55 protein-coding genes (2 of these 55 running past the window's edge) are annotated in these 55,988 nt (G+C 65.3%); 33 read left to right on the top strand and 22 right to left on the bottom strand.

Annotated elements, in window-relative coordinates:
• From FBZ93_RS24135 to FBZ93_RS24150, 5 genes are all read left to right on the top strand, one after another.
• Positions 1-44: the 3' portion of a transglutaminase-like domain-containing protein gene (locus FBZ93_RS24135; protein ID WP_146989084.1), read on the top strand. 637 nt of this gene lie to the left of the window's left edge; 44 of the gene's 681 nt are visible here — the last part of the coding sequence; the start codon falls outside the window, past its left edge; its stop codon occupies positions 42-44.
• A gap of 38 nt (positions 45-82) precedes the next feature.
• Entirely contained in the window at positions 83-1,009 is a 927-nt protein-coding gene (locus FBZ93_RS24140) for a DMT family transporter (RefSeq protein ID WP_146989085.1), read from the top strand.
• An 80-nt stretch (positions 1,010-1,089) separates the two neighbouring features.
• Complete coding sequence (locus tag FBZ93_RS24145; RefSeq protein ID WP_146989086.1) at positions 1,090-1,275, top strand: hypothetical protein; 186 nt, start codon at positions 1,090-1,092, stop codon at positions 1,273-1,275.
• Between the two features lie 134 nt (positions 1,276-1,409).
• Positions 1,410-1,583: a hypothetical protein gene (locus tag FBZ93_RS40750; RefSeq protein ID WP_167350152.1), complete on the top strand. Its 174-nt coding sequence runs from the start codon at positions 1,410-1,412 to the stop codon at positions 1,581-1,583.
• Positions 1,584-1,931: 348 nt separating this feature from the next.
• Positions 1,932-2,324, top strand: coding sequence for a hypothetical protein (locus FBZ93_RS24150; RefSeq protein WP_146989087.1), 393 nt, complete (start codon positions 1,932-1,934; stop codon positions 2,322-2,324).
• Between the two features lie 167 nt (positions 2,325-2,491).
• On the opposite strand, the gene FBZ93_RS24155 is transcribed toward FBZ93_RS24150, so the two are convergent.
• From FBZ93_RS24155 to FBZ93_RS24165, 3 genes are all read right to left on the bottom strand, one after another.
• On the bottom strand, positions 2,492-2,932 hold the full coding sequence (locus FBZ93_RS24155) for a hypothetical protein (RefSeq protein WP_146989088.1): 441 nt from the start codon (positions 2,930-2,932) through the stop codon (positions 2,492-2,494).
• Between the two features lie 141 nt (positions 2,933-3,073).
• Positions 3,074-3,445, bottom strand: a complete 372-nt coding sequence (locus FBZ93_RS24160; RefSeq protein ID WP_146989089.1) for a DUF883 family protein — start codon at positions 3,443-3,445, stop codon at positions 3,074-3,076.
• 76 nt (positions 3,446-3,521) lie between these two features.
• Positions 3,522-4,634, bottom strand: coding sequence for an AI-2E family transporter (locus tag FBZ93_RS24165; RefSeq protein ID WP_146989091.1), 1,113 nt, complete (start codon positions 4,632-4,634; stop codon positions 3,522-3,524).
• Between the two features lie 223 nt (positions 4,635-4,857).
• Between FBZ93_RS24165 and FBZ93_RS24170 the strand changes: the two genes are divergently transcribed.
• The 3 genes from FBZ93_RS24170 (at position 4,858) to FBZ93_RS24185 (ending at position 6,704) form a co-directional block, all read left to right on the top strand.
• Complete coding sequence (locus tag FBZ93_RS24170; RefSeq protein WP_146989093.1) at positions 4,858-5,676, top strand: L,D-transpeptidase; 819 nt, start codon at positions 4,858-4,860, stop codon at positions 5,674-5,676.
• Between the two features lie 127 nt (positions 5,677-5,803).
• Positions 5,804-6,433, top strand: a complete 630-nt coding sequence (locus tag FBZ93_RS24180) for a DUF2865 domain-containing protein (RefSeq protein WP_146989097.1) — start codon at positions 5,804-5,806, stop codon at positions 6,431-6,433.
• 115 nt (positions 6,434-6,548) lie between these two features.
• Positions 6,549-6,704 (top strand): Thivi_2564 family membrane protein, encoded by a 156-nt coding sequence (locus FBZ93_RS24185; protein ID WP_146989099.1) that lies wholly within the window; start codon positions 6,549-6,551, stop codon positions 6,702-6,704.
• A 169-nt stretch (positions 6,705-6,873) separates the two neighbouring features.
• Here FBZ93_RS24185 and FBZ93_RS24190 read toward each other — a convergent pair whose 3' ends face one another.
• Both FBZ93_RS24190 and FBZ93_RS24195 read right to left on the bottom strand, forming a co-directional pair.
• The gene (locus FBZ93_RS24190; protein ID WP_146989101.1) at positions 6,874-9,036 is read right to left on the bottom strand and encodes a malate synthase G; all 2,163 of its coding nucleotides are present in this window, start codon (positions 9,034-9,036) and stop codon (positions 6,874-6,876) included.
• 348 nt (positions 9,037-9,384) lie between these two features.
• A complete protein-coding gene (locus tag FBZ93_RS24195) occupies positions 9,385-10,623 on the bottom strand; it encodes an MFS transporter (RefSeq protein ID WP_246667623.1) in 1,239 nt (412 codons plus the stop codon).
• An 80-nt stretch (positions 10,624-10,703) separates the two neighbouring features.
• On the opposite strand from FBZ93_RS24195, the gene FBZ93_RS24200 reads away from it, so the two are divergent.
• Positions 10,704-11,705, top strand: a complete 1,002-nt coding sequence (locus FBZ93_RS24200) for an AraC family transcriptional regulator (protein ID WP_146989103.1) — start codon at positions 10,704-10,706, stop codon at positions 11,703-11,705.
• Between the two features lie 165 nt (positions 11,706-11,870).
• On the opposite strand, the gene cysC is transcribed toward FBZ93_RS24200, so the two are convergent.
• Both cysC and cysD read right to left on the bottom strand, forming a co-directional pair.
• Positions 11,871-13,790 carry an adenylyl-sulfate kinase gene (cysC, locus tag FBZ93_RS24205; RefSeq protein ID WP_146989105.1) on the bottom strand — a complete coding sequence of 640 codons (1,920 nt, stop codon included), beginning with the start codon at positions 13,788-13,790 and terminating at the stop codon, positions 11,871-11,873.
• A 48-nt stretch (positions 13,791-13,838) separates the two neighbouring features.
• Positions 13,839-14,633, bottom strand: coding sequence for a sulfate adenylyltransferase subunit CysD (cysD, locus tag FBZ93_RS24210; RefSeq protein WP_050425832.1), 795 nt, complete (start codon positions 14,631-14,633; stop codon positions 13,839-13,841).
• Between the two features lie 244 nt (positions 14,634-14,877).
• On the opposite strand from cysD, the gene cysG reads away from it, so the two are divergent.
• The 12 genes from cysG to FBZ93_RS24270 all read left to right on the top strand — a co-directional run bounded on the left by cysG (position 14,878) and on the right by FBZ93_RS24270 (position 26,527).
• Entirely contained in the window at positions 14,878-16,329 is a 1,452-nt protein-coding gene (gene cysG / locus FBZ93_RS24215; protein ID WP_146989107.1) for a siroheme synthase CysG, read from the top strand.
• Positions 16,326-16,643 carry a DUF2849 domain-containing protein gene (locus FBZ93_RS24220; protein WP_074131355.1) on the top strand — a complete coding sequence of 106 codons (318 nt, stop codon included), beginning with the start codon at positions 16,326-16,328 and terminating at the stop codon, positions 16,641-16,643. The genes cysG and FBZ93_RS24220 overlap by 4 nt, the downstream gene beginning before the upstream one ends.
• A 27-nt stretch (positions 16,644-16,670) precedes the next feature.
• A complete protein-coding gene (locus FBZ93_RS24225; protein WP_146989109.1) occupies positions 16,671-18,326 on the top strand; it encodes a nitrite/sulfite reductase in 1,656 nt (551 codons plus the stop codon).
• The gene (locus FBZ93_RS24230; protein ID WP_146989111.1) at positions 18,313-18,828 is read left to right on the top strand and encodes a DUF934 domain-containing protein; all 516 of its coding nucleotides are present in this window, start codon (positions 18,313-18,315) and stop codon (positions 18,826-18,828) included. Before FBZ93_RS24225 ends, FBZ93_RS24230 begins: the two co-directional genes overlap by 14 nt.
• Positions 18,825-19,553, top strand: coding sequence for a phosphoadenylyl-sulfate reductase (locus tag FBZ93_RS24235; protein ID WP_146989113.1), 729 nt, complete (start codon positions 18,825-18,827; stop codon positions 19,551-19,553). The genes FBZ93_RS24230 and FBZ93_RS24235 overlap by 4 nt, the downstream gene beginning before the upstream one ends.
• A gap of 245 nt (positions 19,554-19,798) precedes the next feature.
• On the top strand, positions 19,799-20,788 hold the full coding sequence (locus FBZ93_RS24240) for a sulfate ABC transporter substrate-binding protein (RefSeq protein ID WP_167529191.1): 990 nt from the start codon (positions 19,799-19,801) through the stop codon (positions 20,786-20,788).
• Between the two features lie 15 nt (positions 20,789-20,803).
• Positions 20,804-21,640: a sulfate ABC transporter permease subunit CysT gene (cysT, locus tag FBZ93_RS24245; protein ID WP_167529192.1), complete on the top strand. Its 837-nt coding sequence runs from the start codon at positions 20,804-20,806 to the stop codon at positions 21,638-21,640.
• An 8-nt stretch (positions 21,641-21,648) separates the two neighbouring features.
• Complete coding sequence (gene cysW, locus FBZ93_RS24250; RefSeq protein WP_433995437.1) at positions 21,649-22,611, top strand: sulfate ABC transporter permease subunit CysW; 963 nt, start codon at positions 21,649-21,651, stop codon at positions 22,609-22,611.
• A complete protein-coding gene (locus FBZ93_RS24255; RefSeq protein ID WP_146989118.1) occupies positions 22,601-23,650 on the top strand; it encodes a sulfate/molybdate ABC transporter ATP-binding protein in 1,050 nt (349 codons plus the stop codon). The genes cysW and FBZ93_RS24255 overlap by 11 nt, the downstream gene beginning before the upstream one ends.
• 197 nt (positions 23,651-23,847) lie before the next feature.
• The gene (locus tag FBZ93_RS24260; RefSeq protein WP_076860877.1) at positions 23,848-24,345 is read left to right on the top strand and encodes a CAP domain-containing protein; all 498 of its coding nucleotides are present in this window, start codon (positions 23,848-23,850) and stop codon (positions 24,343-24,345) included.
• A 196-nt stretch (positions 24,346-24,541) separates the two neighbouring features.
• The gene (locus FBZ93_RS24265) at positions 24,542-25,726 is read left to right on the top strand and encodes a DUF3734 domain-containing protein (RefSeq protein WP_146989120.1); all 1,185 of its coding nucleotides are present in this window, start codon (positions 24,542-24,544) and stop codon (positions 25,724-25,726) included.
• A 12-nt stretch (positions 25,727-25,738) separates the two neighbouring features.
• The gene (locus FBZ93_RS24270; protein ID WP_021076374.1) at positions 25,739-26,527 is read left to right on the top strand and encodes a 3-hydroxybutyrate dehydrogenase; all 789 of its coding nucleotides are present in this window, start codon (positions 25,739-25,741) and stop codon (positions 26,525-26,527) included.
• Positions 26,528-26,609: 82 nt separating this feature from the next.
• On the opposite strand, the gene FBZ93_RS24275 is transcribed toward FBZ93_RS24270, so the two are convergent.
• Entirely contained in the window at positions 26,610-26,879 is a 270-nt protein-coding gene (locus tag FBZ93_RS24275; RefSeq protein WP_146989121.1) for a hypothetical protein, read from the bottom strand.
• A complete protein-coding gene (locus FBZ93_RS24280) occupies positions 26,872-27,156 on the bottom strand; it encodes a hypothetical protein (RefSeq protein ID WP_146989123.1) in 285 nt (94 codons plus the stop codon). The genes FBZ93_RS24275 and FBZ93_RS24280 overlap by 8 nt, the downstream gene beginning before the upstream one ends.
• A 299-nt stretch (positions 27,157-27,455) precedes the next feature.
• On the opposite strand from FBZ93_RS24280, the gene FBZ93_RS24285 reads away from it, so the two are divergent.
• Entirely contained in the window at positions 27,456-29,315 is a 1,860-nt protein-coding gene (locus FBZ93_RS24285; RefSeq protein WP_146989125.1) for a hypothetical protein, read from the top strand.
• A gap of 23 nt (positions 29,316-29,338) precedes the next feature.
• Here FBZ93_RS24285 and FBZ93_RS24290 read toward each other — a convergent pair whose 3' ends face one another.
• A complete protein-coding gene (locus tag FBZ93_RS24290) occupies positions 29,339-30,742 on the bottom strand; it encodes a flippase (protein WP_146989417.1) in 1,404 nt (467 codons plus the stop codon).
• Between the two features lie 249 nt (positions 30,743-30,991).
• Positions 30,992-31,828 carry a protein-disulfide reductase DsbD domain-containing protein gene (locus FBZ93_RS24295; protein WP_146989127.1) on the bottom strand — a complete coding sequence of 279 codons (837 nt, stop codon included), beginning with the start codon at positions 31,826-31,828 and terminating at the stop codon, positions 30,992-30,994.
• 136 nt (positions 31,829-31,964) lie between these two features.
• Between FBZ93_RS24295 and FBZ93_RS24300 the strand changes: the two genes are divergently transcribed.
• Positions 31,965-32,624, top strand: coding sequence for a YqgE/AlgH family protein (locus FBZ93_RS24300; protein WP_146989129.1), 660 nt, complete (start codon positions 31,965-31,967; stop codon positions 32,622-32,624).
• A 163-nt stretch (positions 32,625-32,787) separates the two neighbouring features.
• Here the strand turns inward: FBZ93_RS24300 and FBZ93_RS24305 are convergent, their stop codons facing one another.
• Positions 32,788-33,675: a TauD/TfdA dioxygenase family protein gene (locus FBZ93_RS24305; protein WP_146989130.1), complete on the bottom strand. Its 888-nt coding sequence runs from the start codon at positions 33,673-33,675 to the stop codon at positions 32,788-32,790.
• Between the two features lie 111 nt (positions 33,676-33,786).
• A complete protein-coding gene (locus tag FBZ93_RS24310) occupies positions 33,787-34,566 on the bottom strand; it encodes an SDR family NAD(P)-dependent oxidoreductase (RefSeq protein ID WP_167529194.1) in 780 nt (259 codons plus the stop codon).
• 192 nt (positions 34,567-34,758) lie between these two features.
• Here FBZ93_RS24310 and FBZ93_RS24315 point away from each other — a divergent pair, with 192 nt between their 5' ends.
• Entirely contained in the window at positions 34,759-35,493 is a 735-nt protein-coding gene (locus tag FBZ93_RS24315; protein ID WP_146989132.1) for an SDR family NAD(P)-dependent oxidoreductase, read from the top strand.
• Positions 35,494-35,554: 61 nt separating this feature from the next.
• The gene (locus FBZ93_RS24320; protein ID WP_146989134.1) at positions 35,555-35,944 is read left to right on the top strand and encodes a CsbD family protein; all 390 of its coding nucleotides are present in this window, start codon (positions 35,555-35,557) and stop codon (positions 35,942-35,944) included.
• Positions 35,945-36,078: 134 nt separating this feature from the next.
• Here the strand turns inward: FBZ93_RS24320 and FBZ93_RS24325 are convergent, their stop codons facing one another.
• Together FBZ93_RS24325 and FBZ93_RS24330 are read right to left on the bottom strand one after the other, a co-directional pair.
• Complete coding sequence (locus tag FBZ93_RS24325) at positions 36,079-37,806, bottom strand: SGNH/GDSL hydrolase family protein (RefSeq protein ID WP_146989136.1); 1,728 nt, start codon at positions 37,804-37,806, stop codon at positions 36,079-36,081.
• A 268-nt stretch (positions 37,807-38,074) separates the two neighbouring features.
• Positions 38,075-39,454 (bottom strand): lytic murein transglycosylase, encoded by a 1,380-nt coding sequence (locus FBZ93_RS24330; protein ID WP_146989138.1) that lies wholly within the window; start codon positions 39,452-39,454, stop codon positions 38,075-38,077.
• 224 nt (positions 39,455-39,678) lie between these two features.
• Here FBZ93_RS24330 and galU point away from each other — a divergent pair, with 224 nt between their 5' ends.
• On the top strand, positions 39,679-40,554 hold the full coding sequence (gene galU, locus FBZ93_RS24335) for a UTP--glucose-1-phosphate uridylyltransferase GalU (protein ID WP_146989140.1): 876 nt from the start codon (positions 39,679-39,681) through the stop codon (positions 40,552-40,554).
• A 261-nt stretch (positions 40,555-40,815) separates the two neighbouring features.
• Here galU and FBZ93_RS24340 read toward each other — a convergent pair whose 3' ends face one another.
• Positions 40,816-41,769 (bottom strand): hydrogen peroxide-inducible genes activator, encoded by a 954-nt coding sequence (locus tag FBZ93_RS24340; protein ID WP_146989142.1) that lies wholly within the window; start codon positions 41,767-41,769, stop codon positions 40,816-40,818.
• A gap of 118 nt (positions 41,770-41,887) precedes the next feature.
• On the opposite strand from FBZ93_RS24340, the gene katG reads away from it, so the two are divergent.
• Positions 41,888-44,053, top strand: coding sequence for a catalase/peroxidase HPI (katG, locus tag FBZ93_RS24345; RefSeq protein WP_146989144.1), 2,166 nt, complete (start codon positions 41,888-41,890; stop codon positions 44,051-44,053).
• Between the two features lie 100 nt (positions 44,054-44,153).
• On the opposite strand, the gene FBZ93_RS24350 is transcribed toward katG, so the two are convergent.
• The 3 genes from FBZ93_RS24350 to FBZ93_RS24360 form a co-directional block, all read right to left on the bottom strand.
• Positions 44,154-44,354 (bottom strand): hypothetical protein, encoded by a 201-nt coding sequence (locus FBZ93_RS24350; protein ID WP_146989146.1) that lies wholly within the window; start codon positions 44,352-44,354, stop codon positions 44,154-44,156.
• Positions 44,355-44,611: 257 nt separating this feature from the next.
• Positions 44,612-45,622, bottom strand: a complete 1,011-nt coding sequence (locus tag FBZ93_RS24355) for an aldo/keto reductase (RefSeq protein ID WP_146989148.1) — start codon at positions 45,620-45,622, stop codon at positions 44,612-44,614.
• 97 nt (positions 45,623-45,719) lie between these two features.
• Positions 45,720-46,145 carry a PaaI family thioesterase gene (locus FBZ93_RS24360; protein ID WP_146989150.1) on the bottom strand — a complete coding sequence of 142 codons (426 nt, stop codon included), beginning with the start codon at positions 46,143-46,145 and terminating at the stop codon, positions 45,720-45,722.
• Between the two features lie 93 nt (positions 46,146-46,238).
• On the opposite strand from FBZ93_RS24360, the gene FBZ93_RS24365 reads away from it, so the two are divergent.
• Together FBZ93_RS24365 and FBZ93_RS24370 are read left to right on the top strand one after the other, a co-directional pair.
• On the top strand, positions 46,239-46,868 hold the full coding sequence (locus FBZ93_RS24365; RefSeq protein WP_146989151.1) for an NUDIX hydrolase: 630 nt from the start codon (positions 46,239-46,241) through the stop codon (positions 46,866-46,868).
• Positions 46,869-47,012: 144 nt separating this feature from the next.
• A complete protein-coding gene (locus FBZ93_RS24370) occupies positions 47,013-48,209 on the top strand; it encodes a hypothetical protein (RefSeq protein WP_146989153.1) in 1,197 nt (398 codons plus the stop codon).
• Positions 48,210-48,225: 16 nt separating this feature from the next.
• On the opposite strand, the gene FBZ93_RS24375 is transcribed toward FBZ93_RS24370, so the two are convergent.
• Entirely contained in the window at positions 48,226-48,525 is a 300-nt protein-coding gene (locus FBZ93_RS24375) for a hypothetical protein (protein WP_146989155.1), read from the bottom strand.
• A 207-nt stretch (positions 48,526-48,732) separates the two neighbouring features.
• Here FBZ93_RS24375 and FBZ93_RS24380 point away from each other — a divergent pair, with 207 nt between their 5' ends.
• Together FBZ93_RS24380 and FBZ93_RS24385 are read left to right on the top strand one after the other, a co-directional pair.
• Positions 48,733-49,212, top strand: coding sequence for a hypothetical protein (locus FBZ93_RS24380; protein WP_146989157.1), 480 nt, complete (start codon positions 48,733-48,735; stop codon positions 49,210-49,212).
• Positions 49,213-49,230: 18 nt separating this feature from the next.
• Positions 49,231-50,133: an HpcH/HpaI aldolase/citrate lyase family protein gene (locus FBZ93_RS24385; protein ID WP_246667624.1), complete on the top strand. Its 903-nt coding sequence runs from the start codon at positions 49,231-49,233 to the stop codon at positions 50,131-50,133.
• Between the two features lie 14 nt (positions 50,134-50,147).
• Here FBZ93_RS24385 and FBZ93_RS24390 read toward each other — a convergent pair whose 3' ends face one another.
• Both FBZ93_RS24390 and FBZ93_RS24395 read right to left on the bottom strand, forming a co-directional pair.
• Complete coding sequence (locus tag FBZ93_RS24390) at positions 50,148-51,362, bottom strand: EAL domain-containing response regulator (RefSeq protein WP_146989161.1); 1,215 nt, start codon at positions 51,360-51,362, stop codon at positions 50,148-50,150.
• A 362-nt stretch (positions 51,363-51,724) separates the two neighbouring features.
• On the bottom strand, positions 51,725-53,014 hold the full coding sequence (locus tag FBZ93_RS24395; RefSeq protein ID WP_146989163.1) for an MFS transporter: 1,290 nt from the start codon (positions 53,012-53,014) through the stop codon (positions 51,725-51,727).
• Between the two features lie 149 nt (positions 53,015-53,163).
• On the opposite strand from FBZ93_RS24395, the gene FBZ93_RS24400 reads away from it, so the two are divergent.
• A complete protein-coding gene (locus tag FBZ93_RS24400) occupies positions 53,164-54,111 on the top strand; it encodes a TAXI family TRAP transporter solute-binding subunit (RefSeq protein WP_146989165.1) in 948 nt (315 codons plus the stop codon).
• Between the two features lie 217 nt (positions 54,112-54,328).
• Positions 54,329-55,988: the 5' portion of a TRAP transporter permease gene (locus FBZ93_RS24405; protein WP_146989167.1), read on the top strand. The gene runs 449 nt beyond the window's last position; the window shows 1,660 of its 2,109 coding nt (coding positions 1-1,660); it begins with the start codon at positions 54,329-54,331; its stop codon lies beyond the right edge, outside the window.

Genomic DNA, 55,988 nt, shown 5'->3' on the forward strand with positions numbered 1-55,988 from the left:
ACATGTCCGGCCGCGACATGGAGCGGGAGGCGGCGGAGCAGTAGCGGGCGCGGGCCTGCGCACCGGCTGAGGGGGCGGTGTCATGGATGCGGAGTTGCCGAAAGGCCAGGTCGGCCGCCCGGCCACGGGCTGGGAGGACGCGGTCGCGCTGACCGGCTTCATCCTGGTCGCGGTCGGGCAGGCCTCCAACCAGGTCTTGGCGCGCGGCCTTGCCGGCTCGGTGCCGCCGTTCTCGCTGGCCTTCTTCCGCTGGAGCATCATCGCCATCGGGCTGGCGCCGTTCGCGATCGCGGCGATCCGCGACAGCAAGATCCCGCTGGCGCAGAACCTCTGGCCGATCCTCGCCGCGGGCTTCCTCGGCATGTTCCTGTGCGGCGGCCCGGTCTATATCGCCGGCATCACCACCACCGCGATCCATATCGCGCTGATCTTCGCCCTGTCGCCGATCATGGTGCTGCTGATCTCGGCCGCGCTCGGCATCGAGCATATCGGCCCGCTGCAATGGCTCGGCACGGCGCTGGCGCTCGCCGGCGCGCTGCTGATCGTCTCCGGCGGCCACCTGGAAACGCTGACGCAATCGAGCGCGGCCTGGGGCGATCTCCTGGTGGTGGGCGCGATGCTCGGCTGGTCCGGCTACACGCTGGTGCAATCCCGTGTCGCGCCGCGCGCCTCGCTGCTGGCGCGCGTCAGCCTGTTCTCGGCGGCGGGCGCGCTGTGCTCGCTGCCGCCGGCCCTGCAGGAGATGTGGGCGACGCCGGCCGCGGTGTTCAATACGAGGGCGTTCGAGGCCTATGTCTTCGCCGGCCTGGTGCCCGGCCTGATGGCCTATGCCGGCTTCGCCTGGCTCGGCGCACGGTTCGGCTCGGTGCGGACATCGCTCGTGCTCTACGTCGCGCCGATCGCGAGCGCGCTCTTGTCCTGGATCATCCTCGGCGAGCCGCCGAAGCTGATCCATCTGGTTGGCGGCCTGCTGATCCTCGGCGGCGTCTGGGCGAGCCTGCGCAAATAGGCCAGTTCCCCTCCATTGCAACTTTTCCCGGCCTCGTGCGTTGAATCCGGCGTTGATTCAAGAACTTAGTTGGAGGCCGCATGAATCTGACTCCCCAGCAACGGAAAGAGCGCGATGCGCAGCGTCAGCAAGAAGCGTCGCAGGCGATGAAGGAGCACCGCGCCAACGAGAAGGCCTTCTACGACAATTTCCAGCGCCTCAAGGCCGAGCGGCAGGCGCGCGAAGCCGCGGAGTCACGCTCGCAGGCGCAGTCCGCTTCGAAATAACAGCCGGGAGCCAACGGCATCCGGATTACCCGGATCTGACAGACCGAGAAGGAGCAGGGACGAGGGGCGAGCACGGCGCAAGCGGGCTCGCCCTCATGACGAGATGAACTCTCCAGGCTTATGGAGGACGTCAGATGTATTTTGCCGATAAGAAGACGGTGACCTGCAAATGCGGCGAGCCCCTGAGCGAATTGATGCTCGTCGACGACCAGACGACCGGAATCAAGTTTCATGTCGGTCGTTGCCCGTCATGCCGTGAGGTGACAGTTGTTCGATCCCAGGACACGCCATCGAGCGACGATGCCTGACGCCGGATGGTCCCTCGCGACCTGACCTCAATGCGACGCCGCGTGACAGGCCGGCCGACACATCGTTCGCCGGCAGGGGCGTGAAACACGAACCTCCAAAAAGGCGAATCTCCAAAAAGAGCAGGGCGCGACCGGCATCACCACGGTCGCGCCCTACGTCGCCGGTCAATGGGGCAGGGGGAATAACCGGCTCTTGCAATGACTCGCAGACCCCCGGACTCGTTCCGCGCGAATCAAAATTTTTTCGTACACGGTTAAGTGATGGCCGGACGCGAGAACCCCACAGGTTTCGTTCGCGTTGTGTCCGTGATCGCCAACGGGAATTTCCATGGGGCGAGGGACATCACCATGTCAAAGATTCAAAAGGGAATTTTCGCTGCGTTGGCGCTTGGGTTGACGCTTGGCGCGGTCCAATTGGCATCCGGCCACGATCTCATTGGCGGGCAGCAGGTCACCACCCAATTGGCGCCGGAGAGCGCCGTCAATCGCGCCGCCAAGACCGACCGCGCCGCGGTTCCGGTGACCGGCCTGCCGAGCCGGACCGTCGCGCTGAAGCTCGACCGGCTGCCCGATACGTCGGTCCTGGTCCGCGTTCCCGTGGCGCGGGAAGAGGCCCGCAATCATCCCGCAGCACCCGCCCGCGCGCGGCCCGGCGACACCCGCAAGGTCGCCTGTGAGCCGGTGGTCAGCGTCCTGACCGAAGTGGCCAAGCTGCTGCAGCCCGGCCGCTGCGTGACCTGAGCAGGGCGAACGTTCAACAAGCAACGCTGTCATCGCCCGGCTCGACCGGGCGATCCAGTACGCCGCGGCCTAACCGCTAATAACAGCTGTCTCTGGAATACTGGATCGCCCGGTCGAGCCGGGCGATGACGACGGTTGGTTTCGCGCCATTCTCGTGAGCGAGAAAGCTATTTTTCCTCTTCTGCCTCAGCACTACTCGCAGCACCCCGGCTGGCCATCAGGCCGAGTGCGAGGCCGCCGACCGCCAGGATCGGGATCAGCCGCTTCACGCCGATGGCCCGCACGATCTGCAGGCCGGTGGCGACGACGACAGGGTCGGTAAACACATTGGCGGCCGCCGCCTTCGCCGCTTTCTCGGCGCGCCTCCGCATTTCGCGCTTGCGCGCCGTGTAGACGCCGACGGCGAACAGCGTGACGACTAGGAATACCGCGGCGCCGGAGAGGCACGCCTCCACCGGCCCGTAGTGCTGCAGCACTGAGATGAAGGCGGCCGCGCACAGGAAGGCGAGGGTGATGAACAGGGCGACCGCGGCGGCGGCGGCCAGCGACGTCAGCCGCAGCGCGCTGCCGGTGGATTCCTTGACGTCATCGATCAGCCGCTGAAGCATTGACCAGCCTTGTCTTCGACCTTGCCTTGAAAAGCGCATCGACAAACGAGGCGGCGGCGCGCCAGTGCTGCCATCTCGTCCAGAACGGTGGTTTGCGCATGACCGCCATCGCAGGCCTCATCCGCCGGAGTTGAGCCGCCTCTAGCGGCGCCAGGTGACGCCGATCAAAAAGCCGAGGCCAAGCGCCAGGCCGACGGTCGCCAGCGGCCGCTGGGTGATCACCTCTTCCAGCGACTCCTCGATCGAGGATGCAGCCTCCTGCGCCGCGCCCATCATCGCGCTGCCGCGCTCCGACATGTCGTCGAAGGTCGATTCCGCGTTGGCGCGCGCATCCTTGTAGTGGCGGCGGGCCTGCTTGCCGGCGTTGCTGGCAAACGAGTTGAGCGCGTCGGTGATCTGCTCGGTGAGGGCTGCGATATCGTTCTTCACGGCGATGACATCCTTCTCGAGGCGTTCGTAGGTCGCTTTGTCCGTCATGTTCTTGATCCCAAATGCGCTGTCCGTGCTCGACATCGGAGGCTCCCGCATCATTCGCGTGTTGCGGGAAAAACGCCTCGCATCTCGCAAAGTTCCAGATGCGAAACTGTGGTTACCCTTCCGGCAGCTGCGGCGAATTGACCGGCATCAAATGCTCTTTCACGATCAATCCAACGATCAGCAGCGGCGACGACAGAAAGGCGCCCATCGGGCCCCACAGCCAGGTCCAGAAGGCGAGTGCGAGAAACACCGCGAGCGCATTCAGCGACAGCCTTCGGCCGACGATCGTCGGCGTCACGAAATGCCCTTCCATGAACGTCACGACGGCAAAGCAGGCCGGCGCGATCAGTGCGGCGCCGATGGTCGGCAAGGAGATGATGCCGACCACGACCAGCGTCACAAACATCGCGACCGGGCCGATGATCGGAACGAAGTTCAGCGTCGCGGCGAGCGCGCCGAGCCCGGCCGGATTGGGCATGTTCGTCGCGGCGCAGATCACGCCGGCGATGATGCCGACGCCAATGTTGATCATCGTCACCGTCAGCAGATAGTTGCCGAGATGGACCTCGATCTCGTTGAGGATGCGCAGCGTGCGCAGCCGCTCTTCGCGTTCGCTGAAAGTCATCACCAGCGCGCGCCGCAGATCCTTCCAGCTCGCGATGAACAGGATCAGGGTCGCGACGAACAGCAGGAATTCGGCGAAGGTCGGCGACAGGAATTCCAGTGTCGGCTGCACCCATTCGAATTTCGGCAGCTGGAAGGTAGCCAGTGGGTCTGATCCGCCGACCATGCTCTGCAACTCCTGCCATAGCGCGAGCGGCCGATCGAACATGTGCAGCTTCTGCTTCAGGATCGCGCTGAGCTCGGGCAGCCGCGAGCTCCATTCCATCACGGGCGAGGCGATCAGTCCGACCATGAACGTCACGGCGGCGCCGACCGCGATCACGATCAGCACCGCGCCGAGCGCGCGCGGAATCTGGTAGCGCTCGAGCAGGCTCGCTGCCGGCGACAGCATGGTGCCGACGATGAAGGCCATGGTGATCGGCAGGAAGAAGGCGCGTGCCAGATACAGCACCCCGACAACGAGGATCACCAGCAGCGCGACCAGCGCGAAGGCGACGACTTCGGCGCGGCTGATCACCGGCGGCAGTTCGGCCTTGCTGTCGGGGAGGGGCGTGCCTTCGGGCGCGTTGCCAAGCATACGTTCACCCGGAAAGGCGCGCACCAGTTTCCTCCTGCACGAGGACAAATGAATTTCGTATCAAATTGTGCGTAACAACTTGCGCGTGACAACGGCCCGCCGCGGCAGAAGTTCCATCGCGCCTTCGTGAGACGTGGTGGGTTGACAATCGCGGCTTCGCGACGATTCGCGCCGGAACTCTCTGGCTGCCACGTGCGTTGGCTTGGCATCGCATCACCACGATGCGCATCCCGTCCAGGGGCAGCACATGACACAGCAGTCTCTTTCCAGCCGCCGGCTTGCGTCGCGCGCCGCGCGCACTCACGCCCGCACCCTTGCCTTCGCCAGCGTCCTGCTCGTGACGCCATTCCTTGCCACCACGTCGGCCAGCGCGCAGGTGCTCGGCTATGCGTCGGCACAGCCCGGCGCATTTCCCTCCGACGAGGTGATGAACAATCCCTCGAGCGGGGCAACCGGGGACGGCGCGCTGCCGGAGCGGCTGCGCCGCACCACCGTCGCGCTCAACACGTCGGAAGCGGCGGGCACCATCATCATCGATACCGGCAACACCGCGCTCTATTACGTGCTCGGCGGCGGCCGCGCGATCCGCTATGGCGTCGGCGTCGGCCGCGAGGGCTTTACCTGGGCCGGCACCCAGACCATCAGCAACAAGGCGGAATGGCCGGACTGGCATCCGCCGGCCGAGATGATCAAGCGCCAGCCCTACCTGCCGCGCTTCATGGCCGGCGGCCCGGGCAACCCGCTCGGTGCGCGCGCGATGTATCTCGGCTCCAGCGAGTACCGTATCCACGGGACCAACGATCCGTCGACGATCGGCAAGTTCGTCTCGTCGGGCTGCATCCGCCTGACCAATGAGGACGTCGCCGACCTGTTCAACCGCGTCAATGTCGGCACCAAGGTCGTGGTGCTGCCGAAGAACGGGCCGCATATCGCCGCCCGCGAGCTCGGTCCGACCACGACGCAGATTTCGGTCCGGCCGGCGCCGGTGCAGCCGCGCCCCGCTGTCATGACGCTGCCGTCCGGCCGTCAGGCGATGAACATCCCGGCGACTTCGTCGTTGTACTGAGCATGATCCGGAAAAGTGCGAAGCGGTTTTCCGAAAAGATCATGCTCCAACAACAAGCCGAAGCGCGATGACGATTCAACCCAATCTCATCGCGTTTTAGGGATCGGCATCGTACTAAGGGTCGGTGATGGCAAAGCGGCACGTGAGGCGGTGGGCGTTCGGGACGGCGGCCTTGCTCGGCCTGTCCCTTGCGCCCGCGGCGCAAGCCCAGGATTTCTTCTCGCAACTGTTCGGCGGCTTCATGCACGGCCGTCCGCCGATGATCCGGGTGCCGTTCGATGACGGCCCGATGCCTGTGCCGCGGGCCGAGCGTCGCGCGCGCTATGACGGCGGCCAGGCCTATTGCGTGCGCACCTGCGATGGCCGCTATTTCCCGCTGGCGGCGACCGGCAACCAGAGCAAGGCGGAGAGCTGCAACAGTTTCTGCCCGGCGAGCGCGACCGAAGTGGTCTATGGCGGCAACATCGACAATGCCGCGACGGAGGACGGCAAGCCATATTCCGAGCTGCCGAACGCATTCCGCTATCGCGACGAGATCGTCTCCGGCTGCACCTGCAACGGCAAGGATCCCGTCGGGCTCGCCGCGGTGAAGATCGAGGACGATCCGACCTTGCGCAAGGGCGATATTGTCGCCGGCAAGGATGGGCTGATGTCGGTGAGCCGTCCGGACCGGCGTGGTGCGCAGCTCAACTTCACGCCGGCGCCGGAGCGCATCCGCGCCAAGTATGGCCAGCCGCCGGTGGTGGCGCGCGAGTAGCGCCGCCTGCTCGAAAGACTGGTCAGTCTCGGTTCCGCCACCGGGAACCGACCTTGCCCTTGCACGTTAGGAAAGTGCGAACAGCACATTCACCGATGCCATCAGGGGGCTCCGCATGCTCGTCGGCGTACTCGTCACCTTCCTCGTCGTTATTCTCGTTCTTTATCTCATCAACATGCTTCCGCTCGACGGCCGGGCCAAGCAGATCGCACGCCTCGTCGTCATCATCATCGGCATCGTCTCGCTGCTGAAGTACCTGACCGTGTTCTAGACTCGTCATTGCGAGCGAAGCGAAGCAATCCATCTCACCGCGCGAGTGGAGCGATGGATTGCCGCGTCGCTACGCTCCTCGCAATGACGTGGATGCAGCAATGCATCTCCAACAAAAAAGCCCCGGCTCATTGCCGGGGCTTTTGCTTGTCGTTGCGATCGCTCGCGGATCAGCCCGCGGCCTTGGCCTCGCGGCGGCGCGCGGTGAGGATGTATTCGGTGTAGCCGTTCGGCTGGGTGCGGCCCTCGAACACGAGGTCGCAGGCCGCCTTGAAGGCGACGCCATCGAACGACGGCGCCATCGGCTTGTAGAGGGCATCGCCGGCGTTCTGCTTGTCGACGACGACGGCCATGCGCTTCAGCGACTCCATCACCTGATCCCTGGTGATGACGCCCTGATGCAGCCAGTTCGCCAGATGCTGGCTCGAGATGCGCAAGGTGGCGCGGTCTTCCATCAGGCCGACATCGTGGATGTCGGGCACCTTGGAGCAGCCGACGCCTTGGTCGATCCAGCGCACGACATAGCCCAGGATGCCCTGGCAGTTGTTGTCGATCTCCTGCTTCACGTCGTCGGGCGCCCAGTTCGACTGCGACACCGGAATGGTCAGGATGTCGGAGAGTTTTGCGCGCGGGCCGCCCTTGGCGAGCTCCTGCTGGCGGGCAATGACGTTGACCTGGTGATAGTGCAGCGCGTGCAGCGTCGCTGCGGTCGGCGACGGCACCCACGCGGTGGTGGCGCCGGCCTGCGGATGGCCGAGCTTTTGGGCGAGCATGTCGGCCATCTTGTCGGGCGCGGCCCACATGCCCTTGCCGATCTGGGCATGGCCGGGCAAGCCGTCGATCAGGCCGTTGTCGACGTTCCAGTCCTCATAGGCCTTGATCCACGGCTGCGCCTTCATGTCGTTCTTGCGGATCATCGGACCCGCTTCCATCGAGGTGTGGATCTCGTCGCCGGTGCGGTCGAGGAAGCCGGTGTTGATGAACATGATGCGCTTGGAGGCGCGCTGGATGCAGGCCTTGAGGTTGACCGTGGTGCGGCGCTCCTCGTCCATGATGCCGACCTTCAGCGTGTTCTCCGGCAGGCCAAGCATTGTCTCGACTTCGGCGAACAGGTCGCAGGTCAGCGTCACCTCGTCGGGACCGTGCATCTTCGGCTTGACGATATAGGCCGAGCCGGTGCGGCTGTTCTTGACCTTGGAATTACCCTTGAGGTCGTGGATCGCGAGCAGGCCGGCAACCGCGGCGTCCAGCAAGCCCTCGGGGATTTCCTCGCCCTTGGCGTCGAGCACCGCGTCGGTGAACATGTGGTGGCCGACATTGCGCATCAGCAGCAGGCTGCGGCCGTGCAGCTTCAGCTCGCTGCCGTCGGGCTTCTTGTAGACGCGGTCGGCATTGAGCGAGCGGGTCAGCGTCTTGCCGCCCTTGTCGAAATCGGCCGACAGCGTGCCGTTCATCAGGCCGAGCGTGTTGCGATAGACCAGCACCTTGTCCTCGGCATCGACGGCGGCAACCGAGTCTTCCATGTCGAGAATGGTCGAGACCGCCGATTCCAGGATCATGTCGGCGACGCCGGCCGGGTCATCCTTGCCGATGACGTTGCTGCGGTCGATCTTGACCTCGACATGCATGCCGTTGTTGACGAGCAGGATCGCGGTGGGCGAGGCAGCGTCGCCGAGATAGCCGGCGAACTGCGCGCCGTTCTTCAGCGCGGTCGAATTGCCGCTCTTCAGCTTGACCGAGAGCTGGCCCGCGATCACGGCGTAGGAGGTCACGTCGGTGTGGCTTCCGGTCGCGAGCGGCACGGCGGCATCGAGGAACGCCTTCGCCTTCGCGATCACCTTGTCGCCGCGGGCCTTGTTGTAACCACGGCCAGCTTCGCTCGGATCATGCGGGATCGCATCGGTGCCGTAGAAGGCGTCGTACAGTGAACCCCAGCGCGCGTTGGCGGCGTTCAGCGCGTAGCGGGCGTTGGTCAGCGGCACCACGAGCTGCGGACCGCAGATCTTGCCGATTTCCTCGTCGACGTTTGATGTCTCGACCTTGTGGGTCGCCGGCTCCGGCAGCAAATAGCCGATGTCCTTGAGGAACGCGGTGTAGGCGTTGATGTCGAACGCCTTGCCCTTGTTGGCGCGATGCCAGTCGTCGATCTTGGCCTGCAAGGTGTCGCGGACCGCGAGCAGCTCGCGGTTCTTCGGGCCGAGCTTTTGGATGATGGCGGCGAGTCCTGCCCAGAACGCGTCCGGCGTGATCCCGGTTTTCGGTGTCGCCTCCTTGGCGATGAAATCGAACAGGACAGGGGCGATCTTCAATCCATGGGCATCGACACGAGTCATGATGGGCTTTCTCAAAGAAATGGGGCGTTTAGGGGCTGCTTTCGCAAGAAATCAGCAAAAAACGCGCCAAAGGGCCGCGTTCACGGCCCTTTTAGCCCTAAAGCCACGGTTCTGAGAAGGCCCCCTGCCGCCACGCCCTCTGGTGTCATGCCCCGCTTCAAGCGGGGCATCCAGTACGCCGCGGCCCATCGGCTCAATAATTGCTGTCTCTGGAATACTGGATCGCCCGGTCCCGTCTACGCCAAGGCTTCGACGAGGCTTGCGGTCTGAGGCGCGCCGAAGCTTTAGCGGAGGCGGCGAGCCGGGCGATGACAGGCGAGCAAGGTCAAATGTTCGCTGCAAGGTCGGTCAGGGCGCCCTGGTCCGCACCTTGGTGGCGATCAGCAGTGCGGCGAGCACCAGAGGAATTGCGCCCGCCACGAACACGGCCGCCGCGCCCATCATGTCGAGCACAAGCCCGCCACCGGCCGCGCCCATGGTGATGCCGAGGAAGATCGAGGCCACCGTTAGTCCGGTGCCGCTTTCGGTCTCATCGGGCACCATGCGGGTGATCCAGGTCGTCGTCGCCACCGGCACGCCGCTGAAGGCGAATCCCCAGAGTGCGACCAGCGCCAGCGCGGGAACGAGGTCCTTGCCATAGACCGAGAGCAACAGACCGAGCACGCTGATCGCCAGCAGCATCGCGATCAGCGTGAGCTTGAGCTTGCGCTCGGCCATCAGCCCGCTGACGAAAGAGCCGATATAGTTGGTGACGCCGAAAGCCAGCAACGTCGCGGCGACGCCGGCCGCGCCAAGCCCGGTCACGCTTTCAAGGAACGGACGGATATAGCCGAAATAGCCGAAGTGTCCGGTGAAGACCAACGTTGCCGCGAAGATGCCGGCGCCGATCCCCGGCCGTGTCAGGATGTCGATCAGGGTGTCGAGCCCGGCTTCTCCCTTCGGGGCCAAACGCGGCAAGGCCAGCGCCTGGATGACGAACACGGCTGCGCCCAATGCCGTGGCCAGCAGGAACACGATGCGCCAGCTCGCCACCTCGCCGAGATAGCTGCCGAGCGGAACGGCGATGATCATCGCGGCGGGAATGCCGCTCATCACGATCGACAGGGCCCGCGCAACCAGCGAGGGCGGCACCAGCCTGATCGTCGTCGCGGCCGCCATCGCCCAAAAGCCGCCGATGGCGAGGCCGAGCACGATCCGCGCGGCGAGCAGGAACGTGATGTTCGGCGCCAGCGCCACCAGCAGGTTGGAGATGACGAGCAGAATCGAAAAGCTCAGCAGCACCGGCTTTCGATTGAAGCTGCGCGTCAGTCTCGGCGTGAACAACGCTCCGACCAGGCCGGCCAGCGAGGTCGCGGTCACCGCCTGACCGGCGAGGCCCGGGCTGACACCGAGGTCCCTCGCCATCGGTGTCAAAACGCCGGACGGCAGGAACTCCGCCGTCAGAAGTGCAGTCACGCCCAGCATCATGGCGACGACGGCGCCCCAAGCCGGCGTGATCCGCTCGTCACCAACCTTGAGGGCGGCGTCGCCCGGCGTCAGCGCAACGGCATCGGCGTGCGCCAGAGCGGGGTCCAGTTCTTGATCCATCGACCGAAACTTCCATCTTATGTTGCACCGCCGCAGACATAGGCTGGAGGTTTTGGACAATCCATGCCATAAACGCTCCAATGTTTGATCGTTCGTCCAGATCGTCCGCCGCCGATACGACCGACGCCGCCGTCGATCTGGTGAGCGAATTGCTGCTCGGCATGCGGCTCGAGGGCGTTCACTACCGTCGGGTCGAGACGCGAGCGCCGTTCGGGTTTCGGTTCGACACGCCGTATGGACGCGCGCAATTCCACTTCGTCGCCCACGGCACGGCGCTGCTGCGCTACGCCGATGCGACGTTGCTTACCCTTGGATGCGGTGACGCAATTTTCCTGCCGCGCGGCGGCGCGCATGATCTCGTCTCGGCGCCGGATGAGCCGAGCTGCGACGTCGAGCGTTTCGAGACCGAGACGCTCTGCGGCAATGTCGATGTGACGTCGGCCTGCCCTGAAGGATGCCCGCAGGACGATCAGGTTCTGGTCTTCAGCGCCTGCATGAATTTCGATCTTGGCGGCATGCGTCCGTTGATCGCCCTGATGCCGGAGGTGATGCGGGTCGACACGCTGCTTGCGCGCCAGCCGGAAATCGAACCCATGTTGAAGGCGATGGAGCGGGAGACCTGCACGCCGCGGGCCGGTTCCGTCGGCGTGATGGCGCGGCTCGCTGATGTTCTTGCCGCGTCGATCGTGCGTGGCTGGGTCGAATGCGGCGGCGACAACGCCATCGGCTGGTTCGAAGCCTTGCGCGATCCGCGGCTCGGCCGCGCGATCGGCGCGCTGCATCGCGCGCCCGGCCGCAACTGGACGGTTGCTGAACTGGCGGCGGAGGCGGGTTGCTCGCGCTCGCTGTTCGCCGAGCGCTTCCAGTCGATGACCGGGCAATCGCCGCTGCGCTACCTTGCCGAGCTGCGCATGCGCCTCGCCACACAATGGATCGAGCATGAGCGCCAGCCGATCGATGTGATCGCCCAGCGGCTTGGCTATGCGTCGCAGGCCGCCTTCAGCCGCGCGTTCAAGCGCGTTACGGGGCAATCGCCGGGGATGGTGCGGCACGCGGCCGGAAGCCGCCGCGCGGCGGAATAGCTACGCGCGGAGCGGTCGCGTGACAGCGCGCCTCTCGCCTCACACACCGCCGTCATGCCCCGCTTCAAGCGGGGCATCCAGTACGCCGCGGCCTTTCGGCTCAAGCACTGATGTCTCTGGAATACTGGATCGCCCGGTCGAGCCGGCCGATGACGGTGAGGGCAGCTAGATATTCGCCGCGAGGTCCGTCAGTTCGTCGAACAGGATGCCGGTCGTGGCCAGCATCCGCTCGATCTCGTCGGTGGCATCGCTAACCGAGCGGTTCGAGGTGTCGATGGTCAGTTCGTTGCCGGCCGGCGGCTGATAATCATTGCCGATGCCGGTGAAGCCCTGCAGCGCGCCGGAGCGCGCTTTGGCGTAATGGCCCTTGGGATCGCGGGTCTCGCAGACCTCGGCAGGCGTCGCGACATAGACTTCGCGGAACGCGCTGTCGGCGATGCGGCGTGCTGCCGCACGGTCGGCGGCCGACGGCGACACCGCGGCGACGATCGCAATATGGCCGTTGCGCGCCAGATGGGTCGCGACCTCGGCGAGGCGGCGGATGTTCTCGGTGCGATCCTGCGGCGAGAAGCCGAGGTCGCTGTTGAGCCCGGCGCGGAAGGTGTCGCCATCGAGCAGGATCGGCGAGCCGCCATTGCTGAACAGGCGCCGCTCCAGCGCCCGCGCCAGCGTCGACTTGCCGGAGCCGGGCAGGCCGGTCAGCCAGATCACCGCGCCATTGTGGTGGTAGCGCGCCGAGCGCTCGTCGGGCCGCAGCGCTGACTCCACCGGCACGATGTCGATCGGCACCGCGGGCCGGCCGGCGTCGACCGACAGCACGAGGCCGCCGCCGGCGATGCGGCCATTGACCTCGATCACGAGGCGGCCGGTGCGCGGATTGTCGGTGTAGGGATCGGTCGCAACCGGCTGCGCCAGCGAGATGTCGATCTCGCCGACATGGTTGCGCGCGATCGCGCTGTTCTCTTCGTTGGACAGCGCGCCGGGATCGATCGCCTTTTCGATCGCGACCACGGTGGCGCGGCTTTCCTTGGTGCCGAGCCGGATCAGGATCTGCTCGCCCTTGGTCAGCGGCTTGTCGTGCAGCCAGAAGATTCGCGCGCGGATGCGGCGGGTGTCGCGCGGGCTCTGCCCGCTATGTCCGATGATGTCGCCGCGCTCGAGGAACAATTCGCGGTCGAGCGTGATGCCGACCGAGCGGCCGGCGCCCTGCGGGCCGCCAACCGGCGTCACCGGCCAGCTCTCGACGGTCTTGATCTTCGCGATCTTGCCGGTCGGCATGATGACGATCTCGTCGCCGGCCTTCAGGCTGCCGGACTCGACCCGGCCCGCCACGATGCGGCGGTCGTCGAACTTGTAGATCGCCTGCACCGGCAGCCGAAGCGGCAGCTCCGCCAGCGGCTTTGCCGGCTCGAGCGCATCGAGCGCCTCGACCACGGTCGGTCCCTTGTACCATTCGATCCGCGGCGTGTGCTCGGCGACGCCGTCACCATCGCGTGCCGAGATCGGGACCACCGCGGTCGGCGTCACGCCGAGGCCGACCAGGTGCGCCGAAATTTCCGCGCTGATCTCGCTGAAGCGCGCCGCGCTGAAATCGACCCGGTCCATCTTGTTGACGACCACCGCGACCTGCTTCACGCCGAGCAGGTGCAAGAGATAGCCGTGTCGCCGCGTCTGCGAGCGGACGCCTTCGAGCGCGTCGATGATCAACACCGCGCCATCGGCCTGCGAGGCGCCGGTGATCATGTTGCGCAAAAATTCTGCGTGGCCGGGCGCGTCGATCAGCACGACGTCGCGCGAGCGGGTGCGGAAGCGGATCTGGGTGGTGTCGATGGTGATGCCCTGGTCGCGCTCGGTCTGCAGCGCGTCGAGCAGGAACGACCATTCGAACGGCATGCCGCGCCGTGCACTGACCGCCTTCAGCATCTCGAGCTTGCCGTCCGGCAGGCTGCCGGTCTCATGCAGCAGCCGGCCCACCAAAGTGGACTTGCCGTGGTCGACATGACCGACGATGACGATGCGTACCTGCGGCCGGGTGGTGCCGTTGGGCGTTGCCGAGATCGAGGCGGTGGGAAGGATCATGTTCATCGGAACGCTCGCACGAAGTGGAAAGCCAACGGATTGCTTCGGGGGTGATCAGAGATAGCCGGCGACGCGAAGCCGCTCGAACGCATCCTCGGTCTCGTGGTCGAGCGCGCGGCCGGCGCGCTCCGGGATCTTGGTGGCGTCGAGCTCGGCGAGGATCTCGTCGATGTTGGAAGCGGTGGAGGCGACCGGGTTGGTGATGTCCTGATCCCCCAGCGAGCGGTAACGCTTGCCGTCCTTGGCGAGATAGAGCGGGATGATCGGAATGCCTTCGCGCTTGGTGTAGGCCCAGATGTCGGCCTCGGTCCAATGCAGGATCGGATGGATGCGCAAATGCGCGCCTTGCGGCGGCGAGGCGTTGAAGTGATCCCAGAACTCCGGCGGCTGGTCGCGGACGTCCCATTCGCCCTCAAGGCCGCGCGGCGAGAACACGCGCTCCTTGGCGCGGGTCGCCTCTTCGTCGCGGCGGATGCCGGCGATCAATCCGTCAAAGCCGTATTTGTTGAGCGCCCATTTGAGCCCTTCCGTCTTGCGCGCAGCGGAACGCGCCGCCGGCGGCAGAGTGGGGTCGACGGCGTCGATCGGCGGGCAGGGCTCGACACGCAGGTCGAGATCCCATTCCTTTCCGAAGCGATCGCGGAACGCATACATCTCCGGAAACTTCTTGCCGGTGTCGACATGCAGCGCCGGGAACGGGACGCGGCCGAAGAACGCCTTGCGCGCCAGCCAGATCATCACGTTGGAATCTTTGCCGAGCGACCACAGCAGCGCGAGTTTCTTCAGACGGGCGAACGCCTCGCGCAGGATGTAGATGCTCTGCGCCTCCAATTCGTCGAGGTGGTCCATCGACGGCGGCTGAGCGACCGGAATTCCCGGCACGGAAGATGCTTGTGCAAGGGCTGCGGACCGCGTTCCGGCAGCGACGGATTCGTTGTCGAGAAGATGCATCTCTTGGCCTTGGCCTGTGGAGTTGAAAATTCTAAAGTTGCGCTGCAATAGAGAAGAAATAATTTTCTCTTTGCCGGGCTTGATCGAGAGATAAATAGAAAATAATTTCAGTCAACCCCCAAATTGGGGAAGCGAGTGTCTGATGCGATATCTGCCAGTGTTTCTGGATCTGCAAAGCGGCAAGGTGCTGCTCGTTGGAGCGGGCGAGTTGGTGCGCGCCAAGTTGCGGCTGCTCGCAGCCGCCGGCGCCGCGGTTCGCTGGTACGCGACCGACGGTGATCATGAGCTCGCCGGTATCGCGGCGGAGGACGCCGCGCGCATCGAGCGCGCCGAGGGCGATCCGCTCACTGCCGATCTGTCCGATGTCATCGCCGTGCTCTGTGCCGGCGCAGGCGACATTGGTGTCGCGATGTCGGTGCGCGCCAAGGCGATTGGCCTGCCGGTCAACGTGATGGACGACCTCGTGCATTCCACCTTCATCATGCCGGCGATCGTCGATCGCGGCGATGTCGTGGTCGCGGTCGGCACCGGCGGCACGTCGCCGGTGGTGGCGCGCCGCATCCGCGAGAAGATCGAAGCGGTGCTGCCGGCACGGATCGGCGATCTCGCCGGCTTCATCGGCCATTTCCGCAAGGCGATGCATGCCCGCATCGAAGAGTTTCCGCTGCGCCGCCGCTTCTGGGAGCGCATCATCGACGGACCGATCGGCGCGCTGGTGCTGGCTGGCCGCAAGGACGAGGCCGAGCAGGCGCTGAACGCGATCACCGATCCCTCCGCATTCGCCGGCGCTGATGCGCAAGGCAAGGCCGTCGGTCATGTGACGCTGGTCGGCGCCGGTCCCGGCGATCCGGATCTGCTCACGGTGAAGGCGTTGCGCGCGCTGCAGGATGCCGATGTCGTGTTCTATGACGAACTGGTGTCACCTGAAATTCTCGACCGTATCCGGCGCGATGCCGCGCGGATTCCGGTCGGCCGCCGCGTCGGCAAGCCGGGCATTGGCCAGGACGCCACCAACCGCCTGATGATCGAGGCGGCGCAGTCGGGCCAGCGAGCGGTTCGGCTGAAGGGCGGCGATCCCTTCATCTTCGGCCGCGGCGGCGAGGAGATCGAAGCGTTGCGCGACGCCGGCGTCGCGTACTCCATTATTCCCGGCGTCTCCGCCGGTCTCGGCGCGGCCGCGCAATTCGAAGTGCCGCTGACCTTCCGGCATGAGGCGCTGCGCATCACCTTCCTCACCGCGCACAAGGCGCGCGATGCCGAAGTCGTCGACTGGTCGGTGCTGACCGACACCAAGATGACGGTCGTGGTCTACATGGGCATGACCGCCGCACCCGCGATCCGTGAAGGCATGCTGGCCGCGGGCCGTTCGCCGGAAACGCCGGTCGGCGTGTTCGCGCGCGTGACGCGGCCCGATGCCAAGGCCGCGGTCGGCACGCTGGCGCGGCTGCCCGAGCTGGTGAAACAGGTCGACGGCGGTCCTGCCGTCCTCGTCATCGGCGACGTGGTCGCGCATTCCGCGCCGTGGAGCCGATCCAACGTCACCCAACTGTTCTCCAACCAGATGTTCTCCGAACTGCTGAAAGCTGCCGAATGACCTCTCCGCTTGAACAGAAGAAAATCAGGATCACGGGCCCCTCGATGGTCACCGCCAACCGGACCTGGGACGGTGCCGTGGTGTACCGAACCGCCAAGCAAGGCTGGTCCACCGAACTCTCCGACTCCGCGATCGTGACCACGTCCGACGAGGCCCGCGCGCTGCTGGCCGAAGCCACCGCCGACGACGTCGGCGCGGTCGGCCCCTATATCGCGCCGGTCGAACTCAAGGACGGCGGCAAGGTGAAGCCGGGCAATCTCCGCGAACATATCCGCGCCAAGGGCGTCACCATCGATCTCCAGGTTCCCGCGTAAGGCGCGCCGCGTTAGGGCTCATCGAACATGTATGCTTATGACGAACTCGACCGCACGCTGATCAACGAGCGTGTTTCGGAATTCCGCGACCAGGTGAAGCGCCGCCTCTCCGGCGAGCTCACCGAGGACGAATTCAAGATCCTGCGCCTGCAGAACGGCGTGTATCTGCAGCTGCACGCCTACATGTTCCGGGTCGCGATCCCCTACGGCACGCTGTCGTCGAAGCAGCTGCGCCGGCTCGCCCATGTCGCGCGCCGCTACGACCGCGGCTATGGCCACTTCACCACCCGGCAGAACATCCAGTTCAACTGGATCAAGCTCGCCGAGCTGCCGGATGCGCTGTCCGATCTCGCCGAGGTCGGCATCCATGCGATGCAGACCTCAGGCAACAATATGCGCAACGTCACTTCGGACCAGTGGGCCGGCGTCGCGCCCGGCGAGATCGAGGATCCGCGGATCTGGTCGGAACTGATCCGCCAGCACACCACGCTGCATCCGGAATTCTCGTTCCTGCCGCGCAAGTTCAAGATCGCGATTACCGCGGCCGAGCACGACCGCGCCGCGATCAAGATCCACGACATTGGGCTTAGGCTGCACAAGAACGCCGACGGCGAGACCGGATTCGAGGTGCTGGTCGGCGGCGGCCTCGGCCGCACCCCGTTCATCGCCAAGACCATCAAGCCGTTCGTCTCCGGCCGCGACATCTTGAGCTACATCGAGGCGATCCTGCGCGTCTACAACCAGTACGGCCGCCGCGACAACATCTACAAGGCGCGCATCAAGATCCTGGTGCACGAGCTCGGCATCGAGAAGTTCGCCAAGGAGGTCGAGGAGGAGTGGAAGGCGATGGGCGATGTCGGGCTGACGCTCGATCACGCCGCCATCGAGGAGGTCCGCTCGCGCTTCTCCTATCCGGCTTACGAAAAGCTGCCGCACATGCCGGACGAGCTCAAGCAGGCTGCGCACGATCCGCTGTTCGAGCGCTGGCGCAAGAACTCGGTGTCGGCGCACAAGGTGCAGGGCTATTCGATCGTCACGCTGTCGCTGAAGCCGGTTGGCGGCCCTCCGGGCGATGCCACCGCCGAGCAGATGGACGCGGTCGCCGACCTCGCCGACAAGTACTCGTTCGGAGAGATCCGCGTCGGCCATGAGCAGAACCTGGCGCTGCCGCACGTCGCCAAGCGCGACCTGCCGCCGCTGTTCAAGGCGCTCGACCGCCTCGGCCTCGCGACGCCGAACGTCAATTTGGTCACCGACATCATCGCCTGCCCGGGGCTGGATTACTGCTCGCTGGCCAATGCGCGCTCGATCCCGATCGCGCAGGAGCTGACGCGGCGCTTTGCCAACCACGACACCGCCGACCTGATCGGCCGGCTGCACATCAACATCTCCGGCTGCATCAATGCCTGCGGCCATCACCATGTCGGCCACATCGGCATTCTCGGCGTCGAGAAGAACGGTGAGGAGTTCTACCAGATCACGATCGGCGGCCGCGCCGATGAGAACGCGCAGTTGGGCACCTTGATCGGCCCGGCCGTTCCCTATGCGGAAGTCGCCGACGTGATCGAAGACATTGTCGAAGCCTATCTCGCGCTGCGCGACCGTCCCGAGGAATTGTTCGTCGATACGGTGAAGCGTCTGGGCGTCGAGCCGATCAGGGAGCGCGTCTATGCCACTCGTTAAGCAGGGAAGAATCACGACCGATCTGTTCGTGCATGTCGCCGACGGCGCCGAGTTGCCGGGCGACGGCGCGGTGCTGGTCACGGCCGAGCGCTTTCTCGCCGATCCGGAAGCGCTGCTGCGCCGCGCCGGCAAGGTCGGCGTGATTTGGCCGAACAACCGCAACCTCGACGATCTGGTGCCGCATCTCGATCGCCTCGCCACGGTCGCGCTGGTGTTTCCGACCTTCCGCGACGGCCGCGCCTACAGCCAGGCGCGCCTGCTGCGCGAGCGCTACGGCTATGACGGCGAGCTGCGCGCCACCGGGCAGATCCTGCGCGACCAGTTCGTGTTCATGACGCGCGCCGGCTTCGATGCCTTCGAGGTGAAGAAGGACGCCGACGCCGATGCGTTCGCCCAGACCATGAAGCGCTATTCGGTGTTCTACCAGCCGACCGGCGACGGCCGCATCACCGCGCTCAACCGCCGCATGCAGCTGCGTCATTCGGAGAGCGCCGGCCAGTGAGCACGTTGATACGAGAGCTGCCGGCGACATCGGTCGCATTGCCCGCGGCCGACGAGCTCGATCGCGCGCTGCGCAGCGCATCGCCCGCCGAGGTGATCGCGGCCGCGTTGCAGACGGTCGGCCGCGAGAAATTGGCGCTGGTGTCGTCATTCGGCACCGAGTCCGCCGCGCTGCTCAAGGTGATGGCGGATGTCGATCCGGCGATCCCGGTGGTGTTCCTCGACACCGGCTGGCTGTTCGAGGAGACGCTGGCCTATCGCGACACGCTGATCAAGACGTTGGGCCTTACCGATGTGCGCTCGATCAAGCCGGACGAAGACGCGTTGTCGCGCCAGGATCCGGATCGCGAATTGTGGTTCACCGATCCCGATGCCTGCTGCCGCATCCGCAAGGTCGAGCCTTTGGCGCGTGCGCTGAAGCCGTTTGCCGGCTGGATCAACGGCCGCAAGCGGTTCCAGGGCGGCGCCCGCACCGAAATCCCCGTCGTCGAGGACGACGGTGCCAGGCTGAAATTCAATCCGTTCGCCCATGTCTCGCGCGAGGAGATCGAGGCGATCTACGCGCTCGGCAAGCTGCCGCCGCATCCTCTTGTCGCATCGGGATATCAGTCGGTCGGGTGTATGCCTTGCAGCAGCCGGGCTGCTGCCGGCGAGGATGCACGCGATGGCCGTTGGCGTGGCCGCGCGAAGACCGAATGCGGCATCCACACGATGAAGATGTCGTAAGCATGATCCGGAAAAGTGCGGAGCGGTTTTCCGAAAAGATCATGCTCAGATAAACGCGCCAGATCGCGATGATGTTTCATTGCGGTTTGGCGACGTGACAAAGCCTTCGCAGCGCGGCGGCTTCGTAGCACAAGCGCGCTGTGCCGCTGAAAACAAAGAAAACCGGTTTCGTTGACTTCAGGCCACTTCACCGTGAGTTATGTCTGGCGTGTTCCCTGACATTCTCAGGTTGAATGGAGACCGAAATGATCCGTCGTGTGCTGCCGCTGGTTGCAGGATTGTTGTGGGCGAGCTCGGCCTTCGCGGCCGACTATTCGCTGCTCAACGTGTCCTACGATCCGACGCGCGAGCTCTATGTCGACTTCAACAAGGCGTTCGCCGCGGCCTATCAGAAGGACACCGGCAAGAGCGTCGAGATCAAGCAGTCGCATGGCGGCTCGGGTTCGCAGGCGCGTTCGGTGATCGACGGATTGCAGGCCGATGTCGTTACGCTGGCGCTTGCCTATGACGTCGACGCGATCGCCGGCAAGGGTCTCATCGCCGCGGACTGGCAGAAGCGCCTTGCGCTCAACGCCTCGCCCTACACATCGACGATCGTGTTCCTGGTGCGCAAGGGCAATCCCAAGGGCATCAAGGATTGGGACGATCTGATCAAGCCCGGCGTTGCCGTGATCACGCCGAATCCGAAGACCTCGGGCGGTGCGCGCTGGAACTATCTTGCCGCCTGGGGCTATGCGCAGAAGAAGTTCGGCTCGGCCGACAAGGCGAAGAAGTTCGTCGCCGACCTCTACCAGAACGTCCCGGTGCTCGATACCGGCGCGCGCGGCTCGACGGTCACCTTCGTCGAGCGCGGCGTCGGCGACGTGCTGCTGGCGTGGGAGAACGAGGCCTTCCTGGCGCTGCGCGAATTCGGCGCGGACAAGTTCGAGATCGTGGCGCCGCCGCAGTCGATCCTCGCCGAGCCGCCGGTCGCCGTCGTCGATGCGGTCGCCGACAAGAAGGGCACCCGCGCGGTCGCCGAAGCCTATCTGAAGTACTGGTACACCAAGGAAGGCCAGGAGATCGCCGCGCGCAACTCCTACCGGCCGCGCGATCCCGAGATCGCCAAGGAGTACGAAAAATCCTTCGCCAAGGTTGAACTTTTCACCATCGACGACGTTTTCGGTGGTTGGACCAAGGCGCAGAAGGAGCACTTCGCCGAGGGCGGCATCTTCGATCAGATCTACAAGAACTGATCGACAGGGGGGATGGTGAGCATAGCGGTCGCACGACGCAGTACGCTGCCGGGGTTCGGTCTCACCATGGGACTGACCCTGACATGGCTCTCCGTCATCATCCTGATTCCGCTGGGCGCGCTGTTCCTCAAGACGTCTGAGCTCAGCCTCGATCAGTTCTGGGGCATCGTCACCAGCCGCCGCACGCTGAACGCCCTGAAGATTTCGTTCGGGCTGTCGTTTGCGGCCGCCTGCGTCAATCTGGTGATGGGCACCATCATCGTCTGGGCGCTGGTGCGCTATCGCTTTCCGGGCCGGCGGTTGTTCGACGCCATCGTCGACATTCCCTTTGCCTTGCCGACGGCGGTCGCCGGCGTCGCGCTGACCCAGCTGTTCGCCCAGAAGGGCTGGCTCGGCGCACCGCTCGCCGAGCTCGGCATCAAGGTCGCCTTCACGCCGATCGGCATCTTCATCGCGATGATCTTCATCGGCATTCCCTTCGTGGTGCGCACGGTGCAGCCGGTGTTGATCGATCTCGATCCCGAGATCGAGGAGGCGGCTGCGAGCTTAGGGGCCAATCGTTGGCACACCGTGTTCCGCGTCATCCTGCCGAGCCTGATCCCGGCGCTGCTCACCGGCTTTGCGCTGGCCTTTGCCCGCGCTATCGGTGAATACGGCTCGGTGATCTTCATCGCCGGCAATCTGCCCAACGTCTCCGAGATCGCGCCGCTCCTGATCGTGATCCGGCTGTCCGAATTCCGCTACGCCGATGCCACCGCGATCGCGGTCGTGATGCTGGTGGCCTCGTTCCTGATCATCTTCCTGATCAACCGGCTGCAGCGCTGGGCGCAGGCCCGCATTCCCGTGCATTGAGGTTCGATATGTCGATGCAGACGGGATTGGCGACCTCGACCACGCAACTGCGGACCTACGCGCCCGCGACCGATGTCAGCGTGGCAGCGCCGGCGCCGCGGCTCGAGATCGCGCGTGCAGCGCCGGTCACGGCCCACCGTAACCCGCGCACCGAGCCGGGTCCGATCCGCCTCATCATCATCGCGCTGGCGATCACCTTCCTCAGCGTGTTCGTCGTGCTGCCGCTGGTCGTCGTGTTCGCGTCGGCGTTCTCGAAAGGCGTCGTCGCTTATTTCGCGGCGCTGGCGGAGCCCGAAGCGCTCGCCGCGATCAAGCTGACGCTCCTGATTGCCGCGATCTCGGTCACGCTCAACCTTGTGTTCGGCGTGGTCGCGGCCTGGGCGATCTCGAAGTTCGAGTTCGCCGGCAAGACCTTCCTGATCACGCTGATCGACCTGCCGTTCTCGGTCTCGCCCGTGATCTCGGGCCTGGTCTTCGTGCTGCTGTTCGGCGCGCAGGGCTATTTCGGGCCGTGGCTGCAGGCGCACGACGTCCACATCCTGTTCGCGGTGCCCGGCATCGCGCTGGCGACGATCTTCGTCACCTTCCCCTTCGTGGCGCGCGCGCTGATCCCGCTGATGCAGGAGCAGGGCACCCAGGAGGAGGAGGCCGCGATCTCGCTCGGCGCGTCCGGCCTGCAGACCTTCTTTCGCGTCACGCTGCCCAACATCAAATGGGGCCTGCTCTACGGCGTCCTGCTCTGCAATGCGCGCGCGATGGGCGAGTTCGGCGCGGTATCAGTCGTCTCCGGCCACATCCGCGGCGAGACCAACACGATGCCGCTGCTGGTCGAGATTCTCTACAACGAATACCAGTTCGTCGCGTCGTTCGCGATCGCGTCGCTGCTCGCGATGCTGGCGCTGATCACGCTGGTGGCGAAGACCGTTCTCGAGCGGCGGCTCGACGAGGCAGAGGTGCCTGATGGCGATTGAAGTCAAGAATATCGTAAAGCGGTTCGGCAGCTTTGCCGCACTCGACAATGTCGATCTCAAGGTCGCCGACGGCGAGCTGCTGGCGCTGCTTGGGCCCTCCGGCTCCGGCAAGACGACGCTGCTGCGGATCATCGCAGGCCTCGACTGGCCCGACTCGGGCGAGGTCGCGATCGACGGCGAGAACGCGCTCTCGCGTGGCGCCAGCGAACGTCAGGTCGGCTTCGTGTTCCAGCACTACGCGCTGTTCCGGCACATGACGGTGTTCGAGAACGTCGCCTTCGGCCTGCGCGTGCAGCCGCGCGCGATCCGCAAGGACGAGGCCACGATCCGTGCCCGCGTCAAGAACCTGCTCGATCTGGTGCAGCTCGATTGGCTCGCCAACCGCTATCCCAGCCAGCTCTCCGGCGGCCAGCGGCAGCGCATCGCGCTGGCGCGTGCGCTTGCGATCGAGCCGCGCATCCTGCTGCTCGACGAGCCGTTCGGCGCGCTCGATGCCAAGGTGCGCAAGGAGCTGCGGCAATGGCTGCGCTCGCTGCACAACGAGATCCACGTCACCTCGATCTTCGTCACCCATGACCAGGAGGAGGCGCTCGAAGTCGCCAACCGCGTCGTGGTGATGGACAAGGGCAAGATCGAGCAGATCGGTTCGCCCGGCGAGGTCTATGACAATCCGGCGACCGCCTTCGTGCACGGCTTCATCGGCGAATCCATCGTGCTGCCGGTCGATGTCGCGGGCGATGCCGTGCGGCTGGACGGCCGTCCGCTCAACATCCCGGCGCTGGGCGCGGCATCCGGCGCGGCCAAGCTGTTCGTCCGCCGCCACGACATGGCGGTCGGCCCGGCTGGAACCGGCGCCCTGGAAGGCGCCATCCGGCATGTCCGCTCGTTCGGTCCGATCCAGCGCGCCGAGGTCGCCCTGGCGGGGAGCGAGGGCAAGACCGTGATCGAGATCGACGCCCCCCGCGACCGCGAGCTGCAGGCCGGCGAAATCGTCTCGCTGCAGCCCCGCCGCTACCGGATCTTTGCCGCGCAAGATTAGCCCTGTAGCCCGGATGAAGCGCAGCGAAATCCGGGACTTCGTGCTGGTGATCAACCGGCCCCGGATTACGCTCCGCTCCATCCGGGCTACGGCCTCCGGACATCGATGGCGTTTGCTGGCCAAAAGTTAGCCCCTGTTCACCATTCAGCCACGGTTGGTATGCAACAACGGCCGGCCAACCTTGGGGGTTTTCACCTGTGAAACGGACGACGGTCGCCCTGTTCGGGCTGCTGGTGCTTGCCGGCTGCGGCACGGACACCAAAATCCCGGAAGAACCGGCCATGTATCTCAACATGGCTCAGCCCGGCGCCGTGCTGGACAGCCAGGCCGCCGCGATCATGTTTTCGCAGTACCGCCAGAACAATGGCCTCGGCACCGTGGTGGTCGATCCGGACCTGACCAGGCTCGCCGAGCAGCAGTCGCAGGCGATGGCCGCCCGCAACAAGATGGACCATGACGTGAAGGCCCCGCTCGGCAAGCGGCTGGAAGCCGGCGGCTACCCGGCGACGGTAGCGGTCGAGAACATCTCGGCGGGCTATCACACGCTGGCGGAGGCGTTCTCGGGCTGGCGCGATTCTCCGCCGCACAAGGCCAACATGCTCAAGAGCGGTGTCACAAAAATGGGCATTGCGGCCGTTTACGCTCCCAACACCAAGTACAAGGTGTTCTGGACGCTCATTCTGGCGGCAACCTAATTTCGATAAATTCCGCGTGATCTAACCCCTCTATCTCGCTGATTGACGGCGCGGCGAACAGCCGCCACCGTGCTGCTCGAGAGCATGATCCGAAAAGCGGACGCCGCTTTCGGGAAAGACTGTGCTCAGGCATTCAGGTTGGATCGGGATGTGATCGCATCACGATCGGTGTTGGTTTCGAACCGAACGGTTACGAATGGATACTTCGGATTCCGCGCCGGCCTCGACGCCCGCGCAAGCGCAGCGGGTGCTGGTCCTTCAGGGCGGCGGCGCGCTCGGCTCCTACCAGGCCGGCGCCTTTCAGGCGCTCTGTCACGCCGGCTTCGAGCCGGAATGGATCGCCGGCATCTCGATCGGCGCCATCAATGCCGCGATCATCGCCGGCAACGAGCCGGACAAGCGCGTGCCGCGGCTGAAGGAATTCTGGGAGATGGTGTCGGCGCCGGTGCCGTGGAATCCGGTCTCCAAGCATGAGCGCGCCCGCTCGCTGTTCAACGAGACCTCTGCCGCCATCATCGCGACCTTCGGCGTGCCCGGCTTCTTCACGCCGCGGATTCCGCCGGCGCCGCTGTGGCCGCCCGGCAGCTCGCAATCGCTGAGCTATTACGACACCGCGCCGCTGAAGAAGACGCTGGAGCGCCTCGTCGATTTCGATCGCATCAACGATCTGAAGACGCGCCTGTCGGTCGGCGCGGTCGGCGTCACCTCGGGCAATTTCTGCTATTTCGACAATTACGAGTTCAAGAAGCGCGGCAAGAAAATCGGCCCCGAGCACATCATGGCCTCGGGCGCACTGCCGCCGGGCTTTCCCGCCGTCGTGATCGAGGGCGAGCATTACTGGGACGGCGGCATCGCCTCCAACACGCCGCTCGACTTCGTGCTCGACGAGGAGACCAGCCGCGACCTCCTGATCTTCCAGGTCGACCTGTTCAGCGCGCGCGGGCCGTTGCCGGAGACGCTGCTGGAGGCCGCCGAGCGCGAGAAGGACATTCGCTATTCCAGCCGGACGCGGATGAACACCGACAAGAACAGGCAGATCCACAACGCCCGCATGGCGGTGCGCGACCTGATCGGCAAGCTGCCTGACTATTTGAAGAACGATCCGTCGGTCGAATTGCTGCGCAAGGCCTCGAAGGAGAACACCGTCACGGTGGTTCACCTGATCTACAAGAGCAAGAACTACGAGAGCTCGTCGAAGGACTACGACTTCTCCCATGTCGCGATGGTCGAGCACTGGGGCGCGGGCGTCCGCGACGTGCATTTGTCGATGCGTCACAAAGAATGGCTAGAACGGCCTCAGTCCGGGGAAACCATGGTGACATACGATCTCACGGGGGACGAACCCACGCCCCCTGAATCGAGCCCCCCGCAAGCAAAATAGGAGCGACCGATAATGGGTACGTTGACAGGCAAGACCGCCGTTGTGACCGGCTCGACCAGCGGCATCGGATTGGCGTATGCACGCGCCTTCGCAGGCGCCGGCGCCAATATCGTCCTCAATGGCATGGGCGTTCCGGCCGACATCGAGAAGGAACGCTCCGGCATCGAGACCGATTTCAAGGTCAAGGCCGTGCATTCGCCGGCCGACATGACCAAGCCGGCCGAGATCGCCGACATGATCGCGCTCGGTGAGAAGACCTTCGGTTCGGTCGATATCCTGGTCAATAATGCCGGCATCCAGTTCGTGTCGCCGATCGAGGAATTCCCGCCGGAGAAGTGGGAGGCGATCATCGCGATCAACCTGTCGTCGGCGTTCTACGGCATCCGCGCCGCGGTGCCCGGCATGAAGAAGCGCGGATGGGGCCGCATCATCAACACCGCCTCGGCGCATTCGCTGGTCGCCTCGCCGTTCAAGTCGGCCTACGTCTCGGCCAAGCACGGCATCGCCGGACTCACCAAGACCGCGGCGCTGGAGCTCGCGCAGTTCAAGATCACCTGCAACTGCATCTCGCCGGGCTATGTCTGGACGCCGCTGGTCGAGCACCAGATTCCGGAGACCATGAAGGCGCGCAACATGACCAAGGAGCAGGTCATCAAGGACGTGCTGCTGGCCGCCCAGCCGACCAAGGAATTCGTGACCTCGGAGCAGGTCGCAGCGCTCGCGCTGTTCCTGTGCGGCGACGACGCCGCGCAGATCACCGGCGCCAACCTCTCGATCGACGGCGGCTGGACCGCGGAGTAATTCTCGCGGGATTTGTCGGTGAAGGGCCGGCCCTGATTCGATCAGGGCCGGCTTTTGCGTTCTATGTCTGGCCAGCAGGGGCTCATTTCTCGTCCACTTCAAACCCTCGGGCCAAGGCGTCTTTGCGAAGCTCATCGCGGAGCATGGTGAGGTAGCGCTCCAGCGCAGGGACGTCGGGGCGATAATGAGGATTGAATTTCCTATTGAGCAGGTCGGCCAACGCGCGCTGAGTCTTGTCGTCGGCCAGCGTCACAATCTCGCGGACGAGAGCTGCGGCAACGGGAGAGTAGATGTCGGCTTTGCCGAACACGATATCGGTGTACGGATGATCGCCTGGCTTGCCGTTAGGCATCCGACCCGCTCTCTTTCTCGGATTTCTGCGTCGCCGCCACCAGCCGCTTCATGCTCTCCAGGATGTCAACCTCATCCGCGCTCGGGTCGGCATCGGGTTCGACTTCGATGGACGTGATCGCGGCCTCAGATATCTGCAACTCAATTTCGGAAGCGACGTGCTGGTGGCCCCGCAATGCGTTTTCGATCGCGTTCGCCATCAACACGAATTCGTCCTGCGCCGCCTTCGGCCAGGATAGGACGCGATCAAACAGGTCCTTCAGCTCGTCGGCGGTCATGCGGCAATCGTATACCGCCGCGTCCGGTGGAATGCTACGGCGCCGCCCGGGCCTTTTCGAACGCCAGCAGCGAGGTCGAGGCGGCTGGACCGCCTTTCGCCTTGCTCAGTGAGAAGATGTTCATCTTTCTCGGAGCATGCTGGCGCCTCCACCGAGCCACCTTCAGCAATTTGCCGCGAGGACCGATGACAGGCCGTGGGCCTTCGGAGGATTTGGGTCCGGCGGCGCAGCGAGGTCTCGAACTCCTGCGCGAGTGCTGGCCGATCGAAGCACGTTCCCTTGCGGACGGGACCAAGGCCGTGGTTTTCCTCTGTCCGGTCGCGCGGACCGTGAATGATGGCGCGCTGCCAGAGGCGGGGACGATCTGGACCTGCGCTTTCGCGTTTCGCCCCGACGGCGCGCCTGCGTTTGCCCAGCTCGAGCACGAGCTGGCGGACACGGTTTCGGACACGGTCGTGCTGGCCGCGTTGGACAAGAAGGACGGTCAGGATCCCTTGTCGAGCGGACTGCGGTTCGCCGGCCTGCAGGAGCGGCCCGAAAATTGGGACGGATACAAGGAGCTTTGGCGCCCGGCTTACGATGATCTCACCTTGCAGGACGCATTTGCCCGCTGGCTTCGACAGCGGCTGGGGGACGCGCTGCCCTTGCCCGATGCGAAGCGCGCCGCCGCGTCGCATCTTGGGTCGTCTCCGCTTCGAGAGCTGCTCGACCGGTTCGAAGCCGGACCGGCCAGGGCGTTTCTGGATCAGCAGGATTGGTACGACGCCCAGGGCTGGCTGGCACTCAACGGCGCGGACAATCGCGGCACTCCTGCGCTTGAGCTTTGCCGCGCGTGGCCGGTTTTCGCGGATGCCATCATCCGCCATGCCGCGCGTTCGGGCTTCCCTCCAGATGAGCCGCTTGGTGCCGCGGATGTGGCAAGTGCGGTCTTGACCAACGGCAAGCGCCCGTTCTTTGCATCCTCAATAAGACATGCGCCAGCCGACCTGGCTCCTGTGATCGAGCGTATGCGCGGGCTCGACATCGACACCTTCGCGCCATTCCCCAACAAAAGTATCACGACTCAGTACGAGACTCTCTCCTTCGTCGCTGCCCTGCCGCCCGCATGGTGTCCGCTTGGCAGCTCCGACTGGGGTCGCGTGGCTCAGGTCAGCAGTGATCTTCTCGGGCTCATTGAGCATCATGCGTCGCCCGCGATCGTGCTGGCGCAGAGCTGCGGCGGGCGCTGGGCCGAATGGATTGAGCGCGTCTTGCACGCGGCGCGGCCGCCAGGATCGTCGCTGTTGGGCTCAGGAATGATCGCAGTCAACGATGCGCACACTGCGTTCGGACAGCAGGTCGCTTTCCCGCTCATGGTGCGCCCGACCGGCGGCGGAGCTTACGCCGGACGCTTCTCGCCATTGACCGAAGCATACCAGACAGCCCGTCGCGTGGTGTTTGCGGGATTGCCAGCCGAGACGGTGTTCGAACGCGCGGCGCATTGGCACGAGCAGAGCGAGAGCATGGAAGCGGAGCTTGCAGGGTTGTCCGCGGGAACGGCTAGCAACGATTCCTGGCCCGCAGCGATCCCAAGCGCGGTCATCCGCGTCGACGAGGTGGACATCGAGGTGCTTCCACTGACCTCGCGGGCCATGCTGCTCGACGAAGCGAAGGCCGGGTTCGACGCCCAAGGGGTTGCGGGTCTGAAGCATCGGATGGCTGCAAAGCGTTATGTCGAGAGCTGTCTCAGCGGTACCGGGCGCATTGTCTCATTGCGTCGCCGCGACGCTGCCGGAGCCATCGTGCGACTGTCCACGGCGAAGGTCGCGTTCGAGTTTGGCGGGGCTGGAGAGCCCGGGGCGCCGCTGTATGTCCGCATCCATCGCGGCCGCGATGCAGGTGCGCCTCCCGCCGAGGCGGTGCAGGCGATCGAGACGTATCTCGCCCAATTGAGCGGGCCCGATCCGATGCTTCACGTGGATCTCGCGGCGTATCGTGGGCGCCCGGGTTCCCGATCTGTCGACACCATGTGCGGCTACGACGCGGCCATCGATGCCAACATCGAGGTCGCGCTGCGACTCTGGGAAGAATATTTGCCGGAGCGATTGCGCGGCTTGTCTCTCGATGCGTTTGCGACCGCACTTGGCATCTCAGAGCTGAGGCGCGAAGGGCCCGCGTAGAAGCGCAGGCCGCGCACCCTAAGCTACGCCGCCCGCCGCTTCCCGAATGCCAGCACGTGCAGGCCGAGGCGCGAGCGCACCACGTAGAACAACAGGATGGTCTCGAAGATAAGTGACAGCGAGGTCGAGGCTGCCGCACCCATGCCGCCGTAGCGCGGCACCAGCGTCATGCAAAGCCCGACATTCATCAGGAACGACACCGCATAGGCGGTGGCGCAGATGCTCTGATGGCCGAGCATGTTCAACAGGCGCTCCACCGGCCCGATCGCCGAGCGCACCACGAGCCCGATCGCGGCGACGAACATGATGCTGTAGCCGTCGACGAATTTCGGGCCGAACAGCCACAGCAGCGGCTTGCCGAACGCGAGCAGGGCGATGGTTGCGAGCAGCGAGGGCCAGAACGTCCAGCTGATCGCATGCGCGACATAGGCCGACAGCCGGTCCTTGTCGCCGAGCGCATTGTACTCGGCGAAGCGATGCGCGGTCGTCGCCGCCATCGCGTAGTGCACGAACGACACCAGCGCCAGCGTTTTGACCACGGCGAAATAGATGCCGACCTCCTCGGAGGAGCGGAATTGCTGCAGCATCAGCACGTCGGTGTAGCCGAGCAGGAGATAGAAGCTCTCGACCAGCATGATCGGCAGCGAGATCGCGAACCAGCCTTTGACGTCGTAGGTCTTCTCGCCCGGCCCGAGATGGGCTTTGAGGCGGCGGTTCAGCACGATCATCTGGCCGATCGCCGCGATGTAGACCGCCGCGGAGCTCGCGATCATTGCAGCGGTGGCGCCGAGATTGAGGCCGAGCGCCAGCGCGCCGGCGGTGAGCGCGATGATCAGCCCCTGCCGCACGATGAACTGCGGCATCAGGCCGAGCTGCATCCAGTCGTGCGCGCGCGAGATGCCGTCCTGGGTGTTGGCGACCACGAAGGGCGGCAAGGTCAGACAGCCGATATAGAGCGGCACCACCGCGTTGGGATCGATCCAGGGCGAGGCGAGGTGGATCACGCCGGCGAGCAGCAGCGCCACGGTGCTGGAGGCAGCAAGCACCACCCAGCGGCCGCCGGAGAGGAAGCCGCGCAGCGCGGCGAGGTCGCCGCGCGCGCGATATTCCGGGATGATCTTCTGCGAGGACGGCGCGATGCCGAAATCCATCGTGCTGCCGAGCAGCAGCACCCAGGTCCAGACATAGACATAGATGCCGTAGTCCGAGCCGCTCATCCAGCGCGCGAGCAGGATCTGCGCGAGATAGGCGATCGCGGCGCTGATGACGCGGATGATGAAGATCATGCCGGCGAGGCGCTTGGTGACCGACGCCTCCTTGGTGCCGCCGAGCAGCCGCGCAACGAGGCCGCGCAGGCGTGCGACCGGGCCCGATGGCGCAGAGGTTGCGGCAGAGGATTCGGCAGAGGATCCGGATTGTGTCTCCATCACAGCCAAGGCGGAAATTTCCTGAAACGCCGCGAGGCGGCAATGGCCCCCGATCTATCAACGAATCGTTAAGATTGGGTTGGGTGACGGATGCTCAGGCGTCGTCCCGGCGCAGGCCGGGACCCATAACCACCGGGAACCGTTAGTACGCACAGCTAGTCCCGCAGCGTGCCTCGAACCACGGCCGCGGAGTATGGGTCCCGGCCTGCGCCGGGATGACGCCGGGGCATCAGTTCAAACGCCGCGGCGTCAGTTCAAATTGATATTGAATTCGTAGCTCTTGTCGCCGCCGACCAGGGTCAGCTTGAGCGCGGCACCGTCCGCCTTGGCGCCGGGCGGCAGGCCATCGAGCTCGAACGAGAAGCGCTTCACGCCCTGCGGTGCGTGCTCGACCAGCTTGGGCACCGGCAGCGCCCAGTCCGGCGTCGGCCCCTCGACGAACAGGCTGAGGTCCTTGCTCTCCGGCGCGGTGACATCGACCAGCACGTTGTTGCCGTCGCGCTTGACGTCGCGGATCGTGAACGGGGCGGGATCGCCGATATTGGCGGGCTTCGGCACCGCGTTGAGCGCTTCCGACAGCGCAGCGTCCTCGGTCGAGGCGACGCTCGCGAACGCAAGCTCGGCCTTCGCCTCCACCGGCACGCACAGCTTCTCGCACACCGCATAACTGATGTCGGCGCGCAGCACCAAGGGCTTGTCCGGATTCTTCGCGACGATGCGCAGCGGCAGCACCACCTGGTGCTTGTAGCCGAGCGAGGTGCCGCCGGCGCCGTCGTCGAACCGGCGCGGCGCCGGCCACATCACCGTGACCGCATCGACATTGTCCGACTTGGAGAAATCGAACCGCGGCGGCACGCCGGAATCGCCCGGCGTCCTCCAGTAGGTTTTCCAGCCGTCCTGCAACTGGAAAGCGATGCCGCCGAGCAGCACCGCGCCGCTGCGCGATCCCGCCAGCAACCGCACCGCGGAATGGGTGTCCTGCTGCCACGGCGAGGCGTCGTCGGCGCGAACCTCCGCGGCTGCGGATGCGACGGAAATCAAGGCGGCAACGCCAAATGCGGCACGCATGGGAACTGTGACGATCATGAGACGTCTTTACCTGCAACTTTGGTTGCAAACCATTGAATTGCTTGTGATGCATCGCCGCACTGCGGCCGATGGTTGATTGACAGAACCGCCACCCAATATCAGGATGCCAAATCAGCAGGAAAGGCCTTTGCGGATGAGCCCTGAAGGCAAGACAGGCAAGACTCGCAAGACCGCCGCCGGTAGAAGCCCGGCCGTCGGTCCCCACGCCACCGATGATGGCTATCTCGATGGCCAGATGCTGATCGCGATGCCTGTCATGAACGACCCGCGCTTCGAGCGCTCCGTGATCTACATGTGCGCGCATTCGTCGGAAGGCGCGATGGGCATCATCGTCAATCGCCCGGCCGGCAGCATCGATTTCCCGGGGCTCTTGGTGCAGCTCGACATCATCGAGAAGTCGGACCAGATCCAGCTGCCCGAAAATGCCGAGATGATGAAGGTGATGAAGGGCGGCCCGGTCGACACCGGCCGCGGCTTCGTGCTGCATTCCAGCGACTTCTACATCCAGGACGCGACGCTGAACATCGACGACGGCATCTCGCTGACCGCGACCGTCGACATCCTCAAGGCGATCGCCAAGGGCGCCGGGCCCAAGCACGCGATCCTCGCGCTCGGCTATGCCGGCTGGGCGCCGGGCCAGCTCGAGAACGAGATCCAGCACAATGGCTGGCTGCACTGCGACGCCGATCCCGAGCTGATCTTCGGCACCGACGTCGACGAGAAATACGCCCGCGCCCTGCGCAAGATCGGCATCGAGGCCGGCATGCTGTCGAACGACGCCGGGCACGCGTAGCAGATCGAGCTAGCTACCTCCCCAACGTCGTCCCGGCGAAAGCCGGGACCCATAACCACAGGGTGTGGTTGCGGTGCTGCGCTGGGGCCACAGCATCGTGCAATCATGTGCAGTTGTGGTAATGGGTCCCGGCTTTCGCCGGGACGACGGCGGTGGGTGTGGCTTACTCCGCCGCTTCCTGCGCCACCGTCGGCTGGGTGCCGGCAACCGTGGCGCGGCGCATGTCGCGGGGCTGCGACTGGTCGTAGCGGCGGACGCGGTGCACGGTCTGGCGGTTGTCCCACATCACGAGGTCATGCAGCGTCCATTTGTGCACATAGACGAATTCCGGTTGCGTCGCGTGCTCGGTGAGGTCGCGCAGCAGGAGCCGCGCCTCCGGCATGCTCATGCCCCTGATGGCGCCGGCATGCGATGACAGATACAGCGACTTGCGGCCGTGGACCGGATGGGTGCGCACCAGGCGCTGCAGCACCGGCTTGAACATCTGCTTCTCTTCCTCGGTGTAGTCGAGGAAGCCGAGCGAGCCGCGCGAATACATCAGCGAGTGCTCGCAGATCATGTCCTCGATCTCGACCTTGGTCTCGTCGTCGAGCGCGTCATAGGCCGCGCGCATGTCGGCGAATTCGGTGTTGCCGCCCTTCGGGTTGACGACACGCGCCGACAGCAGCGAGAATTTCGCCGGGATCGGCCGGAACGAGCTGTCGGAGTGCCACAGGCAGTTGCCGAGATTGAACAGATGGGTGCGGTGATCCTTCGGCAGCGGCTTGCCGTCCTTGCCGAGGTTGCCGACATCGTTGAGCCCGGAGGAGAGGCGGTAGTCCTCCCTCTTCGTCACGGTGCCGCCGCGCGAGTGCTCGCGCTCGCCGAAGTTCAGCGCGAACGCCATCTGCTGCTCGTCGTTAATGGCTTGGCCGTGGAAGACGAGCACGGCGTATTTGTCCATGCCGGCCTCGATGTCGGTCGCTTCCTGCTTCGTCAGCGGCTTGCGCAGATCGACGCCGGAGACCTCGCCGACGAAATGCTTGTGAAGCTGCCGGATCAGGACCGTCATGGCGTATCTCCCCGTATCTTGCGGGCGGTTTTCCCGCTTCGTTTGACGCGAAGGCTACTCCCGACGCGCGCGCTGTCAACGCTTCACGGCCGAGCAGGAAGCGAATGCGGGTCAGGCATTCCGCGCCATCAACCCGCCGTCGACCGGGATCACGGCGCCGGTCAGGAACGATGCCGCGGGCAGGCACAGGCTGAGCGTCATGTGCGCGACCTCCTCCGGATCGCCATAGCGCGCGAGCGCGGTGCGGCGCTTGGCGTAGATCGTCTTGTGCTCCTCGGAGATGCGATCGGTAATCCCGGTGCGGATCGGGCCCGGGCAGATGCAGTTGACGGTGATGCCTTCGCGCCCCAGTTCCACCGCGAGCGAGCGGGTCAGGCTGGTGACGCCGCCCTTAGCCGCGGAGTAGGGGCTGTGCAGCCCTGTTGCACCCAGCGCTTCGGTCGAGGCGATGTTGACTATACGCGGCGAGCGCGACTTGCGCAGATACGGCAGTGCGGCGCGGATGATGCGCGGATGCGCCGTCAGCATCACGGCGATGCCCTTGGCCCAGGCATCCTCGTAGCCGGGATCGTCGATCGGCACCCGCACCGAGATGCCGGCATTGTTGACGATGATGTCGAGCCCGCCGAAATGCGCGGCGACGTCGTTGACGACCCTGGTGATGGCGTCGCGATCGCTGACGTCGAGCGTCCAGGCCTTGGCCGAGCCGCCGCTTGCCGAGATTTCCTTCGCCACCGCCTGCGTGCCGTCTTCGGTCAGGTCGGTGACCGCGACATTGGCGCCTTCATCGGCGAACACGCGCGCAGTGGCGTGGCCCATGCCGCTGGCGGCGCCGGTGACGAGAACGGTGAGGCCCTTCACCGAACGGCTGAGCTGCTTGTATTCGGACATGACGGACCTCCCGGTGATTTTTTTGCGCGTTGTGCGATCTGCAACGCTGGCACCGATCGAGAGAGACGTCAAACCGGTGATCCCTGATCGGCACGCGCGCAGCGCGTTAACGCAAGTTTTGCGGGGGCTTTTGCGTTGGCTTTTCGCAAAGGATCGTGCTCAATCAAGAAAACAGCACGAGAGAGGAACGCCATGAACGAGCTCGATTTCGGCAGCAAGCAGGTACTGGTGGTCGGCGGCTCCAGCGGCATCGGCAACGGCATCGCGCAGGCCTTCCGCGCCAGGGGCGCGCGCGTTGCCGTGTACGGCACCCGCGCGCAGGCGAGCGACTATTCGAAAGAGGAAGGCTCGCATCTCGACGGCCTTGCCTATGCGCAGCTCGACGTCTCTGATCCGCAGGCGATCGAACGCCTCACCCCGGCGTTCGATCGGCTCGACGTGCTGGTGCTGGCGCAGGGCGCAGTGATTTACCGCCGCGGGGAATTCGAGATGGAGGGCTTCCGCAAGGTGCTCGAAGTCAACCTGATGAGCCTGATGGCCTGCGCCACCAAATTCCACGCGATGCTCAGCGCGAGCCAAGGATCGCTGATCATCGTGAGCTCGACCGCGGCGTATCATTCCACCATGGGCAATCCGGCCTACAACGCCTCGAAGACCGGCGCCGTCGGGCTGACGCGCACGCTCGGCGAGGCCTGGGCGGAGAACGGCATCCGCGTCAACGGCATCGCGCCGGGTCTCGTCGACACCAAGATGACCAAGGCGACGACGGCGAATCCAAAGCGACTCGAAGGCGCGCTGGAGCGTATTCCGCTGAAGCGTCTCGGCACGCCCGCCGACATGGCCGGCGCCGCACTGTTCCTGGCCTCGCCGCTTGCGTCCTACATCGTCGGACAGACCATCGTCGTCGACGGCGGGCTGATCCTGTAGGCATAGGAACCTGCGCGCGGCTGCCCGGTTAGCTCCCTGACAGGTTCAAGGAGCAGTCGTGATGGACAAGGATCGGATTTTCGGAACGGCGAAGGAGTTCGCGGGCAAGGCTGAAGGCGCCGTCGGCGATGCGACCAGTGATGCGCAGACGCAGGCCTCGGGCCGCGCGCGCGAAGCCGCCGGCACCGTGCAGGATCTCTACGGACAGGCCAAGGATGCCGCGCGCGACGCCGCCGACAGCGCAGTCAACTACGCCAAGGATACCTTCAAGGACGCCTATGAGCATCGTGGCGAAACCATCCGCGGCGGACAGAAGGCGGTGGCGAGATCGGTGCAGGACAATCCGCTCGGCGCGCTCCTGATCGCCGGCGGCATCGGCTTTGCGCTGGCGCTGTTGATGACGCGCCAGCCGCGCCGCCCGCCGCCGTCACGCTGGCGCTATTACGGCTGAGATATCTCACCCACCGTCATTGCGAGGAGCGAAGCGACGAAGCAATCCATCTATCCGCGCGGGCGGATAGGTGGATTGCTTCGCTTCGCTCGCAATGACGTGGATATAGCGTCGATTGATCAGAAGTGCGCCGCTTACTGCCAGGGATTCCCCGGCCCTGTGGCCCGCTGTCCGACATTGCGCGGCGGACGTGGCGGCGCGACCAGCGGGCGCTGCTGCGGCGCGCCGAAGCCGAAGAAGTCGCGCAGCCAGGGTTGCGTCTGCGGCTGCTGCTGTTGTGGCTGGGCCTGGGCCGGACGGAACACACGCTTCTGCGGCTTCGGCGCGGTAATGATCGAACCGTCGGGCGCGATCGCCGTGGTCGAGGGCGGCGGATTCGCAGGTCCCCCCGCCGCCGGTGCAGCCGGCGTCACCGCGGCAACCGGCACGTCGCCCTTGGCCTGCTCGCGCCCGATCTCGCGGCGCGGCCAGGCGAAATCATCGGCGCGGCCGGCGGGCGGCGCCAGCGCCTCGCCCTTCACCAGCGTGCGTGCGGCGAGCGCATCGACGGCGGCAGGCCGCGAGCCGGGGCCGCCGAGCAATTGATCGGTGCCGACCGTGGAGGCGACCAGCGGCAGCACGGGGCCGGCCAGCGGCCGCGGCGCCGGCTTGCCGGGCTCGGTGCTGGTCTCGGGCGTTGCCGGTTCGCTCGGCAGCGCGATCGGGCCGCTTCGCACCGCGAGCAGGCGGGTCACCTCGCGCTCGACATAGTGGGCGAGCTTGCGCGCGCCGGCCTTGGTGAAGAACACGCCGTCATCGGAGCGTAGCTTGCGCGGCTGGCCTTCGAAGTCCGGGCCCTTCTGCATGAAGCGGCCGGCCTCGTCGACAAAGCCGTCCCAGACGTCGACATAGGTGATGCCGGCCTTGCCGGCGCCGTCGCGATAGAGCGCGTCGAGGAACAGCATGTCCGACGTGCCCTTCTGGCCGCGGATCGCGGGCAGGCCGACCCACAGCACCGGCACGCCCTTGCTCTTCAGCACGTTGATCAGCTCTTCGATCTTCTTGCCGTAGAGCTCGACCCAGCGGTCGTCGCGGAATTCGTAGAGGCCGTTGGGCGAGCGCGCGGTCTTTTCCGGCGCGGCCTGCGAGTCGCTCTCGGCGTCGTCGGCCGGCGGCTCGGTCTCGGCTGGCTTGTTGTCGGCCTTGTTATCGGTCTTGCCGTCGGTTTTGGCGGCGGCATCGGGCTTGTCGCCAGGCTTTGCATCCGGCTTGCCGCGCGCGTCCTTTTTCTCGTCCTTCTTGTCGACCTTCTTCTCCACCACCGGTTCGCGGATCGCGATGCGGTCGTTGAGGCCGAGCATCACGACGATGGCGTCGGGGTTCTCGGTGGCGAGAATGCCCCTGGCGGCCGCCGCCCAATCCGCCGGGTCGCCCTTGGGCTGGTAGCGGATCAGGCCGGACACCGTCTTGTGCTTGCGGATCACGCCCATGTCGGGCTGGTCGGAATAGGCATCCTCCAGGCCATAGGCGAGCCAGTCGGCCATCGCGTCGCCGATCACGAGCACGTTGCGCTCGGCCGCGGCTTCGCGCTTGGGCGGCGGCGGCGCCCGCGAGAAATCCTCGCGCGGCCGCTGCGGCTGCGATTGCGGCTGTTGCTGCTGGAACGGTGCGAAGAAATCACCGCCGAACCAGCCGCCGCCACCGCCGTGCTGCGGCGGAGCGCGACGCTGCGGTTGCGGCTGTCCGCCGCCGAAACCCGGGAAGCCGAAGAACTGCGCCGAGGCCGGCTGTGCAATGCCGATCAACAGTGCAAGCGCCACCGCCAGCGCGACCAGCGGCCCGGCTTCGGTGAATACGCGCAGGAAGGACTTCGGCTCTCGCATCGGGTTCGGTCGCAAATGATCTGGAAGTACGTGAGCATATTAGCGGAATCGGGCCGCAAGCGGGCAGCTTTTCCACCATAAATCGGGTGCCTCCGGCCGCCGTCAAGCCGGACGCCAAATATCGGATTTCACGGTTACTTTTGGGGGAGGGGCCTATCGCCCAGGCCCGTAGCCCGGATGGAGCGAAGCGTAATCCGGGAACAGACCAATCGGCCGGCAAGAACCCCGGATTTCGCTGCGCTTCATCCGGGCTACCTGTGGCCGTCGGCTACCGCCCGCGCAGCCGCTCGAGCACCTCTGCGGTGGCAAAACCGTCCGCCGGGGCGCCGATCGAGACCTGGAAGCCGCGCAGCGCCTCGCGGGTCTGGCCGCCGAACTGGCCGTCGGGCGTGCCCTTGTAGAAGCCGCGCTGGGCCAGCAGCTGCTGCAGTTCCAGCCGTTCGGCGCGCGACAGCACCCGCTCCTGGCGCGGCCAGGGCTGCACGAACGGCGCCCCGCCGCGCAGCCGATCGGCGAAATGGCCGATCGCGAGCGCATAGGCCTCGGCCGGGTTGTACTTCATGATCACCCGGAAGTTCTGCAGCATCAGGAAGCCCGGACCCTCGGCGCCCGCCGGCGCCAGCAGATAGGCCTTGTCGGACGGCCGCGGGAACGGCTGTCCGCCCGGCCGCTTGACGCCGAGCTGCTCCCATTGCGACAGCGGCATCACCTTGGCGCGGTCGGCCAACATGTAGTTCAGGCCTTGCGGCAGCACGACCTCGTAGCCCCAGCTCGCGCCGGTCTGCCAGCCGTCCTTCTTCAGATTGTTGGCGGTCGAGGCGATCAAGTCGCTCGGATTGTCGACGACGTCGCGGCGGCCGTCGCCATCGCCGTCGACGGCGTAGCGCTTGAACGCGGTCGGCATGAACTGGGTCGGGCCGAACGCGCCGGCCCAGGAGCCGCGCATCTGTTCGGGCCCGAGATCGCCACGGTTGAGGATTTCCAGCGCCGAGAGGAATTCATCCTTGAAGTAGGCTTGGCGGCGCCCGATGCAGGCAAGCGTCGCGGTCGACTGCACCACGCTGCGATCGCCCATCTGGGTCGAGTAGCTCGACTCGATGCCCCAGATCGCCGCGATGATATAGCGATCGACGCCATAGGCCTTCTCGGTCGCGTCGAACTGCGGCTTGTATTTCGCAAGGATCTCGCGGCCCTTGGCGAGCCGCGTGTCGCTGACCAGAATGTCGAGATAGTCCCAGATCGCCTTGGTGAACTCCGGCTGCGAATCCAGGAGGTCCATGATGCGCAGATCGGGTTGCAGGCCCGCGGTGAAGCGCTCGAAATTCTGCTGCGTGATGTTGCGCCGTGCGGCATCTGGCCACATCGCGGCGACGCAGTTCGGGAAGTCGGATGCGGCCTGGCGGATCGCGGCTGCGGTCATCAATGGATGGCCGGAGGCGCCGTCCTCGCCACTCCAGGGCGGCGCTGCGCCGTCCTGCCCGGTCGCGGCCTGCGGCGGGGTCGCGTTCGGTCCGGAAAAGATGCTGTCGATCAGGTTGGTCAGGCCGTTGCCCGCCGATTGAGCCTGCGTGCTGCCGGGCAGCAGCAGCGCCAGCGCAATCAGGCTCGCGCTGAAAAGCCTGGTCCGTGATGTTCCCATCGAGCGCATTTGTCGTGTGCCTGTCAAAAAACGTGCTGTTCCAGAAGGACCCGGGACGGTTTCCAATAACTTAACATAGGCGAGATTTCGTCGTGGCCCGCATTGGCTGACCGGAACGGCGGAATTAAGCCGCACCACACATCCGCCTTTGTTGGCGGCTGCAAAACGAGGTACCAAGGTGCGATTCATTTCGCGCCATCGTCCCACCCATTTCAAGGGCTCCCGATAATCCCATGAAGATCCGCAAAGCCGTCTTTCCCGTCGCCGGTCTCGGTACCCGCGTGCTGCCTGCCACCAAGGCGATGCCGAAGGAGATGCTGACGATCGTCGACAAGCCCTTGATCCAGTACGTGGTCGACGAAGCGAGGGAAGCCGGCATCGAGCACTTCGTGTTCGTCACCGGCCGCAACAAGGGCGTCATCGAGGATCACTTCGACCGCATGTTCGAGCTCGACACCACGCTCGCGCAACGCGGCAAGAAGACCGAGCAGGACATCCTGGCGCAGAACCAGCCGGAGGCCGGCGCGATGAGCTTCACCCGGCAGCAGGCGCCGCTCGGCCTCGGCCACGCGGTGTGGTGCGCGCGCGACATCGTCGGCAACGAGCCGTTCGCGGTGGTGCTGCCGGATGAGCTGGTGCTGAACACGCCGGGTTGCCTGAAGCAGATGATCGACGCCGCCAACAAGCTGGGCGAGAAGTCGAACGTGATCGCGGTCGAGGCAGTGCCCGACGAGCTCACCCATCAATACGGCATCTGCGGCGTCGGCAAACGCACCGGCAACATCTTCGAGGTCGACGGCATGGTCGAGAAGCCGCCGAAAGGCACCGCGCCATCGAACCTGTCGATCACCGGCCGCTACATCCTGCAGCCGGAGATCTTCAACATCCTGGCGACGCAGGAGCGCGGCGCCGGCGGCGAGATCCAGCTCACCGACGCGATGATCGGGCTCGCCAAGACGCAGAAGTTCTACGGCGTCGAGTTCGAGGGCGAGCGCCACGATTGCGGCTCCAAGCCCGGCTTCCTCCGCGCCAACATCGCCTTCGGTCTCAAACGCCCCGAACTGCGTGAAGGCCTGATCGCCGAGATGAAGAAGTATCTGGAGAAGTAGGGGGGCTCGTGCGGCGGATTACGCCTCCGGCTAATCCGCCCTACGGACTCACAGAGCTCGCAACAAACTCGGTGTCGTCCCTGCGAAAGCAGGGACCCATAACCACGAGTGGTTATTGGTGAGTGACGCTGGAATGACGAGTCCTGTTCGCAACATCCGCCGCGGAGTGTGGGTCCCTGCTTTCGCAGGGACGACAGCTGTGAATGTGGCTCGGTTGGTGTGTCCAATGCGGACGACACCCACCCCGCAGCGCAATCGCAATCACCCAGCCTTCCTTCGCCCCGCACGCTTCGTGTCCTTCGCGCCACCTTCCTTCGGCGTGCGCAACTCACGCGCAGCGAGCGAGACGACTTCGGCGATCTGTTGGAGCTGCGAGGCGAGCGGAGAGGTCTTGCGCCAGACCATGCCGATGGTGCGCGAGGGCTGCGGATGCTTGAAGCGCGACACCGTGACAGGGGCGGAGCGCGTCTCCACCGTCACCGCCATCTCGGGGATCAGGGTGACACCGATGCCGGCGCCGACCATCTGCACCAGCGTCGACAGCGAGCTTGCATCCAGCACCTCGCGCGGCGGCGAGGACTGCATGTTGCAGAACGACAGCGCCTGGTCGCGGAAGCAGTGGCCTTCCTCGAGCAGCAACAGCCGCATCTCGCGCAGCATCTCGGCGCTCGGCACCGGCGTCTTGGCATCCTCGCCCGGCCGCACCAGCAGGAAGTTCTCCGAGAACAGCGCGACCTCGGTCAGCGACGGTTCCGACACCGGCAGCGCCACGATCGCGGTGTCGAGCCGGCCCTCGGCGACCTCCTTGATCAGCTTCGGCGTCAGCGTCTCGCGGACATGGATGTCGAGCTCGGGATGCAGCCGCGCCAGGGTCTCGATCACCTTCGGCAGCAGATAGGGCGCAATCGTCGGGATCATGCCGACGCGCAGCCGTCCGGCGAGCTTGTCGCGCGAGGCGCGCGCGAAGTCGCCGAGCTCGTCGACCGAGCGCAGGATGTCGCGCACGCGATGCAGCAGTTCCTCGCCGAACGCCGTCAGCGTGACCTGGCGCGCGCTGCGTTCGATCAGGACGCCGCCGACCGCCTGTTCCATCTCGCGAATCTGCATCGACAGCGCCGGCTGCGACACCGCGCAGGCATCCGCGGCGCGCCCGAAATGCCCGTGCCGCGCCAGCGCATCGAAATACCTCAGTTGCCGGAGTGTGACATTTATCATCAGATTATCTTATTGCCGCGATCATTAAAGTCAATTTCACCTGATGGATTGGGGCGCGTAGAATCGTTTTTGGAAGAGCTCCAGCACATTCCAGAATCCATCACCTCGGAGAAGAAACATGGACGCAAAAACCGACGAAGGCGCGGGCAAATGCCCATTCACGGCAGCCCCTCGCGGACACACGAATCGTGACTGGTGGCCGAAGTCGCTGGACGTTCAGGTCTTGCATCACAACTCCAGCCTGTCCGATCCGATGGGCAAGGGGTTCGACTACGCCAAGGAATTCAAGACCCTCGACCTCAACGCCGTGATCAAGGACCTGACGGCCCTGATGACGACGTCGCAGGAGTGGTGGCCGGCGGATTTCGGCCATTACGGCGGCCTGATGATCCGCATGGCCTGGCACTCGGCGGGCACCTATCGCATCAGCGACGGCCGCGGCGGCGCCGGTGCCGGTCAGCAGCGTTTCGCCCCGCTCAACAGCTGGCCCGATAACGCCAACCTCGACAAGGCGCGCCGGCTGCTCTGGCCGATCAAGCAGAAATACGGCCGCAAGATCTCGTGGGCCGACCTCTATGTCCTCGCCGGCAACGTCGCGCTGGAATCGATGGGCTTCAAGACCTTCGGTTTCGCGGGCGGCCGCGCCGACGTATGGGAGCCGGAAGAGCTGTACTGGGGTCCGGAAGGCACCTGGCTCGGCGACGAGCGCTACAGCGGCGAGCGTCAGCTCTCCGAGCCGCTCGGCGCGGTGCAGATGGGCCTGATCTACGTCAACCCGGAAGGCCCGAACGGCAACCCGGATCCGGTCGCTGCCGCGAAGGACATCCGCGAGACGTTCTTCCGCATGGCGATGAACGACGAAGAAACCGTCGCGCTGATCGCAGGCGGCCACACCTTCGGCAAGACCCATGGCGCCGGTGATCCGTCGCTGATCGGGCCGGAGCCGGAAGGCGGCGCGCTCGAGGAGCAGGGCTTGGGCTGGAAGAGCAAGTTCGGCACCGGCGTCGGCGCCGACGCGATCACCGGCGGCCCCGAGGTCACCTGGACCCAGACGCCGACGAAGTGGAGCAACCACTTCTTCGACAACCTGTTCAAGTATGAATGGGAGCTGACCAAGAGCCCCGCGGGTGCGAAGCAGTGGAAGGCGAAGGGCGCGGCGGCCGACATTCCGGACGCGTTCGACCCGTCGAAGAAGCACGTCCCGACCATGCTGACCACCGACCTCTCGCTGCGCTTCGACCCGGCCTATGAGAAGATCTCGCGCCGGTTCTACGAGCATCCGGATCAGTTCGCGGACGCTTTCGCCCGTGCCTGGTTCAAGCTCACGCACCGCGACATGGGCCCGATCCAGCGCTACCTCGGCCCGCTGGTGCCGAAGGAGACGCTGATCTGGCAGGATCCGGTGCCGGCGCTCGATCATGCCGTGATCGACGACAAGGATATCGAGGCGCTCAAGGCGAAGATCATCGCTTCGGGGCTCTCGGTCTCCGAACTGGTATCGACCGCCTGGGCCTCGGCCTCTACGTTCCGCGGTTCGGACAAGCGCGGCGGTGCCAACGGTGCGCGCGTTCGTCTCGCCCCGCAGAAGGACTGGGATGTCAACGAGCCGGCGCAGCTCAAGACTGTGCTGTCCAAGCTCGAAGCCATCCAGAAGGAGTTCGGCAAGAAGGTCTCGCTCGCCGATCTGATCGTGCTCGGCGGCGCGGCTGCGATCGAGAAGGCCGCGAAGGACGGCGGCACCAATGTGAAGGTCCCCTTCACGCCGGGCCGTACCGACGCGTCGCAGGAGCAGACCGACGCGCACTCCTTCGCCCCGCTCGAGCCGCGGGCCGACGGCTTCCGCAACTATCTCAGCGGCAAGCCCCAGGCCATGCTGCCCGAGGAGGCGCTGGTCGATCGCGCCCAGCTGCTGCGGCTGACCGGACCGGAATTGACGGTCCTGGTCGGCGGCCTGCGTGTGCTCGGCGCCAATGCCAACAAGTCGAAGCACGGCGTCTTCACCGGCAAGCCGGGGACGCTGACCAACGACTTCTTCCTCAACCTGCTCGACATGGGCACGGCGTGGAGCGATGCCGGCGAGGGCCTCTATGAGGGCCGCGACCGCAAGACCAAGGCGGTGAAGTGGACCGGCACCCGCGTCGATCTGATCTTCGGCTCGCACTCGCAGCTGCGCGCGTTCGCCGAAGTCTACGGCTCGTCGGATGCCAAGGAGCAGTTCGTGAACGACTTCGTCGCGGCCTGGGCCAAGGTGATGAATGCCGATCGCTTCGACCTTGTGAAGTAAGCGGCCGGCAACGGCAATCAGGGACAGGGCGGCGCTTCGGCGCCGCCCTGTTTCATTTCGGGGACGCTGTTTTGAAGACGAAGGGCTTTCTGCGGTTTGCTCAGTCGTGCAGCTTCATGTCCCGGATCATCTCCTCGAACTCCGCCGGCGTTGGTGCCGCCAGCGGCGCTTGCTGCGCGCTGCTTGCTACGGTGGGGCCGTCACACTGCGAGGCGTCGCGCCGAGGCTCGATGATTGCAGTCAGGCTCGCCCAGCAGACGAAGAGCGCGACGATCCAGTCCAGTACATTGGTTGCCGTCATGGCAGCGCCCGCATCAGCATTTCCATGCGCCGATGGTGCAGCCGGCGCGACGCTCGCGCAATTCGGAAGCTACGAAACGTAACTTCGGCAAAACCGAGTGGCACATCCGTTCGCTAGACACCGTCATTGCGAGGAGCGCTAGCGCCGAAGCAATCCATGTCTCCGCTTGCGGCACAATGGATTGCTTCGCTCCGCTCGCAATGACGGCGGATGGGATTGAGTGCCAGCCCTGAGTCGTATAGTCGCTGCTGCTAGGGCTATCCGGTCCGCGCCCGCCGGCCTTCGATCGGATAGGCCGGATCGTTGAACCCCGGCGTCGATGGATGGCCTGACACGACGAGGCGGTCGATCAGGGCTTCGTCCTCGGCGGTGAAGCGATAGTCCAGCGCGCGGATGTAGTCGTCCCATTGCGCCTCGGTGCGCGGGCCGGCGATCACGGCGCTGACGAACGACGAATTCAGCACCCAGGACACCGCGAACTGCCCGGCGGTGATGCCGCGGCTCTCGGCGTGGCGCTTGATCTCCTGCGCCAGCTGCAGCGATTCCGGCCGCCACTCGGTCTGCATCATGCGCTTGTCGTTCCGCCCCGCACGGGTGTCCGCCGGCGGCGCCGCATCGGGCGCGTATTTGCCGGTCAACACGCCGCGCGCCAATGGGCTATAGGGCACGATGCCGAGGCCGTAATAGGCGCAGGCCGGAAAATGCTCGACCTCCGGCATCCGGTTCATCGCGTTGTAATAGGGCTGACTCGCGACCGGACGATCGATGCCGAGCCGGTCGCAGATGTTGCAGATCTCGGCGACGCGCCAGGCGCGGTAGTTGGAGACGCCGAAATAGCGCACCTTGCCGGCGCGGATCAGGTCGCCCATCGCGCGCACCGTCTCGTCGAGCGGCGTCGCGTGGTCTTCCTTATGCAGGTAATAGACGTCGATGTAGTCGGTGCCGAGCCGCTTCAGGCTCTCGTCGGCGGCCTGCAACACCCAGCGCCGCGACAGCCCGCCATGATTCGGATCCTCGCCGATCGGATTGGCGAGCTTGGTCGCGAGCACCCAGTTCGACCGGCTGCTCGAGATCGCGCGGCCCACGACCTCTTCGGACTTGCCGCCATTATAGGCGTCGGCGCTGTCGATGAAGTTGATGCCGGCCTCGCGCGCCTTGGCCACGATCCGCGACGAGGTCGCCTCATCGGTCGGTCCGCCGAACATCATGGTGCCCAAGCAGATCGGCGAAACCTTCAGGCCGCTGCGGCCAAGCTGGCGATATTGCATCGGACTTCCCTCCCGTGGTCATTCCGGGGCGATGCGCAGTATCGAACCCGGAATCTCGAGGTTCCGGGTTCGCTTCGCGCCCCGGAACGACGATGGATCAACTCTCGGTCTTCAGAATCTTGAACACGCCGTTGGCCATCGCGATGCAGCGCTTCTCGACCGTCACCTCGGCGGTGATGAAGATCAGGCTGCGGGTCGAGCGCACCACGCGCGGCCGCGTCGTCAGGATCTCGCCGATCTTGCCGGCCTCGACGAAATGGGTGTCGAGCTGCACCGTCGCAAGCGTCGGCTTGCCCGAAACGAAGCGCGCGGCCATGCCGCAGGCGCGGTCGGCGAAGGTCATGATCACGCCGCCCTGCACCAGGCCGCGGCGGTTGTGGTGCTTGTCCTCGGTGATCAGTGCGAGTTCGAGCGCGCCGTCCTTCAACCGTTCCCACAGGGGGCCGATCAGCGTCAGGAAACCGGTGGTGTCGGCGACCTTCCAGCCGTCGGATTTGAGTCTGTCCGCGGCCTTGGCCGTCATGAGGTGAGGATCCGTTGCTTGGCTATGATTGATCGCAGGAGGCATGTCGTTCCGCTCATTTCATCAAACGCTGATGTGTTGTAGTCAAGCGCAATGGCCCGCACATTTGACGATGCCACCCGGCGGAATATCGCAGAGCTCTGTGCCGCGTTCGCGCGTCAGCCGCCGGCCGAAGCCGCGCCGACGCTGAAGCGCGCGGCGGTCGCGATCGCGCTGACCGAAGCCGATGACGGCCACGGCACCGCCTTCCTGCTCACCCGGCGCAGCGCGCGCCTGCGCGCCCACAGCGCGCAATGGGCGCTGCCGGGCGGGCGCTGCGATGCCGGCGAGACGCAGCCCCAGGCCGCGCTGCGCGAATTACACGAGGAGCTCGGCCTTAAGCTCTCCGAACGCGACGTGCTCGGCCTGCTCGACGATTATCCGACCCGCTCCGGCTATCTGATCACCCCGGTCGTGGTCTGGGCCGGCGTACATGCGGCGATCACGCCGAACCCGGACGAGGTCGCGTCCGCGCATCGCATCGGCCTCGATGCGATCGAGCTCGAGGACGCATTCAGCTTCGTCACGATTCCGGAGAGCGCGCGGCGGGTGATCCGCTTCCGGCTCGGCGGCCAGCAGATCCACGCGCCGACCGCCGCGCTGATCTATCAGTTCCGTGAGGTGCTGGCCGGCCGCAACACCCGCGTCGCCGATCTCGAGCAGCCGGTGTTCGCATGGAAGTGACTGTCATCACCCCGTCGTCTCCACGGCCTTGCGCGGCGAACACCGCATTGTGGCGAAATTTCCGGACCTGATCGCGGCATCCGGCCGCCTTCGATCCGGACATTTCCGGGCTGACTTCGCGGCAGTGCTTGCTACAACGAGGCCATGCGCCCGCAATTGATTCGCCTCTCGTCAGGATTTGTCGCGCTCGCGCTTGTCGCCAGCGCGCCGCCAGTATCGGCCGGCGAGGCCGATGCGCTGCCGCCGTCCGTCGCCAATGCGATGGCGCAGGCCTCGCCGCAGGCGATCATGGAATATCGCCGCAAGCTGCAGGAATACGAGGAGGCGCGCGCCGCCTTCGAGCAGGATGCGACTGCCTATTGGAGCGCGATCGCCGACAAGCGGCGCGGCCGCAACGCCAAGCGCCGCGACCGCGTGCAGATTACGCTCGATGATTACGTGCTGCAGCAGCCGCCGGTCTATGAGGGGCCGAGGCGGCCGGTCAATCCGGCTCCCGAAGAGGAGGGCGGCAAGCCGCCGCGCCCGCCCAAGACGATCCCGGTGGTCTCCGATCTGGTCAGGGCGGCTGCCGAGCAATTCCAGTTCGCGCCGCAACGGCCGTCGAGCGAGGTGGAGTTCAAGCGCGCCTATGCCCGCTACGCGCGCGCGGCGGGGCTGACGCCGGAGCAGGCGGTGCGGGTCTATTCATTCGAGACCGGCGGCACCGGCAATTACGACGTGCAGGCGGGGATCGAGCATGGCGGCAAGCGCGCCATCTCCACCGCGATGGGCTACAACCAGCTGCTCACCACCAACACCGTCGAGCTGCTCGCCGAGCAGGGCCATGAATTCGTGCGGGATCTGACCGAGCGCGTTGCGCGGACGCAGGGGCCGGCGCGCAAGGCCATGGAGCACAAGCTCGCGGTGCTGAAGAAGATGGTCGCGTTCACCCGTACCGTGCCCGACGACTGGTCGGCGCATCAGCGCCTCGCCGACACCGCGCAAGGCTGGGCGTGCCACGCCATGGTGCTCGACATCGATGTCGGTCCGATGCTGCAGACCCACAAGCTGCTGACCTCGGTGCTGTTCGCGCGCACCAAGGGCTACGACCGGCCGCTGACCGCGGCCGAGCTCGAGATGATGAACCTGACCGGCGACGGCACCGGGCTCGACATGGTGACCATGCCGCAGGCGATGCGCGAGCGGGTGCCGACCGCGAACTTCTTCCAGCGCTCGGGCTACGAGCGCAACCCGGTCGCGATCCGCCACAACACCGTGGCCAGGCTGCTTGCCGTCACCAACGAGCGGATGGACTTCAACAGCAACAAGCCCGGCGCAAGGGAATTGGCCGGGGCGTTCTGAGGTCTGCCGAAAACCGTCAGTTTGATCCGAACATGAACTTGCCGTCGCCCTCGAGATAGGGACCGGAGCGCATGTAGAGCTGGCCGTTATGCCCGATGAAGAACAGCGTCCCCTTCGGCACCTTCTTGGCGCCCTTCAGCAGCGTGCCGGCATTGCTGGTCCCCATCTTGTAGGCCCAGGTCTTGCCCTCCTTGTCATAGGCGTAGCCCATGTCGGTCTTCAGCTCCCAGGGCGCAGCCTCCTGCGCGAATGCGCATGTCGTCATCGCAGCAAGGGTCGCGGTCGCAATAAAGGTCTTGGTCAAAAAATGCGTCATGATCCACCTCCGGCCGGAAAAAAACGGCGTCGTCCCCACGTCTCTGAACAAATCACGAACGGTATTCGGGCGTCAATACGACAATCGGCGCGGCCGCTCACAGAGATCGGCGACTTTGTGATTTCCCGCATCAAGCTTGGCGACTATCTTCGCGTTACCGTTTACAAACGCTTCGATTGGCGGAAACACTACCTGGGGGTGCTCGCGATGAACCACGTCATGAAGATCGGTATCGGTGTCGCTCTGTCGTTCATGGCGCTGGCGTCAGTCGCGCAGGCGGACGAGTTCAAGCTCTCCAACAACCAGCGGATCTCCTGCAGCCGCGGCCTGTCCGCCGGCAAGCTCAAGACGTCGACCTGCAAGTCCTACGCCTATCTGTTCAACGCCAAGACCTCGGAATACTTCCGCTGCCAGGTCTCGCTGGCGCTGACGCAGGACAACAAGGAGGTCATCAACGTCCAGGCCGACGGCAGCTGCACCAAGAAGCCGCGCATCTTCGAGACCGACGGCAATTATACGTTCGATGCCACCGAGACCGAGCCGCCGAACACCAACTCGTTCTTCGGCACCGGCGGCTATGCGATCTGGGCCAGCGACACCACCACCCAGAAGATCCGCGGCTGCATCACCATCTCGTCCGGCCTCGGCTCCGACATTTCGAAGTGCCTCGACATGACGTTTCAGTGATGGCGTGCGGGCCGTGTGATGCGCAAGCTGCGCCCAGCCCCGCTCTGCCGCTCCTGGCTGTTTCTCGAAGGCGCTAACGAGACCGTGCTGCAGCACGCGGCCGCCAGCGGCGCCGACGTGCTGATCCACGAGCTCGAGGATTTCACCCCGCCGTCGCTGCGTCCGAAGGCGCGGGCGCTGGCGGCCGAGCTCTACGCCGCCTGGCGCGACCAGGGCGCGGTGGTCGCAGTCCGCGTCAACCCATTGGACCAGGACGGCATGGACGATCTTGCCGCCGTGATGCGCGGCCGTCCGGATATTGTCGCGCTGCCAAAGGTCGCCGAGCCGCATCATGTTGTCAGGCTCGACGAGGCGGTGACGCGATTCGAGCGCGACTACGGCATCGCCGAGGGATCCACGTCACTGCTGCCGAACATCGAATTCGCGCGCGGCCTGGTGCAGACCGGCGCGATCGCGGTGACGAGCCGGCGTACCATCGGCTGCCTGATGGCGTCGGAAGATCTCGCGGCCGATCTTGGCGCCGAGCGCGGCAGCGACGGCCTGGAGCTCGCTTACGCGCGGCAGCGCTTCATCGTCGAATGTCGCGCCGCCGGCGTCGTTGCGGTGGATTGCCCTTACACCTGGAGCGACGCCACCGGCGTCGCGCGCGACACGGTCTGGGCGCGACGGCTGGGATACACCGCAAAGAGCCTGGTCGATCCCGCGCATGCCGCCATCGTCAATGGTGTCCTCACCCCGAGCGAGGACGAGTTGCGCCAGGCGGGCAGGATCGTGGCGGCATTCGAAGCGGCGCGGGCGCAGGGCCTCGGCCGCGTCGAGCTCGACGGCTCGCTGCTGGAGGTCCCGACCTATTCCAACGCGAAGCGGTTGATCGCGCGCGGCGAGGCGCTGCGCGCGATCGATCGCGAGGTTCGAGCCTGACCGGAGGCGATGCCTCAGGAGGCCGGCTCTTTCTCCGAGAAGTGCATGCGTGAACGGGCGAACTTCTTGACGCCCATCGGCTTGCCGAACAGGTAGCCCTGGACCTGATCGAAATCCATCTCATGCGCGGCGAGAAAATCCGCGCGCGTCTCGACCCCTTGGGCGACGACCTGCGCGCCGGCATCGTGGGCGAGCTCGACGATGCGCCGGCACACCGTCTGCTTCAGGCGCTGATCCGCGCAGCCGGTGACGTATTGATGATCGACCTTGAGCTGGACGAACGGAAAGTTCGGCAGTCCGAGCAAAGACGGCCAGTTCGCGCCGACATTGTCGATCGAGATGCCGATATTGTGCAGGCGAACGCGCCTCGCGACATCGATCGCGAGATCCAGATTGTCGACCACCTCGGTGCTGTCGATCTCGATCAGCAGGCCGGCGAAGGCAGCATGGTCCGGAATCCGGTAACACAGCTCGCGCACCGCATCATCGTCGGCGAGAAACGAGATCGGCAGGTTGATCGAGAGATTGACCGGCCCGATCTGTTCGAGGAGATAGCGCCAGTCCTCGATCGCGCGCTCGATCACGAAATCGGACAGCGCGTGAAAATGCGGATCGCTTTCGTCGGGGATGAAGTAGGCCGGCGGCACCACGCCCCATGCGGGATGACGCATCCGGATCAGTGCCTCGGCTCCGCTCGGAACCAGCGTCCGGAGATGAATTTTCTGCTGATACCACAGCTCGAGCCAGCCGGCCTTCAGCGCTTCGGGCACGTCCACCGCCGGGCTCGGCGCCGGTTCGAGCGGCAGCAACGAGGCAAGACTGTCACGAAGGGTTCCGGCGCTGAACGGCGTGGACAGGGCCGGCAGCATGGCGATGCCGTACTCATCGCCGATCTGCCGGACCGCCTTGACGATGATCGAATCCGGCTGCCCGATGACGAGGACCTTGCCGCGATAGTCCTTTCTCACCAAAGTCTCGAGAATTTTACTGACTTCGATGCCGTCCACGGAGACGCCGAGCACCAGAAGATCGGGCCGTTCCGCGTCCAGCACGGTGTCGAGTTCCAGGGCCTGGCCGCACTCACTGGTGATGAAGCCGAGGTCTTCCAGCGCCTCTGCGAGGAAGGTTCGAAGGTGTTTTTTGCTGTCCGCAATGCATGCGCGCGGGGTCAGCTTGCGATGTCCGAACCATCCGGCGCGTGGTTGTGTGATGTGGCTGATGTGATTCATGCCCCGCCTTGTCCGTAATTACCCCGGCTTGACTCGTACATCTAAGAACCCCGGCAATCATGGAAATTTCTGGTTCATACATTGATTGGCTCGCTAACCTTAAAGGATTCAATTCGAATCAAATGATGCTGGAATCGCTGCATCTCGCCGCGGTTACACGTGCAACAAATGCGTCATCTGAGCTTCATGCGCGCGATTGCGCTCGACTTTGGACGTATGCGGAAACATTGCGCGCGTGTGTCATCGAGAGACGACGTTAATAACTGTGTTATCGCGTCGATGCAGATGTGGAACTGGATCATTGTCGGACATCCAATCGGTCATGCGAGGCGAATCGCAGCGCGCCGACGGCGAATCACGGATCATCCTTTGTGTGATGCCAATGCGGTTGCGCGCGACGTTGACGTCGCCGTTCGCAACGTCTCCGGCATCAACGCGCAGTAGCCGATCAGCCCGGCACCAGCGACGGCTGCAAGGAACAGAAATGCGGCGCTGTAGCCGGCGTGGACAATAATGAATCCGGCGACCGCCGTGCTCAGCGCGCCGCCGAGACCGGTCGCCGTGGCGATCGCGCCCTGGCTGATGTTGAAATGCCCGGTACCCTGCGTGAGATCGGCAACCACGAGCGGGAATAGCGCGCCGAAGATCCCGGCGCCGATGCCGTCGAGCAATTGCACCGACACCAGCCAGTACGGGTTGTCCGACAACGGATAGAGTGCGCCGCGAATCGCCAGCACCGCGAGCGCGACAGCGAAGATCGGCTTGCGGCCCCAGACGTCGGCCTTGCGTCCGACCAGCATCGCGACCGGCACCATCACGACCTGGGCCGCGATGATGCAGACCGACATCAGCGACGTGCCGAGGTTGCGATTGACCAATGCGAGCTTCTGGCCGACCAGCGGCAGCATCGCCGCATTGGCAAAGTGAAAGACCACGGTCGAGACCGCGAAGATCAGCAGCGGCTTGCAGGTCAGCAGCACGCGAAAGCCGGATGGCCGGTCATGCGGCGTGCCATGCGTCTCCGCGAGGTCGTCGAGCCCGCGCGCGACCTGGTGGTCGATGGCACCGGGCGGGATCGACAGCGTCGCGGCGATGCTGGCGAGCGCCATCGCGGCCAGCAGCCAGAATACGACGACAGGGCCGAACCAGTAGGCGGTGCCGCCGGCGATCGCGGCGGCCACGGCATTGCCGGCGTGATTGTACGCCTCGTTGCGTCCGGTGCGCGCCGCGAACGCCTTGGGGCCGACGATGCCGAGCGTCACCGCGGCGATCGCCGGTGCGAACACCGAGCCGCTCGTGGCGGCAACCGCCTGGGTCGCGGCGACCAGCGCGAAGTGGTCGAGCAGCGGCAGCAGCAGGCACGCGGCGGTCACGGCGATGGCGGCTGATATCATCAGGGCGCGCTTGGCGCGGCTGCCGTCGATCAGGGCACCGGCCGGAGTCTGGGCGACGATCCCCGCGATCGCGGCGATCGACATCACCGACCCGATCGAGGCCTCATCCCACTTCCGTTCGGTGAGAAGGTAGATCGCCAGATAGGGGCCGAGCCCGTCCCGCACGTCGGCGAGGAAGAAGTTCAACGCATCAAGCGCGCGCTCAACGGTCGTCGTCCCGGACGGCTGCAAGTCATACCTCGCGGCGAGATTGCGCATCTCAACCCGCTCGTACGCGCGGAGTTCCCCGCGCAGGTAAAGTGGTGCTGCCATCAGGGGTTTTTGGCCACGCATGCGTCATTTGGATGGGTTGACCCGGCAGGGTTGTGCGGCCAATTTCCGGCCCGGCTTAGGGGAGAATATTGCTCATGAATTCAAGGTTGATGGCTGCTGCGATCGTGGCAGCCAGTGTTTTGGCTGCGCCCGTCGCGCAGGCCGAGCAGTTCATTAACGTGCTCACCGGCGGCACCTCGGGCGTTTATTATCCGCTCGGCGTCGCGATCGGGAAGATCTACGGTGACAAGATATCAGGCGTGAAGACCCAGGTGCAGGCCACCAAGGCCTCGGTGGAGAACCTGGTGCTGCTGCAGCAGGGCCGCGGCGAGATCGCCTTCACGCTCGGCGATTCGCTGAAGGCGGCCTGGGACGGCGACGCCGAGGCCGGCTTCAAGACCAAGCTCGACAAGCTGCGCACCATCGGCGCGATCTATCCGAACTACATCCAGATCGTCGCGACCGCCGAAAGCGGCATCAAGACGCTGGCCGATCTCAAGGGCAAGAGCCTGTCGGTTGGCGCGCCGAAGTCCGGCACCGAGCTCAACTCGCGCGCGATCCTCGCGGCTGCTGGCATGAGCTACAAGGATCTCGGCAAGGTCGAGTATCTGCCGTTCGCCGAATCGGTCGACCTGATGAAGAATCGCCAGCTCAACGCCACCTTGCAGTCCGCCGGCCTCGGCGTCGCCTCGCTGAAGGACCTCTCGACCTCGAGCGAGATCACCGTGGTCGCCGTGCCGAAGGAGACCGTCGACAAGATCGGTCCGCCCTTCGTCTCCGTGGTCATTCCGGCCAACACCTATACCGGCCAGGACAAGGACGTGCCGACGGCTGCGGTCGTGAACTACCTCGTCACCTCGAGCGCGGTGTCGGACGATCTCGCCTATCAGATGACCAAGCTGATCTACGATTCGCTGCCGGAACTCGCCAATGCCCACGCCGCGGGCAAGGAGATCAAGCTCGAGGCCGCCGCGACCGGCAGCCCGGTGCCGCTGCATCCCGGCGCGATCCGCTATTACAAGGAAAAGGGCCTGATCAAGTAGGGCCGGACGTCTGCTCCTTGCCGTCATTGCGAGGAGCGAAGCGACGAAGCAATCCATCCCTCAACGTGCCGAGGGATGGATTGCTTCGCGGAGCCTGTCATCGGGCGCGCATTCGCGCGACCCGTTGGCTCGCAATGACGACGGGCCGGCCTTTCCCGGTATCGGGACAGAAGCCAGGTGGATATAAGCGTCGCGGCACGGCGGGGGACTTCATTCAATGCAGCAGCAGGTTGCGGGCGAAGAGCCCATCAAGGTTGAATTCGATAATTTCGAGCATGGCTTTCCGGAAGGATTTGGCCCGGGCGCCTGGGGGCATCTGGCTTACGCCATCGGTCTCGCCTTTGCGGTGTTCCAGCTCTATGTCGCGGCGTTCAACTATCTGCCGAGCCAGGTGGTGCGCGGCGTCCATGTCGGCTTCCTGATCCTCCTGACCTTCGGTCTGATCGGCAATTTCACCGCGAAAACCGATTTCGGCCGCGCGGTGAGCTGGATCGTCGGTGCGGCCGGTTTCCTCTGCGGACTCTACCAGTGGATCTTCTATGCCGATTTGATCGCCCGCGACGGCGACCCGACCAACATGGACCTTGCGGTCGGCACGCTGCTCGCGATCCTGATCTTCGAGGGCACGCGGCGGCTGATGGGAGCGGCGCTGCCGCTGATGTGCGGCGCCTGTCTGCTCTATTGGTTCTTCGGGCAGTATCTGCCGTCGCCGTTCAACCATCGCGGCTATGACTTCGACCAGATCGTCACCCATCTCTCGTTCGGCACCGAGGGCTTCTACGGCGTGCCGATCTACGTCTCGGCGACCTACATCTTCCTGTTCATCCTGTTCGGCTCGTTCCTGGAGCGCGCCGGCATGATCCAGCTGTTCACCGACGTCTCGCTCGGCCTGTTCGGCCGCACCCGCGGCGGCCCGGCCAAGGTCGCGGTGTTCGCCTCCGGCATGATGGGCACGATCTCCGGCTCCGGCGTCGCCAACGTCGTCACCGTCGGCCAGTTCACGATTCCCCTGATGATCAAGTTCGGCTATCGCCGCGCCTTTGCAGCGGGCGTCGAGGCCACCGCCTCGATGGGCGGCCAGATCATGCCGCCGGTGATGGGCGCGGTCGCCTTCATCATGGCCGAGACGCTCGGCGTGCCCTATTCGGAGATCGTCAAGGCGGCGGTGATTCCGGCGATCCTGTACTTCGCCTCGGCGTTCTGGATGGTGCATCTGGAAGCCGGCAAGCATGGCCTCGTCGGCATGAAGCGCTCCGAGATCCCGAGCGCCTGGAAGGCGCTGGTGGCGCGCTGGTACCTGGTGTTGCCGCTCGCGGCGCTGGTCTACATGCTGTTCGAAGGCTTCACACCGCTCTATGCCGGCAGCATGGGGCTCGCGCTGACGGTCGCGCTGATCCTCGGCGCCAGCATCACGCTCGGCGTCTCCAACACCGTCGTGCGCTATGTCTTCTGGATCGGGCTTGCGCTGGTGGTTGCCGCGGTGTCGCGCCACGGGCTCGAGATCGTGCCGGTCGCCAGCGTCGTCGCCGGACTGATCGTGATCGCGGCGATCACCCGCGGCGGCCGGGCCACGCTCAGGGCCTGCCGCGACTCGCTCGCCGACAGCGCCAAGTCGGCGCTGACCGTCGGCATGGCCTGCGCCATCGTCGGCACCATCATCGGCATGATGACGCAGACCGGCGTCGGCACCATCTTCGGCAGCTGGATCATCGGGCTCGGCGCCAAGAGCCTGTTCCTGGCGCTGATCATGACCATGCTGCTGTCGATCCTGCTCGGCACCGGCATCCCGACGATCCCGACCTACATCATCACCGCAGCGCTTGCGGCCCCTGCGCTCGCCAAGCTCGGCGTGCCGCTGATCGCAAGCCACATGTTCG

It is taken from the genome of Bradyrhizobium macuxiense, assembly GCF_007993935.1.
GTDB lineage: Bacteria > Pseudomonadota > Alphaproteobacteria > Rhizobiales > Xanthobacteraceae > Bradyrhizobium > Bradyrhizobium macuxiense_A.

Bases quoted from the DNA above. Each gene is read 5' to 3' on its own strand.
- FBZ93_RS24320 (WP_146989134.1), top strand. From the start codon at position 35,555: ATGGACAAGGATCGGATTTTCGGAACGGCGAAGGAGTTCGCGGGCAAG.
- FBZ93_RS24390 (WP_146989161.1), bottom strand. From the start codon at position 51,362: ATGAATCACATCAGCCACATCACACAACCACGCGCCGGATGGTTCGGA.
- FBZ93_RS24315 (WP_146989132.1), top strand. From the start codon at position 34,759: ATGAACGAGCTCGATTTCGGCAGCAAGCAGGTACTGGTGGTCGGCGGC.
- FBZ93_RS24295 (WP_146989127.1), bottom strand. From the start codon at position 31,828: ATGATCGTCACAGTTCCCATGCGTGCCGCATTTGGCGTTGCCGCCTTG.
- FBZ93_RS24190 (WP_146989101.1), bottom strand. From the start codon at position 9,036: ATGACTCGTGTCGATGCCCATGGATTGAAGATCGCCCCTGTCCTGTTC.
- FBZ93_RS24140 (WP_146989085.1), top strand. From the start codon at position 83: ATGGATGCGGAGTTGCCGAAAGGCCAGGTCGGCCGCCCGGCCACGGGC.
- FBZ93_RS24150 (WP_146989087.1), top strand. From the start codon at position 1,932: ATGTCAAAGATTCAAAAGGGAATTTTCGCTGCGTTGGCGCTTGGGTTG.
- FBZ93_RS24380 (WP_146989157.1), top strand. From the start codon at position 48,733: ATGAACCACGTCATGAAGATCGGTATCGGTGTCGCTCTGTCGTTCATG.
- FBZ93_RS24340 (WP_146989142.1), bottom strand. From the start codon at position 41,769: ATGATAAATGTCACACTCCGGCAACTGAGGTATTTCGATGCGCTGGCG.
- FBZ93_RS24170 (WP_146989093.1), top strand. From the start codon at position 4,858: ATGACACAGCAGTCTCTTTCCAGCCGCCGGCTTGCGTCGCGCGCCGCG.
- FBZ93_RS24230 (WP_146989111.1), top strand. From the start codon at position 18,313: ATGCCACTCGTTAAGCAGGGAAGAATCACGACCGATCTGTTCGTGCAT.
- FBZ93_RS24325 (WP_146989136.1), bottom strand. From the start codon at position 37,806: ATGCGAGAGCCGAAGTCCTTCCTGCGCGTATTCACCGAAGCCGGGCCG.
- FBZ93_RS24300 (WP_146989129.1), top strand. From the start codon at position 31,965: ATGAGCCCTGAAGGCAAGACAGGCAAGACTCGCAAGACCGCCGCCGGT.
- FBZ93_RS24240 (WP_167529191.1), top strand. From the start codon at position 19,799: ATGATCCGTCGTGTGCTGCCGCTGGTTGCAGGATTGTTGTGGGCGAGC.
- FBZ93_RS24185 (WP_146989099.1), top strand. From the start codon at position 6,549: ATGCTCGTCGGCGTACTCGTCACCTTCCTCGTCGTTATTCTCGTTCTT.
- FBZ93_RS24255 (WP_146989118.1), top strand. From the start codon at position 22,601: ATGGCGATTGAAGTCAAGAATATCGTAAAGCGGTTCGGCAGCTTTGCC.
- FBZ93_RS24270 (WP_021076374.1), top strand. From the start codon at position 25,739: ATGGGTACGTTGACAGGCAAGACCGCCGTTGTGACCGGCTCGACCAGC.
- FBZ93_RS24275 (WP_146989121.1), bottom strand. From the start codon at position 26,879: ATGCCTAACGGCAAGCCAGGCGATCATCCGTACACCGATATCGTGTTC.
- FBZ93_RS24280 (WP_146989123.1), bottom strand. From the start codon at position 27,156: ATGACCGCCGACGAGCTGAAGGACCTGTTTGATCGCGTCCTATCCTGG.
- FBZ93_RS24305 (WP_146989130.1), bottom strand. From the start codon at position 33,675: ATGACGGTCCTGATCCGGCAGCTTCACAAGCATTTCGTCGGCGAGGTC.
- FBZ93_RS40750 (WP_167350152.1), top strand. From the start codon at position 1,410: ATGTATTTTGCCGATAAGAAGACGGTGACCTGCAAATGCGGCGAGCCC.
- FBZ93_RS24200 (WP_146989103.1), top strand. From the start codon at position 10,704: ATGTTTGATCGTTCGTCCAGATCGTCCGCCGCCGATACGACCGACGCC.
- FBZ93_RS24290 (WP_146989417.1), bottom strand. From the start codon at position 30,742: ATGGAGACACAATCCGGATCCTCTGCCGAATCCTCTGCCGCAACCTCT.
- cysD (WP_050425832.1), bottom strand. From the start codon at position 14,633: ATGGACCACCTCGACGAATTGGAGGCGCAGAGCATCTACATCCTGCGC.
- FBZ93_RS24370 (WP_146989153.1), top strand. From the start codon at position 47,013: ATGCGCCCGCAATTGATTCGCCTCTCGTCAGGATTTGTCGCGCTCGCG.
- FBZ93_RS24375 (WP_146989155.1), bottom strand. From the start codon at position 48,525: ATGACGCATTTTTTGACCAAGACCTTTATTGCGACCGCGACCCTTGCT.
- FBZ93_RS24265 (WP_146989120.1), top strand. From the start codon at position 24,542: ATGGATACTTCGGATTCCGCGCCGGCCTCGACGCCCGCGCAAGCGCAG.
- FBZ93_RS24195 (WP_246667623.1), bottom strand. From the start codon at position 10,623: ATGGATCAAGAACTGGACCCCGCTCTGGCGCACGCCGATGCCGTTGCG.
- cysG (WP_146989107.1), top strand. From the start codon at position 14,878: ATGCGATATCTGCCAGTGTTTCTGGATCTGCAAAGCGGCAAGGTGCTG.
- FBZ93_RS24360 (WP_146989150.1), bottom strand. From the start codon at position 46,145: ATGACGGCCAAGGCCGCGGACAGACTCAAATCCGACGGCTGGAAGGTC.
- FBZ93_RS24225 (WP_146989109.1), top strand. From the start codon at position 16,671: ATGTATGCTTATGACGAACTCGACCGCACGCTGATCAACGAGCGTGTT.
- FBZ93_RS24180 (WP_146989097.1), top strand. From the start codon at position 5,804: ATGGCAAAGCGGCACGTGAGGCGGTGGGCGTTCGGGACGGCGGCCTTG.
- FBZ93_RS24355 (WP_146989148.1), bottom strand. From the start codon at position 45,622: ATGCAATATCGCCAGCTTGGCCGCAGCGGCCTGAAGGTTTCGCCGATC.
- FBZ93_RS24400 (WP_146989165.1), top strand. From the start codon at position 53,164: ATGAATTCAAGGTTGATGGCTGCTGCGATCGTGGCAGCCAGTGTTTTG.
- FBZ93_RS24160 (WP_146989089.1), bottom strand. From the start codon at position 3,445: ATGTCGAGCACGGACAGCGCATTTGGGATCAAGAACATGACGGACAAA.
- katG (WP_146989144.1), top strand. From the start codon at position 41,888: ATGGACGCAAAAACCGACGAAGGCGCGGGCAAATGCCCATTCACGGCA.
- cysW (WP_433995437.1), top strand. From the start codon at position 21,649: ATGTCGATGCAGACGGGATTGGCGACCTCGACCACGCAACTGCGGACC.
- FBZ93_RS24350 (WP_146989146.1), bottom strand. From the start codon at position 44,354: ATGACGGCAACCAATGTACTGGACTGGATCGTCGCGCTCTTCGTCTGC.
- galU (WP_146989140.1), top strand. From the start codon at position 39,679: ATGAAGATCCGCAAAGCCGTCTTTCCCGTCGCCGGTCTCGGTACCCGC.
- FBZ93_RS24220 (WP_074131355.1), top strand. From the start codon at position 16,326: ATGACCTCTCCGCTTGAACAGAAGAAAATCAGGATCACGGGCCCCTCG.
- FBZ93_RS24145 (WP_146989086.1), top strand. From the start codon at position 1,090: ATGAATCTGACTCCCCAGCAACGGAAAGAGCGCGATGCGCAGCGTCAG.
- FBZ93_RS24330 (WP_146989138.1), bottom strand. From the start codon at position 39,454: ATGCGCTCGATGGGAACATCACGGACCAGGCTTTTCAGCGCGAGCCTG.
- FBZ93_RS24310 (WP_167529194.1), bottom strand. From the start codon at position 34,566: ATGTCCGAATACAAGCAGCTCAGCCGTTCGGTGAAGGGCCTCACCGTT.
- FBZ93_RS24395 (WP_146989163.1), bottom strand. From the start codon at position 53,014: ATGCGCAATCTCGCCGCGAGGTATGACTTGCAGCCGTCCGGGACGACG.
- FBZ93_RS24365 (WP_146989151.1), top strand. From the start codon at position 46,239: ATGGCCCGCACATTTGACGATGCCACCCGGCGGAATATCGCAGAGCTC.
- FBZ93_RS24155 (WP_146989088.1), bottom strand. From the start codon at position 2,932: ATGCTTCAGCGGCTGATCGATGACGTCAAGGAATCCACCGGCAGCGCG.
- FBZ93_RS24385 (WP_246667624.1), top strand. From the start codon at position 49,231: ATGCGCAAGCTGCGCCCAGCCCCGCTCTGCCGCTCCTGGCTGTTTCTC.
- cysC (WP_146989105.1), bottom strand. From the start codon at position 13,790: ATGAACATGATCCTTCCCACCGCCTCGATCTCGGCAACGCCCAACGGC.